Below are 55,292 nucleotides of genomic sequence, written 5' to 3' on the forward strand. Positions count from 1 at the left end.
CCGCAGGAGCCAGATCCAGGGCGGCCGATCGCGCGTGCGCCGTGCCCTCTACATGGCGGCGCTCAGCGCCATTCGAACCTGTGACCGCTTCAAAGCCTTCTACACAAACCTAGCAGCCCGCTCGGGTTCCAAGAAACTCGCCATCATCGCCGTCGCAAGGAAGCTCCTGGTCGTCCTCAACGCCATCATTCGAGACAAAACCGCTTTCGCATGAACACAGTTGCCATGCCATTGCGTCTGCGCAAAAACGATAGGGTGCAGAAGAAGGCCCCTACTTTCGCTGCCATAGTCTGCACCGTTGCCGCGCGTGTAGGTCACGGCATGGATTCTAGGGTCTGCGCGCGTCGCTTCGCTCCTTGCTCCGCCCTAGAATGACGAAGTTGTGTACTACCCCGCCTCGTCCTATTAATTGACTCAGTCAACTAAATGGTTGATCCTATCCGAGGTAGGAGGAACTCCCATGACCATCCACGATCACCCCGGCAAGCAGCGCATCGATGCGGTGCGCGCCTTCAACCGTTTCTACACTCGCCAGATCGGCGTGCTCGACGAAGTTTGGCTGAAAAGCGCCTTTTCGCTGACCGAGGCGCGGGTGCTTTACGAGCTTGCCCATCGCGACGGGCTCGTCGCCAGCGATCTGGTGCGCGACCTCGGCCTCGATCCCGGCTATGTCAGCCGTCTGCTGAAGAAATTCGAGGAGCGCGGCCTGGTCGAGCGCGCCGCCACCGAGGCCGATGCGCGGCGTTCCTCGATCGCGCTCACGCCCGCGGGCAGGGAGGCTTTCGCGCCGCTCAACCAGGATTCGCACAACCAGGTGCGCGCGCTGCTCGATCGTCTGGCGCCGGCCGACCAGGAGCGCCTGGTCAAGGCCATGCGCACGGTGCAGGACCTGCTCGGCGACAAACCCGAACCCAAGGTGCCTTATATCCTGCGGCCGCTGCAGGTCGGCGACATCGGCTGGATCACGCACCGTCAGGGCCTGCTCTACGCGCAGGAATATGGCTGGGACGAAACCTACGAGGCGTTGGTTGCCGAGATCCTCGGCGAGTTCGTCAAGAACTTCGTCCCGCAATGGGAGCGCAGTTGGATCGCCGAACGGGAAGGCGAGGTGGTCGGCTCGGTCTTCGTCATGCGCAAGTCGCCCAAGGTGGCGAAGCTCAGGCTGCTCTATGTCGAGCCCTCGGCGCGCGGCCTGGGCATCGGCAGGCGGCTGGTCGACGAGTGCATCGCCTTCTCGCGCGCCAAGGGCTACAAGACACTGACGCTGTGGACCAACGACATACTGGGCTCGGCCCGCCGCATCTACCAGGCGACAGGCTTCAAGCTGGTCGAGGAAGAGCGCCACCATTCCTTTGGCAAGGATCTCGTCGGCCAGACCTGGTATTTGGAATTGTAGCTCCTCTTCCTTCTCCCCTTGTGGGAGAAGGTGGATCGGCGCGTAGCGTCGAGACGGATGAGGGGTGCTCCAGCGGAGTGAGACGTTGGTATTCCCTGGAGCACCCCTTCCGTCGCCTTCGGCGACACCTTCTCCCACAAGGGGAGAAGGGGGAGGCGTCTCAACCCTTCACCGGCACCCAGATCTCCAGCCCGCCATTGCCGCTGCGCGGATCGAATTCGGGGCCGTAGCGCTCGAATTCCGGCGCGTCGGCGATCTCATGGCCGGAGGCCGGCAGCCACTTGTTCCAGATCGTGTTGACTGTCCGGCGGATGGTCGAGATGTGCTCGCGATGCGAGAACACGGCGTATTTCTGCGCCGGCACGCGCACGCGGAAGAATTCCTTCGGCAGCTCGGAAAAGTCGGACACTTCAACGCCCGCGACATAGTCGAAATTGCCGGCGTCGTCGCCATTGACGCAGACGCCATAGGCGACGCCCGCGATCTCTCCGGGAATGTTGCCGATATACGGCCCGAAGCGCTGCCACTGCATCGGAATGCCGGCGCTGGTTTCGCAGCTGTAGCGCTCGCCGAGGCCGGCGATGAGGAAGGGCCGGCTGGTTTCGAAACGCGGCGGCTCAAGCTTGCTGAGAAAGGTCTGGTCCATCAGGATCGGCTCCACGAGGTCGAGGTTGCTGGTCGAGCCCTCGGCGCGCACCAGTTCAGGCGTGGTGCCGAACTGGTCGCGGAAGGCCCGCGTGAAAGCCTCATGCGAGCCATAACCGGCATCGAGCGCGACGGCCAGGATGTCGCGCGCGCCGCCGGCAAGCTTGCGCGCCGCTTCGCTGAGCCGGCGCGCCCGCATGTAGCCCATGACCGACCGTCCTGTGGCGGCGCCGAAGGCGCGCGTCACGTGGAAGCGCGACACGCCGCTGCTTTGCGCGACATCGTCGAGCGAAATCGCGTCCGGCAGATGGCTTTCGACAAACCACAGCGCTTTCTCGGTCGGGTTCATGGCTCCTCGCATTTGGCGGGGCGACACTAGCCACCGCTCCGACAGCCAGTTTGATCGAAATTGCGCGGTGGGCAATAATAGCAACGCGCGTGCTCCGTCGAGTGGGATCGACCGGGTGTTGCGCGGCCCGGGAAGGGGTGTCCCGATGACGACGGCGACAGCCGATCAGGTCTTCCGGTTTGGCGGGTTCACGCTCGACCTTGCCAGGGGGACGCTGTGCGGCGTCAACGAGCCGCTCTACCTCCGGCCGAAAGCCTACGCGCTGCTTTCGCATCTCGCCCGCAATATGGGCCGCGTCGTGCCGAAATCGGAGCTGATGGATGTCGTCTGGCCGGGCGTCTACGTCACCGAGGATTCGCTCACCCAGTCGATCCGCGAGATCCGCAAAGTGCTTGGCGATGATATGGTGCGCACTGTCTCGAAACGCGGCTACATGCTTGCCGCCGAAGCCGAGGCCGCGCCCGAGATCAGCAGCCAGCCGATCGTGGCGGTGGTGCGCTTTCGCAACGACAGCGGCGATCCGGCCGACGAGGCGATGGTCGACGGCTTTGCCGAGGACATCATCAATGGCGTGGCGCGCTTCGGCACCGTCACGGTGCTCGCGCGGAACTCCAGCTTTTCCTTCTCGTCCTTCGGCCGCGCCGAGTGGCCGCAGATCCGTGCCCGCATCGGCGCCGACTATCTGGTCGAGGGCTCGCTTCGCCGCCAGGGCGAGCATGTCGTGGTCGCCGTCAGCCTCGTCGATATCGCCACCGCAAGCCAGCTCTGGGGCGACCGCTACCAGTCGCAGGGCGCCGGGCTGTTCGCGATCGAACGCGAGATCGTCGAGCAGATCGTCAGCCGGCTGGTCACCCGAGTCACCAATGCCGGGCTGGAGCAGGCTTCACGCAAGCCGGTGACCAGCCTTGCCGCCTACGAGCTTCTGCTGCGCGGCTTCGCGCTGCTGCGCGACCCGGCCCAGACCGACCAGCGCGGCGCCGAGGCCTTGTTCGAGGCGGCGATCGTCAAGGATCCGAATTACGGGCTGGCCTACACCTATCTCGCCCTGGCGCGGGCGCTGGACGGGGAGTTCGGGCGCGCCAGCGACGCGGTGCTGGAAAACGCCCGCGACCTCGCCGATAAGGGCCTGGCCCTGTCGCCGGACCAGCCGACCGGCCATCGCGTGCAGTCGCTGATCCGCCTTTATATGCGCGACCACGAGGCGGCCGAGCATCACATGCGCATCGCACTGCAGCTCAACCCGTACGATGCCGACAGCATCGAGCAGATGGGCATGTTGCTCACCATGCGCGGCCGGCCGCTCGAAGCGCTGACCTGGCTGGCGCGCGGCATCCGCATCGATCCGCTGCATCCGCACTGGTACCAGTTCGACCGCGCGCTGGCGCTCTACATGATGGGCCAATACCGGCAGGCGGCGGAAGCGCTGGAGTTGGCTACACGTCCTGCACCCTGGATCCGGACGCGGCTGGCCGCCTGCTATGCCCAGATGGGCGAGATGGAGAAGGCGCGGCGGCAGATCGCCCTCATCGAGGAGGGCGAGCCGTTCTCACCGCTCGACTATGCGCTGCGCGGCGTGCCGTTCGAAAACCGCGCCGATGCCGAGCATCTCGCCGAAGGCGTCAGACTTGCCCTCGGCTAATGCATGTCGCCCAGAAGTGTGCAGCGGTTCTGGGATAACGACATGCATCAAAAACAAAAACCTAAAGCGCGTCGCCTGAATCCGTTTCAGCGCGACGCGCTTTAGGTTGCGCCCGAGCCGCGTCAGTCGACGACGACCACGATGTAGCGGCCCTGATAGAGCCGGTAATAGGTGCCGCCGCAGCGCCAGACGTCAAAGCCGTTGACCTTGGTGCGGACGCAGCCAGCCGGCAGCGTGGCGACCCAGGCGGTGGTGTGCCTCAGGACACGCCATGTCGTGGTGCGGCGGGCAACGCCGGCGGCGCTGCGCGGCGTCCAGGCTGCACCGATGCGGGCCTGCGCCTCGCTCACGAAAGAAAACGGGGCGAGACCGCCAAGGTCGGTAGCGGCCATGGCGAGGCCGAGAGCAGCCAAGCCGATCTTCTGGATCGCCTTGCGGCGGGAAGGCACTGCGGCGCGCGCCGGGCTGGAAGTTTCATGCATATGCGTCATTTCCATTGCTCCTTTGCATTTCGGGTTGAGTGGTAGGTTTGCCCGGCGCCGCGCGAGCGCGCTCCCGGTCGGGCGCGGGATCCTCGATCGGCACGCCGGTCAGGCCGGCGCGCCCGCGAGATCGGGAACAGCATCGCCCTCGGACAGCCCCGCTGGTGATGCATTGGCAGAGGTCGCCGCCGGCTGCCCGGCCGGCGCCTTGATGCCGAACCTGGTGACGTAGAGCGTCGGCAGGAAGACCAGCGTCAGCACCGTCGCCACCATCAGGCCGCCCATCACCGCATAGGCCATCGGCCCCCAGAACACGGTCGGCGCGATCGGGATCATGCCGAGGATGGCGGCGGCCGCCGTCAGCAGGATCGGCCGCAGCCGGTGCGTGGTGGCGCTGATCACTGCGGCCCACGGCTCCTCTCCGGCGGCAATGTGCTGGTCGATCTGCGCGATCAGGATGACCGAGTTGCGGATCACCATGCCGATCAGCGACATCACGCCGAGGATCGCGACGAAGCCCATCGGTGCGCCGGAGAGCAGTAGCGCGCCGGCGACGCCGATCAGCGCCAGCGGAGCGGTGAGCAACACCAGCACCAGGCGCTGGAAGCTCATCAGCTGGATCATCAGCACCGTCGCCATGATGAACAGCATCAGCGGGAAGACCACGAAGATGCTGGCCTGCGCCTTGGCGCTGTCCTCGATGACGCCGCCCTGTTCGACGCTGTAGCGCGCCGGCAGCTCCGCCTTGAAGGCGGAGATCGCATTCTCCAGCCGCCGCGTGACGGAGGTGGCGTTGTTGCCCGGCGCGACGTCGGCCTGGACGGTCACGGTCGGCAGCCGGCCGCGGCGCCATATCAGCGGCGGCTCGGTCTGGTAGCTGAGCTTCGCCACCTGTTCGAGCGGCACGCGCCGACCGCCCGAAGCGCTGATGGTCAGGCCGCGCAGCGTGTCGATGCTGGCGCGCTCGGAGTCCACAGCGCGGGCGACGATGTCGACGAGATAGGTATCGTCGCGCATCTGCGTGATCTTGGAGCCCGACAGCACCGCGTTGATCGTCTCGGAGAGCTGCTGCGAGGAAATGCCCAGCGCGCGCGCCCGGTCCTGGTCGACATCGACCTTGATCACCTTGGCCGGCTCGTTCCAGTCGTAGTTGATGTTGCGCACCGCGGCGTCGCTGCCCAGCACCTGCGCGAACTGCTGCGCCAGGCGGCGCGTCTTGTCCGGATCCGGACCGCTGACGCGGAACTTCAGCGGCCAGCCGACCGGTGGGCCGAGCTCCAGCGGCGTGACGCGGGCCATGACGTCGTCGAAGCCGGTCGCCAGCTCCTTCTCCAGCCGGTCGATGACGGCCTGGCGCACGGCGTGGCCCTTGGTCACCACGACGGCCTGAGCGAAGAAGTCGTTGGCGAGCTGGGCGTCGAGCGGCAGGTAGAAGCGGACCGCGCCCTGGCCGACATAGAAGCTCCAGTGGTCGATGTTAGGATCGGCGGCGAGCAGCTTCTCGACGCGCTCGACCACCGCATCCGTCGACTTGATCGAGGCTGTGCGCGGCAAGGTGAGATCGAGCATGACCTCCGGCCGGTCGGACTTCGGGAAGAACTCCTGGCCGACGAAGCCCATCGCCACGACCGAGAGCGCGAACAGCCCGGCGGTCGCCGACAGCACCAACCACTTCGCCCGCATCGCCATTTCGAGCAGTGCCTGGAAGCCGCGGGCAATCCGCGACGGCTGATGGCTGCCATGGCCCTTGATGCGATCAGGCAAGAGCGCCACGCCGGTGAGCGGCGTGAACAGCACCGCCACCACCCAGGAGACGACCAGCGCGATGGCCACGACCGCGAACAGCGAGAAGCAGTATTCGCCGGGGCCGCTCTTGGCGAAACCGACCGGCACGAAGCCGGCGATCGTCACCAGCGTGCCAGTGAGCATCGGGAAGGCGGTGGAGGTGTAGGCATAGGTGGCGGCCGAGATTTTGTCGTGGCCTTCCTCCATGCGCGAGATCATCATCTCCACCGCGATCATCGCATCGTCGACCAGCAGGCCGAGCGCGATGATCAGCGCGCCGAGCGAGATGCGCTGCAGCGAGATGCCGAAATACTCCATGGTGACGAAGGTGATCGCCAGCACCAGCGGGATGGCGACCGCCACCACGACGCCGGGGCGCCAGCCGAGCGCCAGCAGCGACACGGCAAGCACGATGGCGATTGCCTCGCCGAGGCTCTTGGTGAACTCGCCGACGGATTCTTCCACGACATGCGACTGGTCGGCGACCAGGCCGAGCTCGGCGCCGAGCGGCAGCTCGGCCTCCATCTCATGCATCTTCTCCTTGACATTCTCGCCCAGCGCCAGCGCGTCGCCGCCCGAGGTCATAGAGATGGCGATGCCGACGGCAGGCTTGCCGTTGAAGCGGAACATCGGCTGCGGCGGGTCGGAATAGGCGCGCTTGACCTCGGCGACGTCGCCCAGCCGGAAGTAATGGCCGTTGGCGTAGAAGTTGATCGCCTTCAGGCTTTCCTCCGAGGTGAAGCTGCCGGAGACGCGGATGGCGATGCGCTCGGGGCCGGCGTCGACCGTGCCGCTCGGCGTCAGCGCGTTCTGCGCCTGCAGCGCCTGCGACAGCGTGCCGACATCGAGGCCAAGTGCCGCCACCTTCTGGGTCGAGAATTCGAGATAGATCTTCTCGTCCTCCTGGCCGATCAGGTCGACCTTGGCGACATCCTTCACGGTGAGCAGCCCGGCGCGCAGGCTGCTGGCCAGATCCTTCAACTCGCGATGGCTGAGACTGTCGGAGGTGAGCGCGTAGATCAGCGAATAGGTGTCGCCGAACTCGTCGTTGTAGAACGGGCCCTGCACGCCGGAGGGCAGCGTCGGCTTTATGTCGTCGAGCTTCTTGCGCACCTGGTACCAGAGCGGCTGCACCTGGTCGGCGGCGACCGTGTCCTTCAGGTTGACGAAGACGACGGACTCACCGGGCTTGGTATAGCTCTTGACGTAGTCGAGGTCCGGCAGCTCCTCGAGCTTCTTCTCGATGCGGTCGGTGATCTGCTCGACGGTGTCACTGGTGCTGGCGCCCGGCCACATGGTCTTCACCACCATGGTCTTGATGGTGAAGGGCGGGTCCTCCTCGCGGCCGAGGCCGCGATAGGCATAAAGGCCGGCAAGTGCCGCCGCGATCATCAGGTAAACGATGAAGCTGCGGTGGCGCAGCGCCCATTCGGAAAGATTGAAGCTGGTCATGATCGAAATCCCTCTCAGCGCGCGCAAAGGCGCGTTCCGCCGGCGGCTGCCGGCAGGCGAAACAAGTGACGGTTGGGGTTCGGTCAGCGCCCGCCGCTTGGCGGGCGCCGTGGCAATTCAGGCCAGGCTGTGCATGGTGCCCGGCACTCGATAGGGCGCGCGCTCCGCAAGCCTCGGCCTGATGGCGAGGCCGGCGAGGTAGCGCTGGAAGGCGGCCGCCTCCTGGACCGGCGAGGCGAGCGCGACATGGCCGTCCGGCCTCACCAGATAGGCTGCGTCGCGCTGCAAGCCGGCTTTCTCAGTTGCGTCCGACCAGGCGAAGGCGTGGACCGGGATGCCGGTCGATGCCAGCATCGCCCGGAAATCGCAGTTGACCTCGCCATAGACATGGACCTGCCAGTCGAGCGAGCGCAGCGGATCGAAATTGTCGCCCCCTGCGCTAATGACATCGCCGACGACATAGGGCAGGCGGTCGCCGCCGCTCACTTTGCCCGCCGTGCCCGCGCTGATCGGTCCGGCGCGATACTCGATCGCCGCCTGCGAGATCACGCCGAAGAAGAAGCGCGAGCCGAAAGAGGTATGGAGCAGCGCGTTCAAAATCTTCGGCATCAGATAGCGGCGGAACAGCCCTATGAACCGCGAGCGGCTGGTGATGAAGCGGAAAGCGGTGTCGGTGCTCTCGATCAGCTTCTGCGCGAAGGCGATGCGCTCCGGCTCGTAGCTGTCGAGCAGGCGCGGATCGGCCCGGCCCTGCACCACGGCGGCGAGCTTCCAGGCGAGGTTCACCGCATCGCCCATGCCGGTATTCATGCCCTGGCCGCCGGCCGGGCTGTGGATGTGGCCGGCATCGCCGCAGAGGAACACGCGCCCGACGCGGAAGCGCTCGGCAACGCGATGGTGGACGTGGTAGGTCGAGAACCAGTTGACCTCGTCGACCGTGACGCCGGTGTCGCGCTCGACATCGGCGCGGATCGCCTCGAAGCTGATCGCCTCGTCGGCCTCATGCGCCTTCGGCACGATGCCGATCAGCCTGACCGAACCGGACTGCCGGACCGGCATGACGATCGCGAAGCCATAGGCGCTGACCGTCGTGTCCAGGCCGTTGCGGGTGATTTCGCCGCGCCCCTTCACGTCGGCGACGTAGAAGGACTGCTCGTAAGCGCCGCCGGGAAAGCCGATCTTTAGCCCATGGCGCACCGCGCTGTGGGCACCGTCGCAACCGGCGAGATAGGCGGCGCCGACGGTTTCGGTCCGGCCGTCCTTGGTCAAGGTCGCGACGACCGCGTCGCCTCTGTCCTGGAAGGCGACGAGCTCGGTGCTCCGCTCTACCGTGACGCCGGCGCGCTCCAGATGCGCGATCAGCACGCGTTCGTGGATGTCCTGCGGCAGGGCGAAGGCGAAGGAATAGGGGCTGATGCCGCGGCCGAAATCGGAGAGCGGCAGGCGCGCCGCTATTCCGGCCGGCGTGTGCACGGTGAGCCGCTCGATGCGCACGCCCTCCGCCAGCACGTCGTCGACGATGCCGATCAGGCGGTGGAACTCCAGCGTGCGTGCCTGGACGGCAAGCGCCCGCGAGGTTTCACCCGGGCCGGCGGCCTTGTCGAAGATGCGCACCGGAACGCCGAGCCTGGTCAGCCATAGCGCGAGCGTCAGCCCGGTCGGGCCGGCGCCGGCAATCAGGACCTTTGTCTTGGACATGGTCATTTTCCTTCTCCCTCAACGATACGGACTTTTTCGTGTTCCCGCAGCCGGTTTACGCCGGCGGTGACGACCAGATCGCCTTTGGCGAGGCCTTCGCTGACCACGACACGGTCGGTCTCGTAGCGATCAACCGTGACCGGCTTGAGCTCCACAGCCGACGAGGCGGTCACGACCCACACGGCCGGCTTGCCGTCCTTGTCGAACAGCGCGCTGCCCGGCAGCACCATGACCGGCGCGCCACCCATCTCGGCGCGGCCGGCGACGCTTGCGCCAAAGCGCATCTCGTCGGGCGCATTCTCGAGCGAGACCTTCACCTGGAAGGTACGGGTCGCGGCATCGGCCATGGGTGCGATCTCGCGGATGGTGCCGACGCCGTGATCGCCGGATTGCTGAGCAGCGAGACGGTTACCTGCGGCGGCCGCTTCGTATCGGGCGTGTTGGCGAAGGCAGCTTCCGCGATCGAGAACACCGCGTCGCGGCTCTCCGGATCGGCGACGCGCACCACCATCTGCCCGACATTGACGGACTGGCCGGCTTCGGCCCCGGTCGCGGTGACAATGCCGTCGAATTCCGCGCGCAACTCGGTGTAGCCGAGCTGGTCCTTGGCCATGTCGAAGGCGATGTTCGCCGATTTGAGCTTGGCCTGCGCCGAGCGCAGGTTCTTCAGCGTGGCGTCGTAATTGGCCCGCGTCGTAAAGCCCTTGGCGAGCAGCGCGCCGATGCGGGCCTCGGCAGCGCTTGCCTCGACAAGCACCGCCTGCGCCGCCGTGACGTCGGCCTCGGCGCTGGCGAGCCGGTTGCGATAGTCCTGGTCGTCGATGCGGGCGAGCATCTCGCCCTTCTTCACCGTCGCGCCGATCTCGGCGACGCGTTCGAGCAGCTTGCCGGATACGCGGAAGCCGAGATCGCTTTCGAGCCTCGGGCGTATCTCGCCGATGGCGGTGCGGGTGCCCGCGCCGAGCATCGGAGCGGCGGCGACGGCCTTGACGAGCTTCATCTCCGGCGCGGCCGGTGTGGCGTTCGACGCCTCGCTTCTTGCGCCGTGCCAGACCACGGCGGCACCGCAGGCAAGAATGGCGATCGATCCGGCGACAAGGCGGCGCCTCGACGGCCCGTTACGGAAGAGTGCGGCAATCATGTTGTCTCCATGACCAAGGTTACGGTCGCGCGGGGAGGGTGCGGCGACCGGGAAATGTGTCGGCTGGAGAAGGGATCGGGCGTTTGCGGCCTGTCTTTCGCCAGCCCGATCTTCTTGGCGTTTCCGCTCCGGGAAATCCCGAACGGTTTCTGAAAATTTTCCGATGTTTGGCTGAGACGACCTTTGAACCGCCGCCGGCACATGTCGATGCCGACGGTCAAACCGTCCAGAAATAGCGCACGATGTGGAAGAAGATCGGCGCGGCGAAGACCAGGCTGTCGGTGCGGTCGAGCATGCCGCCATGGCCCTCGATTAGGTGGCCCCAGTCCTTGACGCCCTGGTCGCGCTTGATCGCCGAGGCGACGAGCCCGCCGAGGAAGCCCATGGTGCAGGCGACGAAGGCGACCGCTGACGCCTGCAGCGGCGAGAAGGGTGTGATGAAGGAGAGCAGCGCCCCGAGCAGGCTCGACGCGACGAGCCCGCCGATCAGCCCTTCCCAGGTCTTCGAAGGCGAGACGTTTGGCGAGAAGCGGTGCTTTCCGAACAGCTTGCCGAAGATGTACTGCAGCACATCGCTGCCCTGCACGACGATGATCAGGAAGGCGATGAGCAACAGGTTGCGGCCCTCGAAGCCCGGCACGTTGAGCGTCAGCAGGGCAGGAACGTGGCTGACGCAGTAGACCGAGATCATGATCGCCCATTGTTGCGCCGACACGCGCTCCAGAAAGCGCTCGGTATCGCCATGCAGCGCCGTGATCGCCGGCATCAGCAGGAAGCAGTAGACCGGGATGAAGATGACGAAGAGGCCGTACCAGGCCGTCCACACCAGCCAGTACTGGAACGGAATGACGATGCCGAACATGCCGAGCAGCACCCAATGGTCGCTGCGGCGGCTGTGCGTCAGCGTCACGAATTCGCGCAGCGCCGCAAACGAGATCAGCGCGAACAGGATCGTCATGCCGTAGCGGCCGAAGAAGAAGGCGACCGTCATCAGCGCCACCATCACCCACCAGGCGTTGATGCGCTGCGTCAGGTTGACCAGCGTCGCGCTCAGCGGCTTCGGCGCCCGCGCCGACAGGACGGCGGCGGTGGCGCTGGCGGTGGTCAGCACCACGAAAAGGCCGATGATGAGAATGCTGATTTCTTGCCGCATCAATCGTCTCGGTCGGGACGGGGATTGAGCGCCAGCAGCGCGGCACGGGCGCGATCGAGGAAGGCGCGGCGTTCCTCGCCCGGCGCCACCGCCACCGGTGCCCCGAAGACGACGCGGCAAAGCAGCGGCACCGGCAGGAACTGGCCCTTGGGCAGCACGCGCGACATGTTCTCGATCCAGCACGGGATGAGTTCCACATCCGGTCGCGCCATCGACAGATTGTAGAGCCCTGAGCGGAACGGCAGCAGCTCGTCGCTCATGTTGCGCGTGCCTTCCGGGAAGATGATCAGCGAATGGCCCTGGTCGAGCACCGAGAGCATGACGGAGATCGGGTTCTCTTCCGGGCTCGTCCATTGCCGGCTGATCAACACGGAGGAGAGCATGTCCTCGGCGATGAAGCGGCGCAGCTTCGACTTTCCCCAATAGTCGGCGGCGGCCACCGCATGCGTGATGGCGCGCTCCTTCTCGCTCAAGCAGGCCGACAGCAGGATGAAGTCGCCATGGCTGGTGTGGTTGGCGAAATAGATGCGCTGCCGGTCCGACGGCTGGCTGCCGCTCCAGATCGGGCGCACGCCGGTCACGGCCCAGGCGAGCGCCGACAGCCCAACGGAGGTCACCGTCTGCAGCAGGGTGAAGGTCCTGAGCGACAGCTTGTTCATCTGGGCATCCAGAAACCGGCCGCGAGAAACGCGATGGCGAAGATCGCGAAGGCGATGCGTTGCCGGGCAAGCAGGCGGCGCGTTCCGGCAATGCGGTCGTCAAGCGGACGGGGAGACGACAGCGCAGGCTTCAGGCACATGCGTGCAAGCATGTCGTCGACCGCGGCGCCTCCGGAAATCTCGTCCGGGTGGGTCGACATCAGCCGGAACAACAGCGCATCGAAGCCGAGAAGTGCCGAAAACCCAAGCACGACGACGGCACTTGCCGCCGCGACCAGCAGCGCCAGCACCGCAATCGGCGCCTGGAGCGCGCCGCGCGCCGAGGCGACCAAAGGCGCGAAGCCGTCGCAGACGAGCACGATGGCGGCCGGCCACGCGGACTGCTTGATCAGCATGTCCGCAAACCGGCCGGTCCGTTGCTGATAGGCTTCGTCCGTCATGCCGGCTTATCCAGTCTGGCCTCAAGATGCACCGGCCGGCCGGAGGCGGCGAGCTGCTTGCGCGCCTGCGCCGGGGTGTGCGAGCGGCCGGTTGCGACCAGCCATGCGGCGATGACAGTGGCGCTGCGCTGAAAGCCGAGCGCGCAGCAGACCAGCACTGTGCCTTGCCTGCGCGCCGGCTCGATCGCCGCCACCGCATTGTCGAGCGCGTCGGCCGGTGGCGGCAGGAGATCGAGCATGCCGAAGCTTTGCCAGCGGCCCGTCGCGTCGCGCGGCCGCTCAAGCTCGGCGGCGAGATCGATTACTGTACCGAAGCCATTGGCCTCGCCGGCCGAGGGGAAGCGTCCCAGGAAGATGCCATCCGTGATCGCCACGAACGGCAGCAGGTTGTGCGTCCAAGCCTGGACGTTGATCCTGGCGCCCGCCCGATAGGGCCAAAGCAGGATGCGGCTTGCGAGCGACACACGGCCGTTCGCCGCTTTCTGGAACACCCTGGCGCCGGCCCCGGCATAGGCGAAGGCGACGATGGCCAGCGCCAGCGCCGGCCACACCAGCACAAGCGCGATTGCCGAGAAAGAGGCGCCGATCGCCGCGCCGGCGAGAGCGAGAGCAGCGCCCAGCACGTAGCACAGCGAAAGCCGCCGTGCCTTGGCATCAGCGGTCAGCCGGAAGCCGGCGAACGGAAGCTCGCCTTTGTCGGGAAAGAGCCACAGCGCAAACACTCCGAGCAGCGCGCCGGTCGGGATATCGATGAAATGGTGTTGCCACGTCGTCAGCACCGAGGCGCCGATCAGGAAGCACCAGCCGTGCCAGAGCGGCAGGACGGTCCCGCCAAGGCGCTGGCGCCAATGGTCCCAGATGATCACCAGGAGCGCGATGTGCAGCGACGGTGCCTGATTGAACGGCTTGTCGAAGCCGCCAAGCACCGCAAACAGGAAGCCGGGCAGGCCGCTCGTTGCCGGCCGCACGAAGGTCGCGGTCAGCGGAAACAGGATGAAGCAGGTGACGGCGACGACCTGCGCGGTGAGGTAGCGGCCGGCCAGCCGCACGACGCCTTGCCTGCTGTCGTTGAGCAGGAGCGACAGGCCGTAGAACAGGTTGATCGACCAGTAGGGCAAGATCGTCCAGGCGACGAACGGAACATGATGTTCCCATGAGAACACTATGCTGCCGACATGGTCGCGCGTCGACGCCAGCCAGTTGGCGAAGCCGTAGGTCGAATAAAAGAACGGTGCGAGGAACGCGAGCCAAAGCGCGGCCCGGACCACGACCCGGCCATAGGGCTCGGCGGCTGGGCTGGCTGAATGGGTCGGGGGCTCGGCACTGGTCGGCATGCGTCGGCAGTCCTAAAGCCGCCTTGCCAGCGAGACGGTGAAGATACCCCATTGGTCGATGCGCTGGTCGAGCTTCTCGAAGCCGGCCGCCTCGACCAGCTGATCCATCTCGCCTTGCGTGCGCCGCCGCATCACCCAGGCCTGGCCGCCGCGATGCGAGGTCAGGCTGCGCGCGATCATTTCGAGCTGCGGGTGCCAGGGCTGGTTGGTGTAGAGAAGCAGGCTGCCCGGCTGCATGGCGCGAGCAAGGCCGCCGAGCGAGCGCGCAATCAGCGCGTTGTCCGAGAAGAGCTCGTAGAGGCCGGAGACGATGGCGAGGTCCGGTGCCGGATCGAGTGCTGCGAGCCCATCGCCGTCGAAGGCGTCGGCGCGCTGGAACGACACGCTTGCCGGCAGTTGCCGCTCGGCGATCAGCTTGCGTCCGAGCTCGACATTGAGGTCGGAATAGTCCCGCAGGCGCACGCTGGTCGGCGGCTCGGCGCTCTTGGCGATGGCATCGAGCACATAGCGGCCATGGCCGGCCGCAATGTCCAGGATGTTGGTGAACCGTCCGGCGGCCTTCAGCGTTGCCAGTGCTGAGCCGATCAGCTCTTCGAGATGAAGCTTGCGCTGGCGGATGCCGCGCCAGCCGATGGCGTCGAGGAAGGTCCGGTCGACGATGCGGCCGATCGGCCCCAAGCCGCGCGCCTCGTTCTCATAGACATAGTCCAGCGTCGAACCGGAATCGAAGCCGGTGCCGACGCCGACCCCCATGCCGCGCGAGAACCAGCTGCCGATGCGGATGAAGGCGCGGCTCATCGCCCAGTAGAGGCCCTTGGGCGACAGGAGATCGAGTGGCGAGGCGAGACGATCGGCCTCGTCCCGCGTATAGCCGGCGATGTCCGCCTGCTTCAGCTCGACGGGCGCCGCCGGTGCCTGGAATTGACCTTCGAGGAAAGGCCGGATCAAATCGAGCGCCTTGGCGCGGTCGCGCTCACCCAGCGTGTCGTGGAAGAAGCCTGGCAGCACGTGCCGCTCCTTGATGCGGCTGCCGAGATTGACGAAGAACTCGTGCTGCGGCGCGTGCCGCACCACCCAGTCGCTGCCCGACAAGAGAAGCTGCGTCGGCACGGTGATGGCGCGCGCATCGGCAACGATGCGCGCCGCATGCTGGTACAGCTCGACCAAGATGTTCGAGGCGATCGGCCTTGTGATCAGCGGATCGCTCTCGAAGGAAGCGATACGCACCGGGTCATGGGTCAGCAGCTTCGCCTTGACATAGGAATTGACGAAGAAGCGCCCTTTGATCTTCTGCCAGAGCGCGATGCCTTGCCTAGCGAAGGGCACGTAGAGCTTGACTGAAAAGGCCGGCGAGGCGAGCACCATGGCGCGCAATTTCGGCGCATAGTCGTGCACCCATGCTGCCGCAAGCACCGCGCCGAAGGACTGCGCGATGAGCGCGATGTCCTGTGTGGAAAAGCCGTCCCTGGCGGCGATCTCGCGCATGAAGCAGTCGATGTCGCGCACAAGTGCTGCGAACGACGGCGCATAGCCACGTTCGCCCTCGGAGCGGCCGTTGCCCCTCGCGTCCCAGGCATAGAAGGCGTGGTCGGGCATGCGCAGTTCGTCGACGAGGTGCGCCATGCGGCCGCCATGCTCGTGCCCGCGATGGAAGAGCACGATCGCGCCCTTGGCCTTGGGCGATATCGCCGGCCAGAAACGGTAGAAGATCTCCGTGCCGTCATGGCTGCGAAACGTGCGTTCCTGCGCCTGCCGCGCAAGGCTTTCGGCCGGTGTTGCGGCGACCTGTTCGTGAAGCATGGCGGTTCCCCCGGGCGGCATGGCGAGCCTCTATGCTCAGCCGGTTCTGCCAATAAGACCGGCGCGTATCCGGTTTATGGCGGTCAGCAGCGTAAGCGTAGCCATGGCTGGAAACACAAGGGGCGCGATCGCCTCCGGCCAAAGCCCGGCGCCGGCGAGCACGGCGACCACGCCGAGCGCCAGCGCCCTGTCGCTTTTGCCGAATGGCCCGGCGTAATTTCGCCCGACCCCGGCGGCGATGCCGAGCACGCCCGCGAATTCGGTCAGCGCCGCGGCGATAGCAAAGGCGACGACGCTCCAGGCGCCGAATTGCGCAAAGCCGGCAAACGGCAGGATCAGGGCGAGGTCCGCGACGACATCGCAGATCTCGTTCAGATACATGCCGAGCGTCGATGCTTGCCCATGCTCACGCGCCAACATGCCGTCGATGGCGTTGAGGGCCATGCGCACGAACAGCGTGATCGGAATGAGGAAAAGTGGCGCGCGCCAATCGGGCAGAGTCGCGACGGCCGTTCCGGCCGCTACGGAGAGGAGGGCTGCCAGTATGGTGATGCCGTTGGCCGTCACGCCCATTGCGGCCAGCTTGCCGACCAGCGGCCGAAGCCTGTCCTGGAAAGCCGGCTTCAGCGCATAGAGCGTCGGCATGGCGTTGATCCCCCGATCCACCGCAACAACTTTATCATGAACATGCCGAACGGCGCCAGCGCACGGCGAAAACACAGTGAATTTCAGTCGGTTGACGCGTTGCTATGAAGCCGTCGCCTGAAGCCGTCGCCGCAACCAGTATTGCAGCTTGATCAGGTGCCGCATCGGCGTGCGCTCGATGCGGCGGACATCGATCAGCGTCACGCCGCCGCCATCCGACAGCGTATGCAGGCCGGTGTCGAAGCCGTCGAGCCAGCCCTCAGGCGACAGCCGTTTGACGATGCCAGCCGAGAATTCCTCCGGCGTCAGGCGCTCGATGCCGAGCAGGTTGATGGCGCTGCCATAGCTCGTCGTGCAGTCCTGTGTCGGGAAATGCAGCTGGCCGTCATGCTCGAAGGCCGAGCCGGCCGGCCGCGACGATGCGCGGCCCGTGCGCACCGGATTTTGCGGATGCCTGCTCCACGGACCGGTCAGCTCGTCGGCGAAGGCGGCATGCAGCTCGCGCGTGTCCCGGCCGTCGGGGCCGTTGAGCGCATAGAACATCCACCAGCGCTGCCGGTGGCGAAAGACGGTCGCGTCGACCGCCGGCTCATCAAGCAGCACGGCGACCGGCTGCCATGCCTTCGGAAAATCGATCGCCTTGTACAGCGTCAGCCGCCCGCTCTGGTAAGCCTCCGGCAACATGAAGATGTCCTCGCCCTGCCGGATCAGGAACGGGTAGGAGAGGTGGAACGGCTCCTTCAGGGCCACGCCGCGCTCCAGAAGCATCCAGTCCTGGTCGTAGCTGTAGTAGTGGATCTCGCCGCGCTTCACCCTGTAGTCATAGGCTTCGACCAGCACCGTGAAGCGGTTGCCATGGAAGAGGCCGAACGGGTCGGCGATGAAGCGGAACGACCCCTGCGGCGGCAGCCAGACGACGCGGCTCTTGTCCAGGCCTTGGCTGGCGAGCGCATTGCCGATCGGTTCGGGCACAATGCCCACCTGCCAGATGTCGACCATCGTTCCGCCCCCTCGCGCCGGCGCTTCTATGCAACAAAATCGCGCCGCCAGCAAACCGGGAATGCGAGCCGGTGTCGGCACTTGGCCAATACTTCGCCTTAAGTCGAGCGCGTCATGCTGGCGCAATTTTGACCAGCTAGAGCATCTCTTGACTAACGGCTTGCCCAAGCATTAGGTGATGGCTGGGTTTTGGTACTGAGTTGCGACCAGTATCAGCAAGACAGTGGAAGCTTGATTGCGGTGCGAGCGCAATCGAGGGGTGGGGAGTGATGGGAATCAGGGTGGGTGTACTTGGTGCTGTCCATGACAGCACTGCCGAGGCGCGTGCGCCGGAAGCCTACGTCATAATCGCTTATGGAAACAGACTTGGCTATCACTACAGCGCGATTTTCGCTGGCTTGCTGATCGGCGCCTACAAGGGCGATACCGCTCCGATCCTGATCTACACGGATCGCCCGCAGCTGTTCCGAAACTATCCTTTCGAGATCGTGCCGATCTCGCCGCAGCAGCTCAGCGATTGGTCGCTTGAAGGCCGATACTGGTTTCGCATCAAGAACCGCGTCATGCACGATGTGCTGGGCCGCGGCTTCGAGCGCGTGCTCTACATCGACAGCGATATCGCCTTCACCGGCAATCCGCATGTCGACATCGGCCGCGTCACGCCAGGGAGGGCGGTGCTTTTCCGCAACGAAGGGCGGGCGAACAGGTCGCCGAAGTCGCGCTACCAAAGCCTGGCCGTCCTGCCGAAAGACCTGTTCGCCGACGACGGTCTCGTCCTGTCGCCAAGCGCGCCGCTGTGGAGCTCGGCGGTGATGGGGCTGCACCGGGATATGCGGGAGAGCGTCGAATGCGCCGACCGCATCATCCGCGGACTGTTCGGGAAGATCGACACGCATACGCTGGAACAGTTCGCCCTCGGCGTGGCGCTGGCCAAGGATCACCAGGTGGTGCCGTCTTACGGCAGCTTCAGCATCTTCTCGACCTCTAGGAGAAGAGCCTTTGCGCGCCGCAGGATGTTCGAGTTCTTCCGGCGCTATCGCGCCGCGCCGCTCGAAGTGCAGATGACGGAGGCGAAGCGCCTGAGGCTACGCCAGCCGCTTGGCACCATGGTGGTCGGCCGGCTGCTCGAGATCAAGCCCGGACCGGACCCGGATTTCAGCCTGCTTTCCTGACCTTCAGCAATTGCTAACCATGAACGCATCGCATGCCTGTCATGCCGATTTGCCGGCTCTGGAACAATATGTTCCCCTTGAATAGTAAGCACGCTTATTATATATGCCGCTCATGGTTTCGGACGGCATCGACAGATTGGGGTTTTTGATCCACGACGTGCAGCGCCTGATGCGCAAGCGCTTCGAGGCGCGCGCCAGCGGGTTCGGCCTGTCATCGGCGCAATGGCGGCTTCTGGTCCGCGTCGCCAAGGAGGCGGGCGTCGCCCAGGCGCGGCTCGCCGAGCTGCTCGAGATCGAGCCGATCAGCGTCTCGCGCCTGGTCGACAGGATGGAGGAGGGCGGCTGGATCGAGCGTCGTCAGGACGCCACCGACCGCCGCGTGCGCATGATCTTCCCGACCGAGAAGGCAAATGCGGCCTATGCCGAGGTCAAGAGCCTTGCCGGCGAGGTCTATGAGGAATCGCTTGCCGGCGTGTCGCCACAGGATCGCCGCACCCTGATCCGGACGCTGGACACGATCGTGCAGAATTTGACGGACGGCGAAGCGTCGTCCCTGGAAAAGATGAAGAATACGGAAGGCGCAGCAGCATGAACGCGGCAGCCAAGATAGACGAGAACGTCGCCAAGCTTGAAATGGAAGCCCCGGCGCAGCCACCGGCCGCTCCGGTCACCGTAGCGCCAGCGGCGCAGCCGGCGCCCGTGCCGAAGAAGAAGCGCCGCACCGGCCGCTTCCTGCTGATGGTTGCCCTGCCGCTGGCCCTGCTCGCCGGTGGCGCCTATGTCTGGGTGACGGGCGGCCGCTATGAGGAGACCGAGAACGCCAACCTCAGGCAGGCTCGGATTTCTGTCGCTTCCGATACGGCGGGCCGTATCGTCCAGGTCGGCATCGCCGACAACCAGACGGTCAAGCAGGGCGATCTTCTCTTTGTTATCGACCCGGAGCCCTATCGCATCGCGCTTGCCCAGGCCGACGCCGCGGTTGCGGCAGCGCGCCTCAATGTCGAGCAGCTGCGTGCCGCCTACAGCCAGGCGATGGCGCAGGAAAGATCGGCCAGCAGCGAGGTCGACTATGCGCAGTCGCAATATGACCGCGCCGCCGATCTCGCCCAGAAGGGCATCAACGCCAAGTCGTCGCTGGATGAGGCCCGCAACGATCTCGACAAGGCCAAGCAGCAGCTCGCGGTTGCCCAACAGGGCATCGTCAGCGCCAAGGCCGCACTTGGCGGCAACCCCGACATCGAGACCGACAAGCACCCGACCGTGATGTCGGCGCTCGCCGCGCGCGACAAGGCGGCCTACGACCTTGCGCAGACCACGGTGAAGGCGCCGGCCGACGGCGTGGTCTACCAAGCCTCGTCCTTCAAGGTCGGCCAGTATGTCGGCGTCGGCACGCCGCTGTTTGCGCTGGTCGAGACCGGCGACACCTGGATCGACGCCAACTTCAAGGAAACCCAGCTCACCAACATGAAGCCGGGCCAGAAGGCCGAGATCGTGGTCGACACCTATCCGGGCAAGACCTTCGAGGCGACCGTCAGGGCGATCGGCGCCGGCACTGGCGCCGAGTTCTCGCTGCTGCCCGCCCAGAACGCCACCGGCAACTGGGTCAAGGTCACCCAGCGCATCCCCGTGCGCCTGGAACTGACCGACCCCGACGCCAAGATGGCGCTGCGCACCGGCATGAGCGCGACGGTCACCGTCGACACCGGCGTGGCGCGCGGCCTGCCGTCGATCTTCGGTCACGCCACGGCCGGCGAGAGCGCGCAGTAAGGCCGTAGAAACAAAGAGTTGGAGCAGGGGATTGGTCTGAAGGGGGAAGTGAGAAGATCAGCTTTGAGACGAACCGCCTCGCGGCTCGATCGAAGCAGAAGCTTTCGACACGGACCCGTCGGTCCTCAGGTTCCCGGGTGGCAGGCATCCGCTCGAAAAGCGACTTTCGGTCGATGTAACCCCCACATCGATACTCGCGTCCCACCGCGATGAGGTCTCTTTGACGGAAGGTCCCGCCGCCCGGAAGCCGGGTGTACATTTTTTGTTACCTGCTGGAAGTTCGCCACCATGAGCACGCCCGAACCCTTCAAGGAAGTGCCGCACCGCGGCCTGATCACGGTCGCGCTCATGCTGGCGACGATCATGCAGGCGCTCGACACCACGATCGCCAATGTCGCGCTGCCGACCATGACCGGCGACCTCGGCGCCTCGCCCGACAACATCAACTGGGTGCTCACCTCCTATATCGTGGCCGCCGCCATCATGACGCCGGTCACCGGCTGGCTTGCCGACCGGCTCGGCCGCAAGGAGCTGTTCCTGGCCTCGGTGGTCGGCTTCACCATCTTCTCCATGCTCTGCGGCCTCGCCTGGAGCCTCGAGACTATGGTGCTCTTCCGCCTGCTGCAGGGCGTGTTCGGCGCGGCGATCGTGCCGCTGTCGCAGACCTTCCTGCTCGACATCAATCCCAGGGAGCGCCATGGCCAGGCCATGGCCATCTGGGGCGCCGGCATCATGCTGGGGCCGATCCTGGGCCCGACGCTCGGCGGCTGGCTGACCGAGAACTTCAACTGGCGCTGGGTGTTCTTCATCAACCTGCCGGTCGGCATCCTCGCGTTCCTCGGCATGGCCGCCTATCTGCCGGTCGTCGCCAAGCGCGTGCGCAGCTTCGATTTCTTCGGCTTCGCCATGATCTCGCTCGGCGTCGGCGCGCTGCAGTTGCTGCTCGATCGCGGCGGCGAGGTCGACTGGTTCTCCTCGACCGAGATCTGGATCGAGCTCGGCCTGTCGATCACCGGCTTCTGGGTCTTCATCATCCACACGGTGACGGCCGAGCATCCCTTCATCGATCCAAAAATCTTCCTCGACCAAAATTTCGTGACGGGGCTCGCCTTCATCTTCGTCATGGGCGTGCTGATCCTGGCCTCGATGTCGCTGTTGCCGCCGATGCTTGCCAACATCTTCGGCTACCCGACCGTTACCATCGGTGTCGTGCTGGGGCCGCGCGGCATCGGCACGATGATCTCGATGCTGTTCGTCGGCCGCATCATGCACAGGATCGATGCCAGGATCCTCGTCGCCATCGGCTTCTTGCTCACCGCGCAGTCGCTCTACACGATGGCGAGCTTCACGCCGCAGATGGACAACTGGCTGATCATCTCTTCGGGCGTCATCCAGGGGCTCGGCATGGGCATGGTGTTCGTGCCGCTGTCGGCGGTCGCCTTCGCCACGCTCGACACGCGCTACCGCACCGATGCCACCTCGCTGTTCAGCCTGGTGCGCAATCTGGGCTCGTCGATCGGCGTGTCGGTGGTCGCGGCGCTGATGGTGCAGAACACCCAGATCAACCACGGCGAGCTCGGAGCCTTCATCAACCCGTACAACCCCAATCTGTGGGCGGCCTCGCGGGCGGCTGCAGGCGGCGATCCTTCAGCGCTTTCGCAGGTCGACAGGCTGGTGAACGCCCAGGCGATGATGATCTCCTACATCAACGACTTCAAAATCCTGATGGTGATGACGCTGGTCGCGATCCCGTTCGTCATCCTGCTGCGCAAGCCAAAGGCCGCGCCCGCGGCGGACGCGCCGGCAGCGCATATGGACTGACGTTTGGCGGCGCTCGCTAAACGGCGCCTTCGTTCCGGCTGACGAACTCGAGCTGGTCCGGAGAGGGCCGGTCCCTTCAAATAACAACTGAATAACGGAGTGCCCTCGGCTCTAATTGCTGACATCAAAACTTACAATGCGGATCATCCGGTCACTGAGGTACATCAGGCACCCTCCAGCGCGGCGTCCCCGCAATTCGCCCACCCTTTGCGGCTTTGAAATAAGTCGCCGCGAGATCCTCGTCGCACGTCGATGACAGGTATATCTGGATTGACCCGCCATCCTCCGTGACGGGGTAACGTTCGCCGCATGCGGACGGAAAACCGTTACACACTTTTCCTGGAATTGCTCTAAGAGCCGACGGGAAGTCGCTATGGGCTGCCACTGGCCAAATGAAATGCGGCTTGCGATTATTTAATAAAATGCTAATATATTCCGCCTTGTTATTGGTTGGCTTGTTAATCAGCCAAGTTAGCTGGAGGGTGCGCTTGGTGCGCGCCGCGGTCCATCTTCTTTGGACGAGTGCTGCGCACGCGCGCATGAGTGGAATGTCCGCATCCAGAAGAGCCTCAGGAGGCATGGCGGCGTAGTTACTGCCGTTTGTGCCTCATTCTCGAACATGCGTTGAAGACAGACCGGCCGGTCAAGACCGGAGCGGTATCGCTCGCCTTTTAGCTGGAGGCCAGCGCCAGAGATGGCCTGCGGTGGGTTGGAGCGCGTACTCTGGCCAACAAGAGAAGGGAGTAACACATGTGTAGACATGGCTTGTTCTTGGCGGTTGCAACCGCCGTATCCATGGGCGGCGCCCTCATGCTCGGCACGGGCGGCGCGGTAGCGCAGAACGCGTGCACCGGCGTATCGGCCACACAGTGTACAGACTTCTGCGGCACTGCCGGCGTGGCTTCCTGCACGAAGACAGGGTCGACGCCCGACTGCGTCTGCAACACGACGACGAAGGACGTGAACGGCAACGCGAACGGCACGGGAACGACAGACACTGCAAGCGGCCAAGGCAACCTGGGCAACAAGACCGATACGAGCTGCACCGGCAATACGGGTCAGTGCAAGAAGTAATGGCCGAAACGCGTCGTCTTGTATCTGGTTTGTTGCCTGACGCGAAGGTGTGGGCGAGGTGACGGGTCGTCCGCTCCCGAGCCAGGACGAACAGCCGGGAGAGCACCTGCCCTCCCGGCAATATGGATAGTTCGCACATGATGATGCGCAGTATCCTCTTTGCGGCGGTGGTCGTCGGCGCGGCAACAACGCCGGAGGCTTCGCTCACACCGTCGTTGGCGTCGGGGGCTGAGCGGATTTCATCGGGTTTCCGGCAACTGCTAAAGCAGGTGAAGCTGACGTATACCGACGCGGAGAGGCCGGCGTACCAAACCGAAGTTGCGGAGCGGGGCGACATCGCTACCACCGTGCAGGCCGCCGGCACGCTCAATGCACGGGTGGTCGTGGAAGTCGGGTCTCAGCTTTCCGGCAGGATCAAGGAGCTTGACGCCGATTTCAACTCAAAGGTGACCTCGGGTCAGGTCATCGCGCGGGTCGAACCGGAAATGTATGAGGCTCGGCTGGCCCAGGCTGAAGCCGAGCTGGAGATGGCCCATACGCAGGTTTCTGTGCAGCGGGCGCAGATCGAACGAGCCCGGGCCGAACTGGAGACCGCTGAAGCCAAACATGCCTCGGCGATGGCTCAGAACAGGCGTGCGCAGATAGCGCTTGCCGAGGCGCTTCAGGACATGGAGCGCAAGCAGGCGCTTGCGCAGCGCAATATCATTCCGCCAGGCGAATGGGAGCGCACCCAGAACGCGCATAAATCGGCTGAAGCACAGGTCAAATCCCTCAGCGCCGAGGAGTTGTCGCAACTGGCCGCCGTCCGCGCCGCCCAGTCGACCGTCAGCATGGCTGATGCGGAGCTTGCCAACATGCTGGCCCAGGTCAAGCAGAGGGAAGCCGTGCTTCGCCAGGCCCGGATCGATCTCGAGCGGACCTATATTCGAGCGCCGGTCACCGGCACAGTGATCAATCGGGCGGTGAGCAGCGGCCAGACGCTGGCTGCGGGTTTGCAGGCACCGATACTGTTCACCATCGCCCAGGACCTGACGCAGATGCAGGTTGAAGCAACGGTGGTCGAAGCGGATATCAGCCGTTTTGCAGTAGGACAGCGGGTCACTTTCACCGTTGATGCCTATCCCGATCGCGTTTTCACCGGCTCGGTAAAACAGATCCGCAAGGCGCCGCAAGTCGTGCAGAATGTCGTCGCATATGTAGTCGTGGTCGGGGCAGAAAACCCGGAAGAGCTTCTGCTGCCGGGGATGACCGCCAATCTCGAGGTGGCGGTAGCAAAACGGGAAGGCGTCCTCAAAGTGCCCAATGCCGCCCTGCGTTTCCGCCCGAAGGGCACGGGGCCGGACGGGCCCCCGCTTGCAGCTGCTCGTTCATCCAAACCCGTGGCGGACGACCGTATGGAGCCTGGATTAGCCGGCCAAGTGTTCGTATTGGGACTGCATGGTGAGCCGAGGCCGGTTCCGCTCCTGCTCGGGATCACAGATGGCCGTACGACAGAGGTCAGGGCGGGCGATCTCCTGGAAGGTCAGTCAGTGATTGTTGGGTCCGCTAAACCCGGCTCGGAGGACGAGGCGTCTTCCGTGCTGATCAGGTTTCGCTTGCAGTGAGAGCCCCCAGCCGTGGCGCTGATCGACGTCGAGGAACTAAGCCGCAGCTACCGCATCGGCAGCTCATGGGTCAAGGCACTCGACGGCGTGAGCCTGACAATCCAGCAGGGTGAATTCGTCGCCGTGAGGGGACCCTCGGGTTCGGGCAAATCAACCTTCATGAATATTCTAGGCTGCCTCGACAGGCCAACCGAAGGCAAGTACCGGCTGGACGGTATCGAAGTCGGCAGTCTCCATCACGATGTGCTTGCCTCGATCCGCAACCGCAGAATCGGCTTCGTGTTTCAGTCATTCAATCTGCTGCCACGTGCCAGCGCCCTGGAAAATGTCGAGCTGCCGCTCCTCTATCGCCGAATGTGGCCAGGCAAGCGCCGCCGGCGCGCGCTTGCGATGCTTGAACAAATCGGGCTGAGGGACCGTGCGAGCCATAGGCCGGCTGAACTATCGGGTGGACAGCAGCAGCGCGTCGCCATTGCCCGTGCTCTGGTAACCGAGCCATTGGTTCTGCTCGCCGATGAGCCGACAGGTGCGCTCGACAGCCAGACCGGGCAGGAGATTATGACGATCTTGCGCGCTCTGAATGTTGCAGGCCTGACGATCGTTGTGGTTACGCACGAGAATGAGGTCGCAGCCAATGCCGATCGCATCGTGACCTTCCGCGACGGCCGCGTGGTGCCCGAGGGTTCCGAGACGCCGGGCGGTTTGGATTTGGGTGCCACCCGCCATTTGTCGTTGGTTCGCACCAATGCCCGGTAGCGCCGGAACGGCCCTGCGCTCGCTTCGAGCTCACCATTTGCGCAGCATGCTCACTATGCTGGGCATCGTCATCGGCGTTGCAGCCGTCGTCGTGATGATCGCCGTGGGCAACGGCGCTCGCGACCGGATCGCGGCGCAGATCCGCAGCCTCGGTGCGAACCTCATCGTGGTGACTCCAGGCAGCGTGCGCATGGGCAGTGTCCGGCTAGGCAATGGCGCCGCGCCGCAGTTGAGCGAAGAAGACGCGTTAGCGATCCAATCGGAAATTCCCGGTGTGGTCGTGGCGGCGCCGCTACTGCACGCCCGCGAGCAGCTCACCGTCGGGTCGTTGAACTGGCAAGGTGTGCTACGTGGCGTGACGCCCGACTATTTCGCGGCGCGGGAATGGCGCGTGATCGCGGGCCGGGAGATGACCCCAGAAGACAATCGTAGAGCCGCCAACGTAGTGCTCCTGGGCACGACGATGCTCCAGAAGCTGTTTGGCGAGACCGCTCCTATCGGCTCTGCGATCCGTATCCGTGGCGTGCCGTTCACGGTTATAGGCCTGCTCGAGCGGAAAGGACAAAGCGTTTGGGGCGAGGACCAAGACGATGTGGCGCTGGTGCCACTAAGAACGGCGCGGCGCCAGTTTGTCGGCACCAGCCGGACCAATCCGACCTTCGTGCACAACATCACCGTCAAGTTCGCCGAATGGCTATCGGCCGAAGATACGATGGCAGCTATCCGCGATCTTCTGTGGCAGCGTCACCGGTTGCGGGCGGGTCAGGAGGATAGCTTCATGATCAGCAATCTTGCAGAAGCCGCCGATCTCGAGGGATCGACCACACGAGTCGTATCGGTGCTGCTTTCCGCAGTCGCCTCGGTTTCGCTTGTGGTGGGCGGCATCGGCATTATGAATATCATGCTGGTGACGGTGACGGAGCGCACCCGCGAAATCGGGCTACGGCTGGCGGTCGGCGCGCGCCGACGCGACATCCTTGTCCAGTTTGTCGTCGAGGCGATGACGCTCGCCTTGCTGGGCGGAATCTTGGGCGCGCTTGTTGGTATCGCCGCAGCGACCGCCATCGGCGCCTTCGTCCAATGGCCGGTGGTCATCGACATCAGCGCAGTGCTGCTGGCCGTCAGTTTCGCCGCCTGCGTGGGTGTTTTCTTCGGCTATTATCCCGCCCGCAAGGCGGCACGGCTTCAGCCGATCGAGGCCTTGCGCACAGAGTGACCTGCCCAGCCCAGCGCTGTAGCGCAGTGGCTCCAACCCTCGAACATGGACGCAACTTCACGCGGGCTCCGCCCGTGCGACCAATGACCGCTTGCCCTGTATATTCCCGACATTGTCGACCTTCGGGACGGCGCCTTCGGGTCAAAAGGCGAGCTTAGCCGGCGGGCGATCCATGCTGGTGGTGGGCTGCCAGCCAGCGGCGGCCCGTCAGTCTCAACGGCCCAGCACCAGCGCCCAGTAGCGCAGGCTGGGGTCGCGGCCGTCGCGCATGTAGGCCAGTCCGAAGCGGCTGAAGTCGGGGTCGAGCATGTTGCGGCGGTGGCCGTCCGAATGCATCCAGATATCGAAGAGTTTCTGCAGGTCGAAGCGCCCCTCGGCGATGTTCTCGGCCGCGGTGCCGTGCACCCCGTTGTCCATCATGCGCGAGGCGAAATCCTTGCCCCAGCCGGTGGTGTGGCTCATGCGGCCGCCCGAGGCCATGTAGCCTGCCTGCTGCAGCGCCGCCTGTTCGAGCTGCGCATCCGGAACCAGCGCCGGCAGTCCGGCGGACGTGCGGATCGTGCTCAAAGTGCTCGTAGCGGAGGACGACACGCCGGCGCCTTCGCCGGTCGGCAGCGAGACGCTGGTGCAGGCGGCAATGCCGCCCAGCGCCACAAGGCCCGCGGCCTTGAGCAATGTGCGTCTGTCGAGATTGCGGGAATCGGTGGTCAGGCTGGTCATGCGGCCTCTGATACCGGCGATCATGGCTTTTGCCGGGCAGGCGTTGAAAATCGCGTTATGCGGCGACATTCCCCGGAAGATCGGCTATGATCACCGCGTTCATAAAGTGGCAGCCGCGGGCGGCCACCCCAGGCGGTGACCACCCCCGACACAAACGGAGGACGGTTATGGCCGGTTTTCATGTCATGGCGGACGCGCAAGGGATGCATGTGCAGCCCACGGTGCGCCACATCACCACGTCGGATCTCTGGGATGCATTGCGGCTCGGCGCCGAGGATTTCTGGGCCAAGCCTTCCCACTATGTGTTCCTGTGCCTGATCTACCCGATCGTCGGGGTGATCCTGACGCGATGGACGTCCGGCTCGAACGCCATCCAGCTCGTCTATCCGCTGATGTCGGGCTTCGCGCTGATCGGCCCCTTCGCGGCCATCGGCCTCTACGAGATCAGCCGCCGGCGCGAGCTCGGCATGAGCAGCCGCTGGCACCATGCGCTGGACGTGCGCCATTCGCCGGCACTGCCCTCGATCGCGGCGATCGGCGTCATGCTCTTCGGGCTGTTCCTGATGTGGCTGTTCACCGCGCAGTCGATCTACACCAGCCTGTTCGGCGCCGAGCCGCCGGCTTCGGTCGGCACCTTCCTACGTGAGGTGCTGACGACCGGCAAAGGCTGGACGCTGATCCTGCTCGGCAACGCCGCCGGCTTCGTCTTCGCGGCGGTCGTGCTTGCCACCACCGTCATCGCCTTCCCGCTGCTGCTCGACCGCGATGTCGGCGCCGTCTCGGCGATCGAGACCTCGGCGCGCGCGGTGGCGGCCAATCCCTTGCAGATGGCGCTCTGGGGCCTGACGGTCGCGGTGCTTCTGGTGATCGGCTCGATCCCGCTGTTCGCCGGCCTTGCCGTCGTCGTGCCGATCCTCGGCCACTCGACCTGGCATCTCTACCGCAAGGTTGTGGAGCCGGAGCAGATCCGGCCGGAGCGCCGGCCGATGTAGCGCGAGTTTTGCGCTAGCGCTGCGCTTCGGTCGCCATTCTCAAGGCGAGAGCAGTCAGCACCGTGCCCATCATCCAGCGCTGGACGACCAGCCAGAACGGCCGTCCGGCAAGGAAGGTGGCGATCGAACCGGCGGTCACCGCGATGATGGCGTTGACCGTGAGGCTGATCGAGATCTGCGTGACGCCCAGCACCAGAAGCTGCGACAGCACATGGCCCTTGGCCGGATTGATGAACTGCGGCAGCAGCGAGAGATAGAGCACCGCCACCTTCGGGTTGAGCAGGTTGGTCATCAGCCCCATGACGAACAGCTTGCGCGGCCTGTCCTTCGGCAATTCGCGCACCTGGAACGGCGAGCGTCCGCCGGGCCTCAGCGCCTGCCAGGCGAGCCACAGCAGGTAAAGCGCGCCGGCAATGCGCAGCGCGTCATAGGCGTAGGGTACGGCGAAGATCAGCGCCGTGATGCCGAAAGCCGCCGAAACCACATAGAACAGAAAGCCCAGCGCCACGCCGCCCAGCGAGATCAGCCCCGCCTTCGGCCCTTGCGACAGCGAGCGCGAGATCAGGTAGATCATGTTCGGCCCAGGTGTCAGCACCATGCCGAGGCAGATCAGCGCGAAGGTGAGATGATTGGCGGCGTCGGGCATGGCTTGATCTCCAGCGCGTGCGGCAGGGACGGTCCGATGCCGGCGAGCACTGACATGTGCCTTGTGCCGCGAACGCGCACAAGGGCTTGCCGACCCCGGCCGTTGCGCCAGAGCGGGCCCGGAGGCTGTCGTATCCAGGCGTTGGTACCTCTACTCACCGACGACCGAGGCCGCCGGACGAGGCGAGACTATAGGATCGGCATGACGAAGGACGATCTTCCACGCCCCTTCCTCCCGCCGAAATATAGTGGTGGTTCGAAGTGCAATCGGCACCAGCTTGTCGCTGCCGCCGACCTTGGATCGGAACCGCTCGATCTCAATGATGTAACCCAAATCCGTCGTTGCGTACTCGGAAATGCGCTCAAAGCCGACAGCCTCGCCGTCCCGGTAGTTTGTAGCGGCACGGTCCATTGTTTCGGCAGCTTTCTTCCATCCTTTGGCCGGTGGGCCGAACGGGTTGGCGATGACGACGTCATCGCGTTGGGAATAGAGACTTTTCAAAGGCTCGGGATCGCCCTTGACGAAGGCATCCACGGCTAAATGATCCTGCTCGATGAGTTTCGCGAGGTCGGCCAACATCTCAGCATCCTCAGATGATAGGGAAAGAGGATACTATCTGAAAACCAACCCCTAATCCTGCCGTTTCACTTCTTGGTGCGCCAGCATCCATCTATGTGCCTACCCCACCACCCGCAAATTCGACAGCTCGTTCGCAATCTCTTTAAAGTTGTCGGAGAGAGTCGCCCCCGTCGCGTTCCAGAACAGCTTGGCGGGCTTGCTGGGGTCGGTGGGGTCCTTGCGGAAGCGGGAGTCGGACGAGCAGGTCTTCAGCGCGTCCATCGCCTTCTTGTCGTCGGCGTCGGTCGAGGACATGTCGAGCGCCACCGTCATCACCATGATGTTGGCCGCCTTGGCATTGTCGCAGAGCTTGGCCATCTGCTCGTTGAGCGCGTTGGTGTAGTTGCTCGAGGAATAGTTGAACTGGCCGATGGCGCCCGACGTGCCGCCGAACAGGCGGGTGACCGAGGTGCCGTTGTAGCCGACGCCGGTATAGCCGTAGGCCGCATAGGTCGACTTGTTGCCGGCCGGATCGGGGTTCACGGTCGAATAGGTGTTCTCGCCGTCGGTGAGCACGATAACGACCTTGTCGTTGCCGCGCTCGGTCTCCATCCTTCCCTCGGTGAAGGGTGCGCTGCTGGAGACGGTGCGCCAGCCCCAGGCCATGCCTTCCGGGACATTGGTGTTGCCGTTGGGAACCATCAGGTCGATCGCCGCCTTGATGGCGGCCAGCCCATCCGCATTGGTGACGTCGGTGAGCGGGGTAATCGGCGTCGTGGTGCAGCTGTAGTTCGGCCCGGCACCCTTGCTCAGCACCGGCGCATCGATCGGCCGCGGCTGGAAATATTTGGCCATGTTGGATTGCCGGGTCTTGCCTGTGGTGCTCGACGGATCGTCGTTCCACCAGCTGTTGGCGGCGCCATAGGTCACCGGGTTCGGCTCGTCCGGATCCTGCGTCACCTTCCAGTGGTTGCCCGGCTCGTCCGGCGCGAACATCGGCACGAACATGGTGGCGGGATCGCCGACGCCGATGCCGGTGTTGTTGGGGCCGCCGGACGCCGGCGTGTCGTCGACATTGTAAGGGTAGGGCCGGACCTCGACGCAGCCCTGCCAACTGGCGAATGGCCCGTAAGTGTCGACATAGTCGTACTCGGTGTGGCTACGCCTGCAGGTGTGATTGGAGCGGTATTCGTCGCAGACCGTGCGGGCGCTGCCGGCGACGCGTTCGTGGCTGGTGACCACCTTCATGTCGCGATAGAGCTCGAAGCGGCTCAGGATCTGGCCTTCTTCCTCGCCCCAGCCGGTGCCTTTCTTGTACCAGATGCCGTTGGTCTTCTCGGCGTGTTTGTCGGACGCGCTGAGCGTCGACCAGTCGAAATTTTCGTTGGCGATCGGCGACAGGCCGTAGGTGTCCATCCACGAGGCGTTATCGTTCTGCGGCCCGACATTGACCGAGGCGGCGAAGGGCACGAGGCTGAACTGGACGGGCTTGTCGATCTGCTTGATCTGCGCCGCCTGCTGGGCGAGCGTGTCGACAAGCTGCTTGGCGGCCTGCTTGAGCAGGTCGATGCGCTTCTGTCCCGCTCCGGTGCCGAGGTTGCTCATCGAGCCCGAATTGTCGAGCACCATCGCCACTTCCAGCGTGTTCTTCAGCCGCACCTGCGAGCATGGCGCGAGCTTGATCGGCTTGTTCGCATCGCCCTCGGACGCGCCGGCAAGCAGCGCCGCCGCCGGGTAGAAATAGGGGTGGTAGCTGAGCGTCGCGCACAAGGTGACCAGGCCGCCGCCGGCCTGGTTGCTGGGCAGAGTGACGTCGAGCGAGATATTCGCGGGGTCGATGTTGTTGAGGTTCGCCTTGAAGAAATCGACCGCGTAGGCCTTGATCTGCTCGTCGGTGGCGCCTTCCGCCAGCCGCCGAGCGGCAGCGAAGTTGGCGGCGTCGAGCGCGTTCAGCACCATCTGCTTCTCACGGTTGAGTTCCGTGAAATCGATGCCGATTGCCACGGCGCCCATCAGGGGCACCATTGCGATCGCTGTCACAAGGGCATAGTTGCCGCGCCGGTCGCGGCAGAATCGACGCCAGAATTCGCGCATCCGCGTGAGCGCCCCTCTTCCTCAATCAGCCGACGATGCGCAGGTTCGACAGCTCGTCGCCGATCGCCTTGAAGTCGTTCGACAGCGAGGCGCCGGTGGAGTTCCAGAACAGCTTCGCCGGCTTGCTCGGATCGGTCGGATCCTTGCGGGAGCGCGAGTCGGATGAGCAGGTCTTCAGTGCGGCCATCTGCGCAGCCTCGGCCGTATTGCTGGAATCGAGATCGAGCGCGATGGTCATGACCATGACGCCGGCCGCCTTGGCATTGTCGCAAAGCGTCGCGAAATGCTCGCTCATGGCCTTGGTGTAGTTGGCGTTCGAGTAGTCGGTCTTGCTGACGCTGCTACTGGTGCCGAGGAAGATGCGGCCATAGCTGTAAGTGGTCTTGTACGGCTTCACATAACCTAGGGCCGAATAGGTGGATTTGGCGCCGGCCAGGTCGTTGGCCCCCAGTGAGTTTGGCGTGTAGTAGGTATTGGCCCCGTCCGTCAGGACGATCACGACCTTGTCATTGCCCTTTTCGGTTTCGGGTCGGCCTTCGGTAAAGGGAGCCGTGCTGGAAAGGGTCCTCCAGCCCCAGGCCATGCCTTCCGGCACATTGGTGGCGCCATTGGCGGCCATGGCATCGATGGCCGCCTTGACGGCTGTTGAACCAGTCGTGGTCGATACATCGGTGAGCGGTGTGATCGCCGTGGTGCTGCAACTTGTATTCGGCCCTGCGTCCATCCCGTAGGCAGGCGTCACCTTGGTGCCTGGATTGAAATATTTCGGCATATAGCGCTGCCGTTCAGCATCCGTGCCTGTCGACACATCGTCATGCCAATTGCTGTAGGCGGGGCGCCAATAGCTGTCGTTGTTATCGGTTTCGTCTGGAGCGAACATCGGGACGAACAATGTTGCCGGCGTCGAGGTCGAGGCTGGCGTGTCCTGTACGTTATAAGGATAGGGACGGGACTCGACGCAGCCGCCCCAAGTCGCGATCGGGGCGTAGGTTATGTTGGACGTGCAAACGCCACTCCAATCTTTGGTGCACGACGAAATGCGCTTCATCCACTTGTAGATCGAAAAGCGCGTCAGCACCTGGTTTAGCTGCGACGCATCCCATGCCGAGCCTTTCGCGTAGTAGTAGTTGCCGGATTTCACCGCATATTGGTTAGGGGAGTTGGCCGAGGTAAGTGTCGACCAATCGAGGTTCTCCTGGTCGAGGGGCGAAACGCCTGTCGTGTCCATCCAGGCTGCGTCAGCGTTGGCCGGACCGACATTGACCGAGGCCGCGAACGGAACGAGGCTGAACTGAACGGGCTTGGTGACCTGCTTCATCAGCTGCGCCTGGCCTCCCAGCTGGTCGACCAATTGCTTGGCGGCGCTTTTCAAGAGGTCGAACCGCACCTTGTTCGAGCCGTGGCCGAGCTCGGTCATCGATCCGGAATTATCAAGCACCAGCGCCACTTCCAGCGTGTTCTTGAGCTTGATTTCCGACTTTGCGGAGATGTTGACCGTGGTGTCGCCCGCGGTTCCGCCGAGCAACATGGCCGCGACCGGCAGGAAATAAGGCTGGTATTTCAACGCCGCCTGCAAAACCAGCGTGCCGCTGCCGGCATTGTTGTTGGGCAAGGTGACGGTCAGCGTTGTGTTGGCTGGCGGCACATGCCTGAGATTGGCCTCGAAGAACTGCCTGGCGTAAGTCTTGGCAGCGTCATCGGTGGCGCCGGCGGCAACCTGCTGCGCCGTCGCGATGCCGGCGGCGTCGAGCGCGTTCAGCGTTTCCTGCTTTTGTCGCACCAGCTCGGTATAGTCGACGGCAAGCGCCACACCGCCCATCAGCGGTATCATGGTAATGGCTGTCGCCAGGGCATAGTTGCCCCGCCTATCGCGAAGAAATTTGCGGATCATTTGCCCTAGCCCCCCGCCAAAGACCCAACATTGGATAAGACCATGGTCGTAGTTGATCTGGAACCATTGTCGCAAATCGTTAAATTTTAAGTTGCACGAAACAATCCAAGGTCGCGCTGCCTTTTGACGGCGCATTAACCCTGTGCCGTACCGCCGCTCCTCGCTGTCGGCGCTGCCGGCAATGGGGAAAGCTGGTGACAGGATGAAGCGCTTCGGCTATGCGGGACCGGCCGCGGCGGCCTCTGAACCAATGGATGGCTGTCGCGGCCCTTGCCAGAGATCAGGATCAGGAAAACGGTATGGCGGATTCGCCCGACATCATCGCTTCGCTCGCCGCCCTGACGGGAAACTATGCGGCCATTCTGTGCGACGTATGGGGCGTGGTGCACAATGGCGAATGGCACTTTCCCGTTGCTGCGGAAGCGCTCGCCCGGGCGCGCGCGGCAAAAGTGCCGGTGGTGCTGATCACCAACTCGCCGCGTCGCAGCGCCGACGTCATCGCGCAGATGAACGCGATCGGTGTGCCGGCCGAGGCGTATGACCGCGTCGTCACCTCGGGCGACGTCACGCGCGACCTGATCGCCGAGGGTCCGCGGAAGATCTTCCACATCGGCCCCGAGCGCGACTTCACCCTCTATGACGGCCTGGACATCGAACTGGTGGAGGAGTTCGAAGCTTCCGGCGTCGTCTGCACCGGGCTTTATGACGACGAGGTGGAGAAGCCCGCCGACTATGCGGAACTGCTGCAGCGGCTGCGTGCCCGCAACCTGCCGTTTATCTGCGCCAACCCGGATATCCTGGTCGAGCGCGGCGAGCGCACCATCTGGTGCGCAGGCGCGCTCGCCCGCGATTACGCGCAGCTCGGCGGCCGCTCGCTGATTGCCGGCAAGCCTTTCGCGCCGATCTACAATGTCGCCATGAAAGAGGTCGCCGATCTGCTCGACCATCCGGTCGAACGCTCGGCTGTCCTGGCCATCGGCGACGGCATGATGACCGACGTCAAGGGTGCCAGCGACAACGGCTTCGACGTGCTCTATGTCTCGGGCGGCATCCATGCCCGCGATTATGGCGATCCGCTGCGGCCCGATCCCGAAAGGCTGGCGGGCTTTCTTTCAAAGCATGGCTATCGGCCGGTCGCCGTCATCCCGCGGCTGCAATAGAGCATGATCCCCGAAAAGTGTGCAGCGGTTTTTGGAAAAGATCATGCTCAAACAAGAAGATAAAGCGGAAGGACGATTCGAAGAAGTCATCCCGCTTTATGCTGGTAGCGTGGTCATGACGGGCGCCTCGATATGACGCAAGCTTTCGAACGCATTTCGGCAGTCGCGCCGTTGCCTGCCCATCTGCGCGGCGGCGTCGTGGCGATCGGCAATTTCGACGGCGTCCACCGCGGCCATCTCGCCGTGCTGGAGCGGGCGCTGGCCGAGGCCGGCCGTCGCGGTGTGCCGGCGCTTGTGCTCACCTTCGAACCGCACCCGCGCAAGGTGTTCAGGCCGGAGGTGCCGCTTTTCGTGCTGACGCCGCCGCCGATGAAGGCCAGGCTGCTCGCGAAGCTCGGCTTCGCCGCCATGGTCGAGCAGCCGTTCACGCGCGATTTCGCCGCGCTCTCGGCCGAGGCGTTCGTGACCGACGTGCTGCAGAACAAGCTCGGCATCTCTCATTCGGTCACCGGCTTCGACTTCCATTTCGGCAAGGACCGCCAGGGCGGCCCGGCCTTCCTGATGGCGGCAGGCGAGCGGCACGGTTTCGGCGTCACACTGGTCGATGCCTTCCGCGACGAGGGCGCCGAGGTTGTCTCGTCGAGCCGCATCCGCGACCTGCTTTGCGAGGGCAAGGTGGAGGAGGCCGCCGGCCTGCTCGGCTACCGCTTCACCGTCGAGTGCGAGGTAATCGGCGGCCAGCGGCTCGGCCGCACGCTCGGCTTCCCGACCGCCAACATGAGGCTTTCGCCGGAAGCCACTCTGAAGGAAGGGATTTATGCCGTCCGCTTCCGCCGCGCCGACGGCACGCTCCATGACGGCGTCGCCAGTTTCGGCCGCCGTCCGACCGTCGACGACAACGGCGCGCCGCTGCTCGAAACCTATGTCTTCGATTTCTCAGGCGATCTCTACGGCGAAACCTGCGAAGTATCCTTCTTCGGCTTCCTGCGCCCCGAATTGAAGTTCGATGGGCTCGATGCGCTGGTGGTACAGATGCAGCGCGACGAGGCCGAGGCGAGGGCGCTGCTCGCCGGCGTGCGCCCGCTTTCGGAACTGGACGCCGCGATCGCTTTCTGAGGGCAGGAAAGCACGGTGGGTGCAAAGAGAAGCACGCAAAAGCGCCTGACCGGCAGGTTTGCAAGCCTTGGAGATTGGCGAAACGCCTCTCACTTCGTCATCCTGGGGCGAAGCAAGGAGCGAAGCGACGCAGCGCAGACCCCAGGATCCATGCCGTGACGCCTGAGAGCTGCTGCGGTGCAGAATTCTGCGCCGTTGCGCCTTTCGGCTGAGGTTACGACATGGATCCCAGGGTCTTCGCGACGGAGCTTCGCTCCTGCTTCGCCCAGGGATGACGACGTTGGAAGGCTTCGGCTAAATCGCGAAGGCCGAGAGTCCCTACCGCTTCAGCGCCAGTCCGATGGCGATGAAACTCCAGCCCTGGAAGATCAGGTCGATGGCCAGGAACAGGCCCAGCACCCACAAGCTGTTGACCGGCCAGCCCATGGCGATGATCAGGCCAAGCAGGATGGTGATGACGGCGGCGGCGAGCAGCCATCCCCAGCCTTGCTCCGGCCGGTGATGATAGGCGACCCAGGCCCTGAGCAGCCCGGAAGCGACCAGCGCGATCGCCAGCAGAAGCGTCAGCACCGCCGAGGCAAGCAACGGATTGTCGAAAGCGAAGAAGCCGGCGATCGCATAGAGCAGGCCGCTCGCCAACCAGTAGAAGAAGCGTCCCCAGGTCTTGACGCCGAAGGCATGGATAATCTCGATGGCGCCGGCCATCAGCATCAGCCAGCCGACGACATAGACCGAGGCGACGGTGGCGATGAACAGATTGCCGAAGGCGATGCCGCCGAAAATCAGGAGCAGCACGCCGAGAGCCACGAACCATCCCCATTTGTCGCGCGTGCGGCCGATCGCTTCGTTCAGGGCATCGCCTTGGAAGGTCATGGTCCCGTCTCCTTGAGCGTTCGCCGCGCGTGCTGCGGGTCAACCGAAGGTAGTCCCAATGGCCTTGCCCGTCCAGCGAACCCGAGCGGCGGCTGCACGCTGAAAATCAGCCAGGTCGCCGTCACCGATGTTACGGATTTTAAGTCAAATTTTACCGAACCGGCGCCATGCCTTCCGCGCTGCCGGGTGTTGCTGCCGGCGTGTTTCGCGTAAGGGTTGACGATGCGTATTGTCGGGACGATTCCGCTGGTTCTCGCCTCAGGCCTGATGGCCGTCTCCGCCGCACATGCGGGCGAGGGGAGCTGGTATTCCGGCGACTGGTACCTGACGCTCGGTGCCACCGGCCTCGTCGCCCCGAATTTCGAGGGCGGCAAGAAGTACATGCTGAGCGCCCAGCCGATCATCTCGCTCGGCAAGGCCGGTCCGGAGGCGCGCTTCTCCTCGCGCAACGACAACATCTCGCTGGCGCTGATCGACGACGGCAGCGTGCGCGCCGGCCTCACCGGCAAGTTCCTGTTCGCGCGCGACAGTAAGGATGAGCTCAAGGGCCTCGATCCGGTGCGCTGGGGCGGGGAGGCGGGCGGCTTCTTCGAATTCTATCCCTTCGAATGGATGCGCGCGGGCCGAACTCAGACACGGCATCCGCGCCCATGACGGCTTCGTCGCCGACATCGCGGCGGACGCTTTCTACGACATCACGCCAACGGTGCGCATCTCAGGCGGCCCGCGCGCCTCCTTCGCTTCGTCCGGCTATTTCGATGCCTATTACGGCGTCAACGCCAAGGAAGCGGCGGCTTCCGGCTTGAGCGAATACCATCCCGGCGGCGGAGTGAAATCGACCGGCCTCGGCGGCGCGATCACCTGGAAGGTGACCGAGCCGATGACGGCGAGTGTCTTCACCGAATATTCGCGTCTGATGGGGCCGGCGGCCGATTCCAGCCTGGTCAAGGAGCGCGGCGACCGCAACCAGTGGACGGTCGGCGTGTCGACGACCTATCGCTTCAATTTCTCGATGTAGGGCAAGAAACCAGCGCTCTGCCTTGAAATCCGCGCTTTATTCCTGCCGCGGCATCCGCTAAAAGCCACGCCATGAGGAGCTTTTCGCGCCTTTTCGCGATCGCGATACGAATTACGGGCCCGGTGTTCCGGGTGGCCTGAGAGCCGCCGGAGCCGCCGGGACTTTGGCGCGCGGCCCCTCGCGCTTTTTCCAAATGATGATAGTTCAACGCCCGAGCTCTTTTTGCCAACGGGCAATGCACATGGCAGACCAATGACCGACGTGACCGATACTGCTGAAACGATCGATTATTCCAAGACGCTTTACCTGCCGCAGACCGATTTCCCGATGCGCGCCGGCCTGCCCGAGAAGGAGCCGGGGCTGGTCAAGCGCTGGCAGGACATGGACCTCTACCGCAAGCTCAGGCAGGACTCCGCCGGCCGCGAGAAATTCGTGCTGCATGACGGCCCGCCCTACGCCAACGGCAACATCCATATCGGCCATGCGCTGAACAAGATCCTGAAGGACGTCATCAACCGCTCCTTCCAGATGCGCGGCTACGACGCCAATTACGTGCCGGGCTGGGACTGCCACGGCCTGCCGATCGAATGGAAGATCGAGGAGCAGTATCGCGCCAAGGGCAAGAACAAGGACGAGGTGCCGGTCAACGAGTTCCGCAGGGAATGCCGCGACTTCGCCGCCAACTGGATCAAGGTGCAGGGCGACGAGTTCCAGCGCCTCGGCGTCATCGGCGATTTCCACAATCCCTACACGACCATGGCCTACCACGCCGAGGCGCGGATTGCCGGCGAGCTTTTGAAATTTGCTATGTCGGGCCAGCTCTACCGAGGCTCCAAGCCGGTGATGTGGAGCGTGGTCGAGCGCACCGCGCTCGCCGAGGCCGAGGTCGAATACCAGGATTATGAGAGCGACACGATCTGGGCGAAGTTCCCGGTCGCCAGCCTCGCCCAGCCGGTCGCCGGCACCGATGCGGCGCCGGCGCTGGATGAGGCCGCGCTCGATCTCGTCGAGGCGCATGTCGTCATCTGGACGACGACGCCCTGGACCATCCCCGGCAACCGCGCCGTCAGCTATTCGCCGCGCGTCGCCTACGGCCTCTACGAGGTGACGGCGGCCGAGAACGCCTTCGGCCCGCAGCCCGGCGAAAAGCTGATCTTCGCCGACGCGCTGGCCGAGGATGCTTCGGCCAAGGCGAAGGTGACGTTGACGCGCCTTCACAGCGTCTCAAGCGAACAGCTTGCAAGGCTTACGCTTTCGCATCCGTTCCGGGGGTTGGGCGGCGGCTATGAATTCCCCGTGCCGATGATTGCCGGCGAGCATGTCACCGACGATGCCGGCACCGGCTTCGTCCACACCGCGCCCAGCCATGGCCGCGAGGACTTCGACGCCTGGACGGATGCGGTGGCCGAGCTCATCAAGCGCGGCGTCGATACCGCAATCCCGTTCCCGGTCGACGATGCCGGCTTCTTCACCAAGGACGCGCCGGGCTTCGGCCCGGACCGCGAGGGCGGCGCCGCGCGCGTCATCGACGACAACGGCAAGAAGGGCAACGCCAACCAGGCGGTCATCGACGAGCTGATCAAGCGCAACGCGCTCTTTGCGCGCGGCCGGCTGAAGCACAGCTATCCGCATTCCTGGCGTTCGAAGAAGCCGGTCATCTTCCGCAACACGCCGCAGTGGTTCGTCTATATGGACAAGGAGCTTGGCGACGGCACGACGCTGCGCAGCCGGGCGCTGAAGGCGATCGACGACACCCGCTTCGTGCCGGCGGCCGGCCAGAACCGCATCCGGGCCATGATCGAGGAGCGCCCCGATTGGGTGCTGTCGCGCCAGCGCGCCTGGGGTGTGCCGATCGCCGTCTTCGCCGACGACGACGGCAATGTGCTGAAGGACGAGGCCGTCAACCAGCGCATCATGGACGCCTTCGAGAAGGAAGGCGCCGACGCCTGGTTCGCGCCCGGCGCCAAGGAGCGTTTCCTCGGCAATCACGATGCCTCGAAATGGCGCCAGGTCAGGGACATCCTGGACGTCTGGTTCGACTCCGGCTCGACGCATGTCTTTACGCTGGAGGATCGCCCGGATCTCAAATGGCCGGCCGACGTCTATCTCGAAGGCTCGGACCAGCATCGCGGCTGGTTCCATTCCTCGCTGCTCGAAAGCTGCGGCACCAGGGGCAGGGCGCCTTACGACACGGTCATCACCCATGGCTTCACCATGGATGAGGAAGGCCGCAAGATGTCGAAGTCGCTCGGCAACACCGTCGTGCCGCAGGATGTGATCAAGCAGTCCGGCGCCGATATCCTCAGGCTCTGGGTAGTGACGACCGACTATTGGGAAGACCAACGGCTCGGCAAGAACGTGCTGCAGACCAATATCGATGCCTACCGCAAGCTCAGGAACACCATCCGCTGGATGCTGGGCACGCTTGCCCATGACGACGGCGAGGATGTGCCGGTGGACAAGATGCCGGAGCTGGAGCGGCTGATGCTGCACCGGCTGTCCGAGCTCGACGAGGTGGTGCGCCAGGGCTACGACGCCTTCGAGTTCAAGCGCATCACCCGCGCGCTGCTCGACTTCATGGTGGTCGAGCTGTCGGCCTTCTATTTCGATATCCGCAAGGACGCGCTCTACTGCGACGCGCCCTCCAGCCTGCGCCGCAAGGCGGCGGTCAAGGTCGTGCGCCATCTCTTCGAATGCCTGGTGAAGTGGCTGGCGCCGATGCTGCCCTTCACCATGGAGGAGGCCTGGCTCGACCGTCATCCGGAGGCCGCCTCGGTGCATCTCGACCAGTTCCCGGCCATTCCAGAAAACTGGCGCAATGAGGCGCTGGCCGAGAAGTGGCGCAAGGTAAGGCAGGTTCGCCGCGTCGTCACCGGCGCGCTCGAGATCGCGCGCGCCGACAAGCTGATCGGCTCGTCGCTGGAAGCCGTTCCGGTGGTCACGATCGACGACGCGACGCTCGAAGCCGCGATCGCCGATGTCGACATGGCCGAGATGGCGATCACCAGCGACCTTGTCATCAAGCACGGCAAGGCGCCGCAAGGCGCGTTCACCCTGGACGACGTCAAGGGCGTCGCCGTGGTTGTGGAAAAGGCCGAGGATCGCGGTCTCACCAAATGCGCGCGCTCCTGGCGCTACACCGCCGATGTCGGGCAGGACCAGGAATTCCCGGATGTCTCGGCCCGCGACGCGGCCGTTTTGCGCGAGCTGAAGGCGCTGGGTCGGCTGTAGCAACCTGTTTATAAGCCGATGCAGAAATGCCACGCGGGCGGCGCAAATCCGCCCGCGCGTTGCCCTTAACAAGCGGTTGAGGTAAACACGCGACACTCCGGCAGACAAATTCTCGCCGGATTTCCATCGCAAGTGCGGGATATTCGGGGACCGCGCCGTCGGCCGGTGGCGACCAGAGGCAGCTAGAGTGGGACTTTATGGCATGACCGAAAGAACGTTTGCGCGCGCCGCGCTGCTAGCGCCGCTTGTGGCATCGGCCATCGCCATGTCCGGCTGCGTCAGTTCGCCCACCTACGGAACCGACAAGACTGCCGCCGCGCAGCTCTTCGACGACGTTTCCGGCGCAGCCTCGATCACGCCGAAGCATCGCGATCCGATCGATTACAAGCCGCGGCCCGACCTTGTGAAGCCGGCGCCGGGACAGAAGGAAACGCTGCCGCCGCCGCAGGAGAGCATCCAGACGGCGAGCGCCGACTGGCCCGAATCGCCCGAGGCGCGCCGCGCCCGCATCCGCGCCGAGGCGACCGCCCACCAGAACGATCCGAACTACCAGCCGGAGGCCGTCGAGGACGTGCAGACCGATCCGGTCGCGGTGAAGAAGGCGATGGCCGATTCGGCGTCCAGCCATCCGCCGCGCTGGTCGCCGGACGATTCCAGCGCGACCCGCACCGCCGAGATCCAGCGCCGCCTTGCCGAGCAGAAGCAGGGCAATCCCAATGTCCGCAAATATCTGAGCGAGCCGCCGCTCGCCTATCGCCAGGCCGCCGCCACCGCGCCGCAGAACGAGTTCGGCGAGGACGAGTACAAGAAGGAACGCCGCCTCAAGGCACAGGCCGAAGGCAAGAAGAGCGGCGGCTGGTTCGACTGGCTGGGCCTGTAAGGCGAGCGCGCCGCGGCATAGCGACGCCTAGGCTTCCCTTTTGTCGCGAAAGAAATCCTTGAGGATGAGGGCGGCTTCGCTTTCGCCCAGCCCCGGATAGATGTCGGGCGTGTGGTGGCAGGTGGGCGAGGCGAAGAAGCGCACGCCGTTGACCACCGCGCCGCCTTTCTCGTCGGCGGCGCCGAAGTAAAGCCGGCGCAACCTGGCGAAAGAGATTGCGCCGGCGCACATGGCGCAGGGCTCCAGCGTCACATAGAGGTCATGGCCGGTGAGCCGCTCGCTGGCGAGTTTCTGGCAGGCTTCGCGGATCGCCAGCATCTCGGCATGCGCGGTCGGGTCGGCGAGCTCGCGGGTTCGGTTGCCGGCTCTCGCCACCACGCTGTTGCCGTTGGCGATCACCGCGCCGACCGGCACCTCGCCGCGGCTCGCAGCCGCCTCGGCCTCTTCTAGCGCCAGCGCCATGAAATCCGGCCGCTTCACGCGGTTTCCATTCCGATTACTCCTCGCCACCCGATGGTGATCCTGTTATCTAGCCGCCCAAAAGAGCAAAGGCCACATGGACGACAACGACAAGAAATTTCCGCGCAAAGGTGCGGGCAAGGGCGGACCGAAAGCCGGCCGCGAACGCACGGCAGGCAAAGGCGGCAAGGAACCGTTCGCCAAGCGCGATCGGCCGATGGCGGCGGATGGCGAGCGCCCTGCGCGCGACTTCAAGCGCAGCTACAAGCCGCGCGAAATGGGCGAGGGAGCCGAGCGCGGCGAGAAGCCGTTCCGCAAAGGCCCGCGCCCGGAGGGCAAACCGTTCGAGAAGAGAGAGGGGCCGCGCAAGTCTTACGGGCCGCGCGGCGACCGGCCGGCGGCGGCCGATGGCGAGCGCCGCGAGTTCAAGCGCAGCTACAAGCCGCGCGAAGTGGGCGAGGGTGCCGAGCGTGGCGAACGCCCGTTCCGCAAAGGCCCGCCGCGCGAGGGCAAGCCCTTCGAGAAGCGCGAAGAACGCCGGCCCTACGCGCCGCGCGGCGACCGGCCGATGGCTGCCGAAGGCGAGCGCGGCGAAAGGCGTTTCGACCGGCCCAAGCGCGATTTCGGCGACCGCCCCAAGCGCGATTTCGCCGACCGGCCGAAGCGCGATTTCGCCGACCGGCCGAAGCGCGACGAGGGCGAGTTCGCGGAACGCCCGAAGCGGGATTTCAGCGATCGTGCGCCGCGTGACCACGCCGCAGGAAAGCCCGAAGGCGGCTTCAAGCCGCGCCCACGTCCATCGGAGGCGGCGCCGGAAGCCGGCGAACGCATCGCCAAGCGGCTGGCGCGCGCCGGCATTGCCTCGCGTCGCGACGCCGAGGAACTGATTGCGGCCGGCCGCGTCAAGGTCAATGGCAAGGTGCTGTCGTCGCCGGCCTTCAACGTCATGCCTGACGATGTCATCCATCTCGACGGCACGGAAATCCCGCCGATCGAGCGCACTCGGCTGTTCCTGTTCCACAAACCGGCGGGCGTGGTCACCACCAACCGCGATCCCGAAGGCCGCAAGACCGTCTTCGACGTTCTGCCGGCCGATCTGCCCAGGCTGATGACCGTCGGCCGCCTCGACATCAACACCGAGGGGTTGCTGCTGCTCACCAACGATGGCGGGCTGTCGCGGGTGCTCGAGTTGCCGGCGACTGGTTGGCTGAGGCGCTATCGCGTGCGCGTCCACGGCAAGGTCGAGGACAGCGCGCTGGCCGCCTTGCGCGACGGCATCGCCGTCGACGGCGTCTTCTACGGCTCGGTCGAGGCCTCGCTCGACCGCGAGCAGGGCAGCAATGCCTGGCTGACGATCGGGCTGCGCGAGGGCAAGAACCGCGAAGTGAAGAACATTCTCGGCGCGCTTGGCCTGGATGTGACGCGGCTGATCCGCATCTCTTACGGGCCGTTCCAGCTCAACGATTTGCCCGAGGGCCATGTGCTCGAGATCAAGGGGCGCACGCTGCGCGAGCAGCTTGGCGAACGACTGATCGAGGAGTCCGGCGCCAATTTCGACGCCGAGATCCAAAGGCCGTTTTCCAACAAGCCGGTGCGGCGCAGCGAGCCGCGCCGCGACGAGGAGGAACGGCCGAAATTCAAGCGCGAGGGCGATCGCCGGCCGATCGGCGAGGGTGGGCTGATCAAGGCCCGCAAGCGCCGCGAAGGCAGCCGCGACGAGGCGCTGAGCAAGCTTTCCACGCGGCCCGAGAGGCCGTTCGGCGAGCGCGGCCCCAAGTCTGGCTTCGGCAAGTCCGAGCGCGGCGGCTTCGGCGCCAAGCCGGGCGGCAAGAAGGGCGAACCGCGCCCGATCGAGCCGCCGGGCCAGCGCAAGGCCAATGTCTGGATGGCGCCGGGCGCGCGTCCCATCGGCAAGGGCAGGGCGGAGGCCGACGCCGCCAGGGCCGCCGAGGCGAAGGCGCGCAAGGCATCGTACAAGCCTGGTGGCAAGCCTCAGGGTAAGCCCGGTGCCAAGCCTTACGGCAAGCCGCATGGCGAGCGTCCCGAAGGTGGCGATGGCGGCAATAGGCCGCGTGGCGGTCCCAAGGGTCCGAAGAGGGGCGGCAATGCGGATCGTCGGCGGTGAGTTTCGCGGGCGTCCGCTGGCGACGCCCCGTTCGAATGCCATCCGCCCGACCACCGACCGCACCCGCGAAGCGGTGTTCAACGTTTTGGCCCATCGTTACGCCGAAAAGCTCGAAGGCGGCCGCGTGCTCGATCTCTTTGCCGGCACCGGCGCGCTCGGGCTGGAGGCGCTGTCGCGCGGCGCTTCCTATTGCGTCTTCATCGAGGAATCGACGGAAGGGCGCGGGCTGATCCGCGAGAATGTCGAGGCCTTCGGGCTCACCGGCCGCACCAAGATCTTCCGCCGCGACGCCACCCATCTCGGCGAGGCCGGCACGCTCTCGCCCTTCGGCCTGGTCTTTGCCGACCCACCCTACGGCAAGGGCCTTGGCGAGCGCGCGCTGCGCTCGGCCAAGGCCGGCGGCTGGCTTCTGCCCGGCGCGCTCTGCGTCGTCGAAGAGGCGGACTCGGCGCCGTTCGAACCTGGCGCGGGCTTCTCCGTGGTGGACGAACGCGGCTATGGGGATACGGTGATCCGGTTTATCGAGGTTGGGTGAGCGGGGGCGCAGCACTTCCCTTTCTGTGGGAGAAGGTGTCGCCGAAGGCGACGCATGAGGGGTGTTGGACGGAACGCCGCCTTGCAGATACAAGCAATTGAAGCGAGTACTTTCATCGCCTCATTTCTTCCAGAACCCCTCATCCGTCTCGGCGCTGCGCGCCGATCCACCTTCTCCCGCAAGGGGAGAAGGAAATGGCGCAAGCGCCTCGAAAATGACGAACAATTCACTTTCCTTCGCCAGAGAAGCTTTTCTATCGTCGCGCGACCGAAGCCGGAGCATTTGATGACATTGAACACCAGAAGGCTGCGCGCAGCACTTCTTGCCGGCACGCTGGCGCTCGCGGTGCAGGCTCCGGCGCATGCCGCGGATCAGGCCGAGGTCAAGGATTTCCTGCTCAACAACGGCATGGAAGTGGTCGTCATTCCGGACCATCGTGCCCCGATCGTCACCCATATGGTGTGGTACAAGGTCGGCAGCGCCGACGAGCCGCCCGGCAAATCCGGCATCGCGCACTTCTTCGAGCATCTGATGTTCAAGGCGACCGCCAATCACGCCGCCGGCGAGTTCGACCGCGCCGTGGCCGACATCGGCGGCTCGAACAACGCCTTCACCTCCTACGACTACACCGCCTTCCATGAGACGGTGGCGCCCTCGGCGCTCGAGCAAATGATGGGCTTCGAGGCCGATCGCATGCGCAACCTCATCCTTACCGACGATGTCATCAAGACCGAGCGCGACGTGATCCTGGAGGAGCGCCGCTCGCGCATCGACAGCAATCCGCAGGCGGTGCTCGACGAGGAGGTCGATGCCACGCTCTGGCAGAACCAGCCCTATCGCATTCCGGTGATCGGCTGGATGCAGGAGATGGAGCAGCTCAACCGCACCGACGCCAAGGCCTTCTATGACAATTACTACCGGCCGAACAATGCGGTGCTGGTGGTGGCGGGCGACGTCGACCCCGATGCGGTGAAGGTGATGGCCGAGAGGACCTTCGGCAAGATCGCGCGCGGGCCGGATTTGCCGCCGCGCATCCGCCCCGTGGAGCCCGAGCAGAACACCAGGCGAACCGTGACGCTCGCCGACGCGCGCGTGTCGGTGCCGAGCTTTTCCACGCAATGGGTGGTGCCGTCCTATCACACCGCCAAGCCCGGTGAGGCCGAGGCGCTCGATCTACTGGCCGAGATCCTGGGTGGCGACAACCACAGCCGCCTCTACCAGCAACTGGTGGTCAAGCAGGGCATCGCCTCCGAGGCCAGCGCCTATTTCCAGGGCACCATGCTCGATGCCACCAACTTTGCCGTCTCTGGCTCGCCGCGCGGCGACGCCAAGCTCAGCGACGTCGAGGCGGCTGTCGACGCCGAGATCGCCCGCATCGTCAAGGACGGCGTGACCGACGATGAGCTCGAGCGGGCCAAGACCCGCTATGTGCGCTCGATGATTTTCACCCGCGACAAGCAGGACGAAATGGCCAATATGTACGGCTCGACGCTCGCCACAGGCGGCAATGTGAAGGATGTGCAGGAATGGCCCGACCGCATCCGCAAGGTCACTGCCGGAGAGGTCAAGGCGGCCGCCGCACGCTACCTCGTGCTCGACCGTTCGACCACCGGCTATCTGTTGCCGCAGCAACAGGCGGGGAATTGATGATGAGTCTGATACGCGGACGGACGATCGCTTTTCCTTCTCCCCTTGTGGGAGAAGGTGGATCGGCGCGCAGCGCCGAGACTGATGAGGGGTGTTGGAAGAAACGCGACCTGTCTCGTCGGGCATCGAGAACTGGCGGTCTCCAAGGTCGCACTCCGTCCAGCACCCCTCATCCGTCGCCTTCGGCGACACCTTCTCCCACAAGGGGAGAAGGGGAGGTTCCCGCACTGGAAGAAGGGGGGCTCTACCGCATCGTCGCCACCTTCTGCTTTGCCTTGTTCTTCCTGCTCTTGCCTGCGCTGGCCGCGCATGCGGAGATGAACATCCAGGAGGTGAAGTCGAAGAAGGGCGTCGCCGCCTGGCTGGTGGAGGACCATTCGATCCCGCTGGTCGCCATCCGCTTCGTCTTCGACGGCGGCACCGCGCAGGATCCCGCCGGCCAGGAAGGGCTGGTCAATCTGATGACCGGCCTGTTCGACGAGGGCGCCGGCGACCTCGACTGCGACGCCTTCCAGCTGAAGCTCGACGATGCCGGCGCCGAGATGAGCTTCGAGGCGGCGCGCGACGGCACCTATGGCTCGATGCGCATGCTGTCGGACCAGAGGGACGAGGCGTTCGGCCTGCTGAAGCTGGCGGTGAACAGCCCGCGCTTCGACAAGGCTCCGATCGACCGCGTCCGCGCCCAGGTGCTCTCCGGCATCCTCGCCAATGAGCGCGACCCCGACACGGTCGCCCAGCAGCGCTGGCTGCGCGCGATCTATGGCCAACATCCCTATGCGCGGCCCGACCAGGGCACCAGGGAGAGCCTCGCCGGCATCACCGCCGACGACCTCAGGGCTTTCCACAAGGCGAATTTCGCCCGCGGCGGCCTGCATGTAGCGGTGGTGGGCGATATTGACGCCGCCACGCTGAGCGGCAAGCTGGACGAGGTGTTCGGCGACCTGCCGCAGAAGCAGACGCTGGCTCCCGTGGCTGACGTGAAGCCCAAGCTCGGCCAGCAGCTCGAGGTCAATTACGACCTGCCGCAGACCTCGCTGCAGCTTGCCTGGCCCGGCGTGAAGCGCAATTCGCCCGACTTCTACGCGGCGGTGCTGATGAACGAGATCCTCGGCGGCTCGACCTTCACCTCCCGCCTCTTCGAGGAGGTGCGCGAGAAGCGCGGTCTTGCCTATGGCGTCAGCTCCGATCTCGTCGATCACGCGCATTCCAACGCGCTGCTGGTGACGACCGCGACGCGCTCCGACCGCGCCGCCGAGACGCTCTCGATCGTGCGCAAGGTGGTGAAGGAGATGGCTGAGAACGGTCCGACCGAGGAGGAGCTCGCGGCGACCAAGAAATACATGATCGGCGCCTACGCCATCAACAATCTGGACTCCTCCAGTTCGATTGCCGCGACGCTGGTCGAGCTGCAGCTCGACAATCTCGGCATCGACTATATCAAGCGCCGCGCCGCGCTGATCGACGCGGTGACGCTTGCAGACGTCAAGGCGGCGGCGCGAAAGCTTTTGTCGGCCGACCCCGCGGTTATGGTGATCGGTCCGCCGCTCGTGCAACTGGCGGGAGCCGGCAAGGGATGAGCCCGACCTTCGCGGTTGCCTTCGGCGGCGGCGGCGCGCGGGGGCTGGCGCATATCCATGCCATCGAGGCGCTGGACGAGCTCGGCATCAGGCCGGTGGCGATCGCCGGCTCCTCCATCGGCGCCATCATGGGCGCCGGCATGGCTTCCGGCATGCGAGGGGCCGAAATCCACGATTATGCCCGCTCGATCCTCGGCAGCCGCGCCGAGGTGGCGGCGCGCATGTGGCGGTCGCGGCCGGGCACGATCGCCGAGGCCATGCAAAACGGCATCCGCGTTGGACAGTTCAATGTCGAGCGCATCCTGAAAGCCTTCCTGCCCGACGCCATTCCCGCGACTTTCGAGGAGCTGAAGATCCCGCTCAAGGTGACGGCGACCGACTATTTCGGCCACAAGCTCGCGGTGTTCTCGCAGGGCGACCTGCAATCGGCGCTGGCGGCCTCGGCCGCCATTCCGGCGGTGTTCCGCCCGGTGACGCGCGATGGCCGCGTGCTGATCGACGGCGGCATCTACAATCCCGTGCCCTTCGATCTCGTCGAGGAGGACGCCGACATCGTCATCGCCATCGACGTGGTGGGGGCGCCGAGCGATGCCGAGCGCAAGCACCCGACCACGGTCGATCTGATGTATGGCGCGACGCAATTGATGATGCAGTCGATCATCGCCAACAAGCTGGCTCAGCACCCGCCGGATATCCTCATCCGCCCGGCGGTCTCGAAATACCGCGTGCTCGACTTCCTGAAGATCGAGACGCTGATGGCCGAGACGGGCGACATCAAGGACCAGCTGAAGCGCGCCGTCGAGAAGGCAGTCGCCGAGCGCAGCGGCAAGCGCGGCAAGAAGGCGGTGTGAGAGCGCCCTCGCAGCAGCATCGTATCAATGGAGGATGCGGTGGCGACGGAAGTCTGGCAACTAAAGTCTGACGGGCCATCGCATAGGTCCCTTGTGAAGTTGGACCTATGAATAGCATGATGTATTCTTTATGCTGACTGGCTATAATTGCGTATAAGTTTCTTTGAGGTTTGTCATTAACTCTTCATAGAATTGCCGTTGACGCACGCTCAGATAGAGTTAATAATGTGCTAATATAGTAGCGTAAACAATCTCCCGACCGGCAACAACGAGTTAGGCGCTACAGGGGGTGGGAAACTGCGCGGCATTTCAGCCGCCGCATCACCATCGAACCGCCAGTCGTCGTGAGGCGCTGTAGCGTTTGCTGTTCGCCGGCCGCCGCCGCGGATTGCCAGACGCTACGCCGATCCTCCTCCCTCTCGGATTTGAGCGCTGAATCTCAGCGCTATTGCCATGGCCAGTCAGCCGCCTGCGCGGTCAATTCGCCGGTGAGCGCGGCTGACGTGCCCTGTGGGGAGAGGCAAGTCGTGATCGTGGGGTTGCGTAAGGCGTCACTCGGGTTGATGGGCAAGGCAACGCCTGGTTCGGCGCAGGCGAGGGTCAGGCTTTTCGGCCTGTCTCTCGTCGCGTGTGTCGCCGGTTTCTTTCTCTTCGGCTCCAGCCGGCATACTTCGATGGGCACGATGCTCGTCGCGGTGGCGATGGCGGCTTTCGGTTGCCTGGCCATGTTTCGCGCCCGCGGCGGCGCGGCGCAAAATGCCGTCGGCGACGCACCCCGGCGGACAGTGGCGCAGGGCAAGCCCTCGGCGAGATCGACCGGGCGGCGGCCAGCCGGCTCCGCTCGTTCCGAGCTTGGCGCGGCGCTTGCCAGCTGCCGGTCGGCCTTCCTTGCGGTCGGGTTGTTCACCGGCATGCTCAACGTGCTGATGCTTGCCGGCTCGCTCTACATGCTCGAGGTCTATGACCGCGTGCTGCCAAGCCGCAGCCTGCCGACGCTCGTCGGCATCTCGATATTGCTCGTCATCCTCTATTGCGGGCAGGCCGTTCTCGATTTCGTGCGCGGGCGGGTGCTGGTGCGGATCGGCGGGGCCCTCGACGAGGCGCTTGGTCACCGCGTTTATACGTCGATGCTGAGATTGCCGCTGAAGGCCGGGCGCGAGGGCGACAGCCTGCAGCCGATGCGCGATCTCGACAGCGTGCGCGCCTTCCTGTCCGGCATGGGGCCGACCGCGCTTTTCGACCTGCCATGGCTGCCGCTCTACCTGATCATCATCTTCATGTTCCACTGGTTGCTTGGTGTGACGGCGCTGTTCGGGGCGGTCGTGCTGGTCGCGTTGACCGTCTTTGCCGAGCGATTGACGCGAATGCCGGTATCGGCTGCGACCTTGAGTGGGAACCGGCGGAGCGGCCTTATCTCCGCCGGCAGTCGCAATGCGGAAGTCGTTGCCGCCATGGGCATGGCCGGCGGCCTTGCCGCACGCTGGGAAGGTGCCAACCTCGATTACATTGCCGACCAGCGCAATGTGAGCGACGTTGCCGGCAGCTTCGGCGCGGTGTCGAAAGTGCTGCGCATGCTGCTGCAGTCCTCCATGCTCGGCGTCGGCGCCTGGCTGGTTATCGAACAGCAGGCGACGGCGGGCATTATCATCGCCGCTTCCATCCTCAGTGGCCGCGCGCTGGCGCCGGTCGATCTCGCGATCGCCAACTGGAAAGGCTTCGCGAGCGCGCGCCAGGGATGGCAACGGCTGAGCAGGGTGCTTGCGGCGATGCCCGCCGAGGCCGAGCCCATGCTGCTGCCGGCTCCGAGCGCCAATGTCGTGATGCAAAGTGTCGGCATCGCCGCTCCGGGCGTGCAGCGCCTGCTGGTGCATGACGCAAGCTTCGCCATGGAGGCCGGCCACGGGCTTGGCATCATCGGCCCGAGCGGCTCGGGAAAGTCCACATTGGTGCGGGCTCTCGTCGGTGCTTGGCAGCCCGTGAGCGGCCGCGTCAGGCTGGACGGCGCCGATCTCGACCAGTGGTCGTCACGGGAGCGCGGGCGCCATATCGGCTACCTGCCGCAGGACGTGGAGCTGTTTGCCGGCACCGTGGCCGAAAACATCTCCCGCTTCGAGCCCGATGCCGACTCGGCCGCAATCATCGCCGCGGCCAAGGCGGCTGGCGCGCACGAACTGATCGTGGGCTTCCGCCAAGGCTACGAGACCCAGATCGGCGAGCATGGCGAGGCGCTTTCGGCCGGCCAGCGCCAGCGCATTGCCCTGGCCCGCGCGCTCTATCGCGACCCGTTCCTCGTGGTGCTCGATGAGCCGAATTCCAACCTCGACATGGATGGCGAGCAGGCATTGATCCGGGCGATGCTTGGCGTTCGCGAACGCGGCGGCGTGGTTGTGATCGTCGCTCATCGTCCGAACGTGCTCGCGGCTGTCGATTTCGTCTTGGCGATGAGCCAGGGGCGCATCCATGACTTTGGACCGAAGGACGAGGTTTTCGCCAAGATGTTCCCGACGCTGCGGGCGGTGCCGACAACCAATCCGCCGCTGAAGGCGGCTGCGGAAGCCACCCCGCAGGCTGCCGCCAGCGGAACCCAGGGAGGCAATTAGCATGGCTGCGTTGGGCGCCTCCCATGCATCGATCCGCTTCTACACAAGGCTTGGGCTCGGAGCCGTGCTGCTGCTTGCCGGAGGCGTCGGCGGCTGGGCCTCGGTCACCGAGATTGCCGGCGCGGTCATCGCCCCGGGCACCCTCGTCGTCGATTCCCACGTCAAGAATGTGCAGCATTCGACCGGCGGCATCGTTGCCGAGATCGATGCCCGCGACGGCGATCGCGTGAAAGCCGGCGATCTTTTGCTGCGTCTCGACCGCACCATGCCGGCTGCCAATCTTGCGGTGGTGAGCAAGGCGCTCGACCAGCTCACGGCGCGCAAGGCGCGGCTAGATGCCGAGCGCCGGGGCGCCGCCGGCATCGTGTTTCCCGCCGACCTCCTCAGTCGTTCCGCGGATCCCGATGTCGCCGAGGCGATCTCCGGCGAGAAGCAGCATTTCGAGACGCGGCGCACGTCCCGCGCGGGCCAGAAGAGCCAGCTCGAGGAACGCATCGCCCAGCTCGAGAAGGAGATCGCCGGCAACACCGCACAGGCGGATGCCAAGAGCAAGGAGATCGAGCTGGAGCAAAAGGAGCTCGCTTCCGTGCGCAAGCTCTGGGAGAAGAAGCTCATCTCCATCGATCGCCTGACCCAGACCGAGCGCGAGGCAACGCGCCTCGACGGCGACCGCGGCCAGCTCGTTGCCGCCCAGGCGCAGGCGCAAGGGAAGATCGCCGAGATCAAGCTGCAGATCATCCAGATCGACCTCGACCTCAGTACCGAAGTGAACAAGGACCTGCGCGACATCGACGGCAAGATGGGCGAACTGATGGAGCGCAAGGTCGCCGCCGAGGACCAGTTGAAGCGGATCGACATTCGCGCGCCGCAGGACGGTGTGGTGCAGCAGTCGCTTGCCTACACGATCGGCGGCGTCATCACGCCCGGCCAGACGATCATGCAGGTCGTGCCGGACAATGACAGCCTGGCGGTGGAGGCCAAGATCGCGCCCAGCGACATCGACCAGCTATGGATCGGTCAGTCGGCATCGCTGCGCTTCTCGGCATTCAACCAGCGCACGACGCCGCAGATCGATGGCGTGGTCGAGACAGTCTCGCCCGACATCGCCACCGATCAGCGCACCGGCGTCAGCTACTACACCGTGCGTATCAGGACGACCGCCGCCGAGGTCGCGCGCCTTGGCGAGGTCAAGCTGGTGCCCGGCATGCCGGTGGAATCCTTCATCAAGACCGAGGACCGCTCAGTGATGTCCTACCTGGTGAAGCCGCTGCAGGACCAGATCAGCCGAGCCTTCAGACAGTAAACCCGCCCGGCGGGAAAGTGGAAAAGAAAGCTACGATGAGTAACCGCATCCAACGTTAAGGGGAAATGTTATGGCGTCCAGCGATATCATTACGAGCGACAATCTGACGAGTGATCCGCTCGCGGCACCCGATTCCAACCTGACCGGAAGCATCGAACTCACCACCGGTTCGACGTCCTCCGATCCCGTTTCGGCGCTTGCTGTCACGCTCGACCAGGCGGACGCGGACTACGCGCCCGGCGAGACGGTGGGGATAACGGCCACCGACGTTGCCGATGGCGGCACGCTCACTTTTTTGGTCGCCCACCTCAGCGCGGGCGCTGATGGGGTCCTTGGTACTGCGGACGATGTGCTCACCTATGATCTCACCGGCACTGGTACGCCCTGGACCGTCACCGACGGCGGCGCCGGCGACCTGGATGGCATCGTCAACGGCGCGGTCAAGACGTCGTGGTACGTCAACAGTGACGCAGCGAACCAGGCTTTCGTGCTCACCGCATCAGACACGGCGACCGGCGCCTCGGCGACGGCGACCTTCACCGATGCGCCGCAGCCACCGCCACCGGTGAACCCGCCGACCTACGATCTGACCTTCAAAAATACCGTGACGATCAACGGTGCAATCTTTTCGTCCTCGGATGTCGTGACCGGAGCAGGTACGGGTCTGCTTGATCCATTCGTGCGAATTTCGACTTCAGGTAACAACACGTCGGAGCAGGGGTACAACACCGACGCCAATGCTTTCGTTCTCGATAATAACGCCAAGGGCGGAAGCCAGTACGTTCACTCACTGAACATTGCAGACATTCCGATTCAATTCATAAATGGTGTCGGCTACTACCGATTTGATCTCGACATCAATGAGTCCAACACTGGCGCTGAGCAAAACCTTTCCCTGGATGCGCTCCAGATTTGGCAGGCCAGTGTCGGTAATTTGAGCAATTACGCGCCGGGAGCGACCCCCGCTCAAGGCACCGGCGCCTTCCCGGTGGCCGACAACGCTTCGCTGATCTACAATATGGACACCGGCGGCGATAAGTTTGTCGGGCTAAACGGCGAACTCCAGCCGGGCAGCGGCAACACCACCGACATGTCGTTCCTTGTTCCGGTCGCCAATTTCGATCCGAGCAAGCCCTATATCTATCTCTATTCGGCGTTCGGCTACCAGACTGGCACGTATCAAGGTCCTACGGAAACGGCACAGAGCACCTGGACGGCCGATTCCGGCTTCGAGGAGTGGAACCGCCAGATCGGCCAGGTGATCGATGGCCACAAGTTCAACGACCTGAACGCCGACCACGTTTGGGAGGCCGGCGAGCCGGCTCTCAGCGGCTGGACGATCTATCTCGATGTCAACGGCAACAACCAACTGGATTCGGGAGAGCCGTTTACGGTCACCGATGCAAACGGGTATTATAAATTCACGGTAACGCCCGGCACCTACACGATCCGAGAGGTGCAGCAAGCGGGATGGTCGCAGGATGCGCCGAACAATGCTGATGGCGAATACACCGTCACTGTGGCAGCCGGCCAGGACAGCCACAACAACGACTTCGGAAATTTCCAGACCGGCTCGATCTCGGGGCACAAATATGTCGACGCCGACGGCAATCTCGCGACGACCGGTGACGAAAGCGCGGTGAGCGGCTGGACGATCACGCTCTACAATGATGCCAACCACAACAACATCGCCGACGCCGGCGAGCAGGTGGCGCAGACGACCACCGACGGCAGCGGCTTCTACCAGTTCACCAACCTGTCGCCTGGCGACTACCTGATCAAGGAGGAGGATCGCTCCGGCTGGACGCATCTGAGCGCAGCGCAGATCGACCAGAACAACCTCACCTCCGGCCAGAACCTGACGAACCAGGACTTCATCAACTTCGAGAAGTTCGACATCTCCGGCACCAAGTACACCGACATCACCGGCGACGGCGTCACGGCCGACGACACCCCGCTGGCCGGCGTCACCATCTTCATCGACAAGGA

Annotated in this window: 44 protein-coding genes and 1 pseudogene; 25 read left to right on the forward strand and 20 right to left on the reverse strand. The window is 64.8% G+C overall.

Annotated features, from left to right (window positions below; translation table 11 throughout):
- Together RFN28_RS28425 and RFN28_RS28430 are read left to right on the forward strand one after the other, a co-directional pair.
- A partial coding sequence (locus RFN28_RS28425) for a transposase (RefSeq protein WP_320285656.1) occupies positions 1 to 214 on the forward strand: 214 nt, incomplete at its 5' end.
- Between the two features lie 246 nt (positions 215 to 460).
- Complete coding sequence (locus RFN28_RS28430) at positions 461 to 1,396, forward strand: bifunctional helix-turn-helix transcriptional regulator/GNAT family N-acetyltransferase (RefSeq protein ID WP_320290455.1); 936 nt, start codon at positions 461 to 463, stop codon at positions 1,394 to 1,396.
- Positions 1,397 to 1,556: 160 nt separating this feature from the next.
- Here RFN28_RS28430 and RFN28_RS28435 read toward each other — a convergent pair whose 3' ends face one another.
- A complete protein-coding gene (locus RFN28_RS28435; protein ID WP_320290456.1) occupies positions 1,557 to 2,390 on the reverse strand; it encodes a GyrI-like domain-containing protein in 834 nt (277 codons plus the stop codon).
- Between the two features lie 145 nt (positions 2,391 to 2,535).
- On the opposite strand from RFN28_RS28435, the gene RFN28_RS28440 reads away from it, so the two are divergent.
- Entirely contained in the window at positions 2,536 to 4,029 is a 1,494-nt protein-coding gene (locus RFN28_RS28440; RefSeq protein WP_320290457.1) for a winged helix-turn-helix domain-containing tetratricopeptide repeat protein, read from the forward strand.
- Positions 4,030 to 4,151: 122 nt separating this feature from the next.
- Here RFN28_RS28440 and RFN28_RS28445 read toward each other — a convergent pair whose 3' ends face one another.
- From RFN28_RS28445 to RFN28_RS28500, 12 genes are all read right to left on the reverse strand, one after another.
- Complete coding sequence (locus RFN28_RS28445; RefSeq protein WP_320290458.1) at positions 4,152 to 4,520, reverse strand: hypothetical protein; 369 nt, start codon at positions 4,518 to 4,520, stop codon at positions 4,152 to 4,154.
- A 99-nt stretch (positions 4,521 to 4,619) separates the two neighbouring features.
- Positions 4,620 to 7,748, reverse strand: a complete 3,129-nt coding sequence (locus RFN28_RS28450) for an efflux RND transporter permease subunit (protein ID WP_320290459.1) — start codon at positions 7,746 to 7,748, stop codon at positions 4,620 to 4,622.
- 117 nt (positions 7,749 to 7,865) lie between these two features.
- Positions 7,866 to 9,446 (reverse strand): FAD-dependent monooxygenase, encoded by a 1,581-nt coding sequence (locus tag RFN28_RS28455; protein WP_320290460.1) that lies wholly within the window; start codon positions 9,444 to 9,446, stop codon positions 7,866 to 7,868.
- 2 nt (positions 9,447 to 9,448) lie between these two features.
- Complete coding sequence (locus RFN28_RS28460) at positions 9,449 to 9,793, reverse strand: efflux RND transporter periplasmic adaptor subunit (protein ID WP_320290461.1); 345 nt, start codon at positions 9,791 to 9,793, stop codon at positions 9,449 to 9,451.
- The gene (locus RFN28_RS28465) at positions 9,760 to 10,587 is read right to left on the reverse strand and encodes an efflux RND transporter periplasmic adaptor subunit (RefSeq protein WP_320290462.1); all 828 of its coding nucleotides are present in this window, start codon (positions 10,585 to 10,587) and stop codon (positions 9,760 to 9,762) included. The genes RFN28_RS28460 and RFN28_RS28465 overlap by 34 nt, the downstream gene beginning before the upstream one ends.
- A 217-nt stretch (positions 10,588 to 10,804) precedes the next feature.
- Positions 10,805 to 11,740 (reverse strand): phosphatidate cytidylyltransferase, encoded by a 936-nt coding sequence (locus RFN28_RS28470; protein ID WP_320290463.1) that lies wholly within the window; start codon positions 11,738 to 11,740, stop codon positions 10,805 to 10,807.
- Positions 11,740 to 12,399, reverse strand: a complete 660-nt coding sequence (locus RFN28_RS28475; RefSeq protein WP_320290464.1) for a lysophospholipid acyltransferase family protein — start codon at positions 12,397 to 12,399, stop codon at positions 11,740 to 11,742. Before RFN28_RS28475 ends, RFN28_RS28470 begins: the two co-directional genes overlap by 1 nt.
- Positions 12,396 to 12,839 carry a hypothetical protein gene (locus RFN28_RS28480; RefSeq protein ID WP_320290465.1) on the reverse strand — a complete coding sequence of 148 codons (444 nt, stop codon included), beginning with the start codon at positions 12,837 to 12,839 and terminating at the stop codon, positions 12,396 to 12,398. Before RFN28_RS28480 ends, RFN28_RS28475 begins: the two co-directional genes overlap by 4 nt.
- Complete coding sequence (locus RFN28_RS28485; RefSeq protein ID WP_320290466.1) at positions 12,836 to 14,173, reverse strand: phosphatase PAP2/dual specificity phosphatase family protein; 1,338 nt, start codon at positions 14,171 to 14,173, stop codon at positions 12,836 to 12,838. The genes RFN28_RS28480 and RFN28_RS28485 overlap by 4 nt, the downstream gene beginning before the upstream one ends.
- 12 nt (positions 14,174 to 14,185) lie before the next feature.
- Positions 14,186 to 15,973: a bifunctional alpha/beta hydrolase/class I SAM-dependent methyltransferase gene (locus tag RFN28_RS28490; RefSeq protein WP_320290467.1), complete on the reverse strand. Its 1,788-nt coding sequence runs from the start codon at positions 15,971 to 15,973 to the stop codon at positions 14,186 to 14,188.
- A gap of 36 nt (positions 15,974 to 16,009) precedes the next feature.
- Positions 16,010 to 16,618: a CDP-alcohol phosphatidyltransferase family protein gene (locus tag RFN28_RS28495; RefSeq protein WP_320290468.1), complete on the reverse strand. Its 609-nt coding sequence runs from the start codon at positions 16,616 to 16,618 to the stop codon at positions 16,010 to 16,012.
- A 102-nt stretch (positions 16,619 to 16,720) separates the two neighbouring features.
- On the reverse strand, positions 16,721 to 17,617 hold the full coding sequence (locus RFN28_RS28500; protein ID WP_320290469.1) for a glucosamine inositolphosphorylceramide transferase family protein: 897 nt from the start codon (positions 17,615 to 17,617) through the stop codon (positions 16,721 to 16,723).
- 269 nt (positions 17,618 to 17,886) lie between these two features.
- On the opposite strand from RFN28_RS28500, the gene RFN28_RS28505 reads away from it, so the two are divergent.
- The 8 genes from RFN28_RS28505 to RFN28_RS28540 all read left to right on the forward strand — a co-directional run bounded on the left by RFN28_RS28505 (position 17,887) and on the right by RFN28_RS28540 (position 27,027).
- Complete coding sequence (locus tag RFN28_RS28505; protein WP_320290470.1) at positions 17,887 to 18,789, forward strand: hypothetical protein; 903 nt, start codon at positions 17,887 to 17,889, stop codon at positions 18,787 to 18,789.
- A gap of 112 nt (positions 18,790 to 18,901) precedes the next feature.
- Positions 18,902 to 19,381, forward strand: a complete 480-nt coding sequence (locus tag RFN28_RS28510) for a MarR family winged helix-turn-helix transcriptional regulator (protein WP_320290496.1) — start codon at positions 18,902 to 18,904, stop codon at positions 19,379 to 19,381.
- Positions 19,378 to 20,556: an HlyD family secretion protein gene (locus RFN28_RS28515; protein WP_320290471.1), complete on the forward strand. Its 1,179-nt coding sequence runs from the start codon at positions 19,378 to 19,380 to the stop codon at positions 20,554 to 20,556. Before RFN28_RS28510 ends, RFN28_RS28515 begins: the two co-directional genes overlap by 4 nt.
- Before the next feature lie 288 nt (positions 20,557 to 20,844).
- On the forward strand, positions 20,845 to 22,377 hold the full coding sequence (locus RFN28_RS28520) for a DHA2 family efflux MFS transporter permease subunit (protein ID WP_320290472.1): 1,533 nt from the start codon (positions 20,845 to 20,847) through the stop codon (positions 22,375 to 22,377).
- 771 nt (positions 22,378 to 23,148) lie between these two features.
- Entirely contained in the window at positions 23,149 to 23,451 is a 303-nt protein-coding gene (locus tag RFN28_RS28525; RefSeq protein ID WP_320290473.1) for a hypothetical protein, read from the forward strand.
- A gap of 137 nt (positions 23,452 to 23,588) precedes the next feature.
- Positions 23,589 to 25,055, forward strand: a complete 1,467-nt coding sequence (locus tag RFN28_RS28530) for an efflux RND transporter periplasmic adaptor subunit (RefSeq protein WP_320290474.1) — start codon at positions 23,589 to 23,591, stop codon at positions 25,053 to 25,055.
- A gap of 12 nt (positions 25,056 to 25,067) precedes the next feature.
- Positions 25,068 to 25,811 carry an ABC transporter ATP-binding protein gene (locus RFN28_RS28535; protein WP_320290475.1) on the forward strand — a complete coding sequence of 248 codons (744 nt, stop codon included), beginning with the start codon at positions 25,068 to 25,070 and terminating at the stop codon, positions 25,809 to 25,811.
- Positions 25,812 to 25,866: 55 nt separating this feature from the next.
- A complete protein-coding gene (locus tag RFN28_RS28540) occupies positions 25,867 to 27,027 on the forward strand; it encodes an ABC transporter permease (RefSeq protein ID WP_320290476.1) in 1,161 nt (386 codons plus the stop codon).
- A 213-nt stretch (positions 27,028 to 27,240) separates the two neighbouring features.
- Here RFN28_RS28540 and RFN28_RS28545 read toward each other — a convergent pair whose 3' ends face one another.
- Positions 27,241 to 27,771 (reverse strand): CAP domain-containing protein, encoded by a 531-nt coding sequence (locus RFN28_RS28545; protein ID WP_320290477.1) that lies wholly within the window; start codon positions 27,769 to 27,771, stop codon positions 27,241 to 27,243.
- Between the two features lie 143 nt (positions 27,772 to 27,914).
- Between RFN28_RS28545 and RFN28_RS28550 the strand changes: the two genes are divergently transcribed.
- Positions 27,915 to 28,739 carry a DUF2189 domain-containing protein gene (locus tag RFN28_RS28550; RefSeq protein WP_320290478.1) on the forward strand — a complete coding sequence of 275 codons (825 nt, stop codon included), beginning with the start codon at positions 27,915 to 27,917 and terminating at the stop codon, positions 28,737 to 28,739.
- 13 nt (positions 28,740 to 28,752) lie between these two features.
- Here RFN28_RS28550 and RFN28_RS28555 read toward each other — a convergent pair whose 3' ends face one another.
- From RFN28_RS28555 to RFN28_RS28570, 4 genes are all read right to left on the reverse strand, one after another.
- The gene (locus RFN28_RS28555; RefSeq protein WP_320290479.1) at positions 28,753 to 29,385 is read right to left on the reverse strand and encodes a LysE family translocator; all 633 of its coding nucleotides are present in this window, start codon (positions 29,383 to 29,385) and stop codon (positions 28,753 to 28,755) included.
- Positions 29,386 to 29,535: 150 nt separating this feature from the next.
- Positions 29,536 to 29,964 carry a YybH family protein gene (locus tag RFN28_RS28560; protein ID WP_320290480.1) on the reverse strand — a complete coding sequence of 143 codons (429 nt, stop codon included), beginning with the start codon at positions 29,962 to 29,964 and terminating at the stop codon, positions 29,536 to 29,538.
- Between the two features lie 99 nt (positions 29,965 to 30,063).
- Positions 30,064 to 32,037 (reverse strand): pilus assembly protein TadG-related protein, encoded by a 1,974-nt coding sequence (locus RFN28_RS28565; protein ID WP_320290481.1) that lies wholly within the window; start codon positions 32,035 to 32,037, stop codon positions 30,064 to 30,066.
- A gap of 25 nt (positions 32,038 to 32,062) precedes the next feature.
- Positions 32,063 to 33,928: a pilus assembly protein TadG-related protein gene (locus RFN28_RS28570; protein ID WP_320290482.1), complete on the reverse strand. Its 1,866-nt coding sequence runs from the start codon at positions 33,926 to 33,928 to the stop codon at positions 32,063 to 32,065.
- A 299-nt stretch (positions 33,929 to 34,227) separates the two neighbouring features.
- On the opposite strand from RFN28_RS28570, the gene RFN28_RS28575 reads away from it, so the two are divergent.
- Both RFN28_RS28575 and RFN28_RS28580 read left to right on the forward strand, forming a co-directional pair.
- Positions 34,228 to 35,088, forward strand: a complete 861-nt coding sequence (locus RFN28_RS28575) for a TIGR01459 family HAD-type hydrolase (RefSeq protein ID WP_320290483.1) — start codon at positions 34,228 to 34,230, stop codon at positions 35,086 to 35,088.
- Between the two features lie 132 nt (positions 35,089 to 35,220).
- Positions 35,221 to 36,204 carry a bifunctional riboflavin kinase/FAD synthetase gene (locus tag RFN28_RS28580; RefSeq protein ID WP_320290484.1) on the forward strand — a complete coding sequence of 328 codons (984 nt, stop codon included), beginning with the start codon at positions 35,221 to 35,223 and terminating at the stop codon, positions 36,202 to 36,204.
- A gap of 318 nt (positions 36,205 to 36,522) precedes the next feature.
- On the opposite strand, the gene RFN28_RS28585 is transcribed toward RFN28_RS28580, so the two are convergent.
- Positions 36,523 to 37,077: an HdeD family acid-resistance protein gene (locus RFN28_RS28585; RefSeq protein ID WP_320290485.1), complete on the reverse strand. Its 555-nt coding sequence runs from the start codon at positions 37,075 to 37,077 to the stop codon at positions 36,523 to 36,525.
- A gap of 222 nt (positions 37,078 to 37,299) precedes the next feature.
- Between RFN28_RS28585 and RFN28_RS28590 the strand changes: the two are divergent.
- The 3 genes and pseudogenes from RFN28_RS28590 to RFN28_RS28600 all read left to right on the forward strand — a co-directional run bounded on the left by RFN28_RS28590 (position 37,300) and on the right by RFN28_RS28600 (position 42,206).
- A pseudogene (locus RFN28_RS28590) lies at positions 37,300 to 38,095 on the forward strand (MipA/OmpV family protein).
- Between the two features lie 252 nt (positions 38,096 to 38,347).
- Entirely contained in the window at positions 38,348 to 41,326 is a 2,979-nt protein-coding gene (gene ileS / locus RFN28_RS28595) for an isoleucine--tRNA ligase (RefSeq protein WP_320290486.1), read from the forward strand.
- Between the two features lie 202 nt (positions 41,327 to 41,528).
- Positions 41,529 to 42,206 (forward strand): hypothetical protein, encoded by a 678-nt coding sequence (locus tag RFN28_RS28600; RefSeq protein WP_320290487.1) that lies wholly within the window; start codon positions 41,529 to 41,531, stop codon positions 42,204 to 42,206.
- 27 nt (positions 42,207 to 42,233) lie between these two features.
- Here RFN28_RS28600 and RFN28_RS28605 read toward each other — a convergent pair whose 3' ends face one another.
- Positions 42,234 to 42,686: a nucleoside deaminase gene (locus RFN28_RS28605; RefSeq protein ID WP_320290488.1), complete on the reverse strand. Its 453-nt coding sequence runs from the start codon at positions 42,684 to 42,686 to the stop codon at positions 42,234 to 42,236.
- Between the two features lie 76 nt (positions 42,687 to 42,762).
- Between RFN28_RS28605 and RFN28_RS28610 the strand changes: the two genes are divergently transcribed.
- The 8 genes from RFN28_RS28610 to RFN28_RS28645 form a co-directional block, all read left to right on the forward strand.
- Complete coding sequence (locus RFN28_RS28610) at positions 42,763 to 44,790, forward strand: pseudouridine synthase (protein ID WP_320290489.1); 2,028 nt, start codon at positions 42,763 to 42,765, stop codon at positions 44,788 to 44,790.
- Positions 44,771 to 45,325: a 16S rRNA (guanine(966)-N(2))-methyltransferase RsmD gene (gene rsmD, locus RFN28_RS28615; RefSeq protein ID WP_320290490.1), complete on the forward strand. Its 555-nt coding sequence runs from the start codon at positions 44,771 to 44,773 to the stop codon at positions 45,323 to 45,325. Before RFN28_RS28610 ends, rsmD begins: the two co-directional genes overlap by 20 nt.
- A 285-nt stretch (positions 45,326 to 45,610) precedes the next feature.
- Positions 45,611 to 46,972 (forward strand): M16 family metallopeptidase, encoded by a 1,362-nt coding sequence (locus tag RFN28_RS28620; protein WP_320290491.1) that lies wholly within the window; start codon positions 45,611 to 45,613, stop codon positions 46,970 to 46,972.
- Positions 46,973 to 47,199: 227 nt separating this feature from the next.
- A complete protein-coding gene (locus RFN28_RS28625; RefSeq protein ID WP_320290497.1) occupies positions 47,200 to 48,549 on the forward strand; it encodes a M16 family metallopeptidase in 1,350 nt (449 codons plus the stop codon).
- Entirely contained in the window at positions 48,546 to 49,400 is an 855-nt protein-coding gene (locus RFN28_RS28630; RefSeq protein ID WP_320290492.1) for a patatin-like phospholipase family protein, read from the forward strand. Before RFN28_RS28625 ends, RFN28_RS28630 begins: the two co-directional genes overlap by 4 nt.
- Before the next feature lie 725 nt (positions 49,401 to 50,125).
- On the forward strand, positions 50,126 to 52,000 hold the full coding sequence (locus RFN28_RS28635; protein WP_430679103.1) for a type I secretion system permease/ATPase: 1,875 nt from the start codon (positions 50,126 to 50,128) through the stop codon (positions 51,998 to 52,000).
- A 1-nt stretch (position 52,001) separates the two neighbouring features.
- Positions 52,002 to 53,303, forward strand: coding sequence for an HlyD family type I secretion periplasmic adaptor subunit (locus RFN28_RS28640; protein ID WP_320290494.1), 1,302 nt, complete (start codon positions 52,002 to 52,004; stop codon positions 53,301 to 53,303).
- A gap of 70 nt (positions 53,304 to 53,373) precedes the next feature.
- On the forward strand, positions 53,374 to 55,292 hold a 1,919-nt coding region (locus RFN28_RS28645), incomplete at its 3' end, for an MSCRAMM family protein (RefSeq protein ID WP_320290495.1).

Source organism: Mesorhizobium album (genome assembly GCF_033977205.1).
GTDB classification, from domain to species: Bacteria; Pseudomonadota; Alphaproteobacteria; order Rhizobiales; family Rhizobiaceae; genus Mesorhizobium; species Mesorhizobium album.

What these genes read in the sequence shown, in the direction of transcription:
- RFN28_RS28585 (WP_320290485.1), bottom strand. Translation starts at nt 37,077, where the DNA reads ATGACCTTCCAAGGCGATGCCCTGAACGAAGCGATCGGCCGCACGCGC.
- RFN28_RS28540 (WP_320290476.1), top strand. Translation starts at nt 25,867, where the DNA reads ATGCTGGGCATCGTCATCGGCGTTGCAGCCGTCGTCGTGATGATCGCC.
- RFN28_RS28530 (WP_320290474.1), top strand. Translation starts at nt 23,589, where the DNA reads ATGATGATGCGCAGTATCCTCTTTGCGGCGGTGGTCGTCGGCGCGGCA.
- RFN28_RS28475 (WP_320290464.1), bottom strand. Translation starts at nt 12,399, where the DNA reads ATGAACAAGCTGTCGCTCAGGACCTTCACCCTGCTGCAGACGGTGACC.
- RFN28_RS28510 (WP_320290496.1), top strand. Translation starts at nt 18,902, where the DNA reads ATGGTTTCGGACGGCATCGACAGATTGGGGTTTTTGATCCACGACGTG.
- RFN28_RS28505 (WP_320290470.1), top strand. Translation starts at nt 17,887, where the DNA reads ATGGGAATCAGGGTGGGTGTACTTGGTGCTGTCCATGACAGCACTGCC.
- RFN28_RS28575 (WP_320290483.1), top strand. Translation starts at nt 34,228, where the DNA reads ATGGCGGATTCGCCCGACATCATCGCTTCGCTCGCCGCCCTGACGGGA.
- RFN28_RS28600 (WP_320290487.1), top strand. Translation starts at nt 41,529, where the DNA reads ATGACCGAAAGAACGTTTGCGCGCGCCGCGCTGCTAGCGCCGCTTGTG.
- RFN28_RS28580 (WP_320290484.1), top strand. Translation starts at nt 35,221, where the DNA reads ATGACGCAAGCTTTCGAACGCATTTCGGCAGTCGCGCCGTTGCCTGCC.
- RFN28_RS28485 (WP_320290466.1), bottom strand. Translation starts at nt 14,173, where the DNA reads ATGCCGACCAGTGCCGAGCCCCCGACCCATTCAGCCAGCCCAGCCGCC.
- RFN28_RS28495 (WP_320290468.1), bottom strand. Translation starts at nt 16,618, where the DNA reads ATGCCGACGCTCTATGCGCTGAAGCCGGCTTTCCAGGACAGGCTTCGG.
- RFN28_RS28620 (WP_320290491.1), top strand. Translation starts at nt 45,611, where the DNA reads ATGACATTGAACACCAGAAGGCTGCGCGCAGCACTTCTTGCCGGCACG.
- RFN28_RS28610 (WP_320290489.1), top strand. Translation starts at nt 42,763, where the DNA reads ATGGACGACAACGACAAGAAATTTCCGCGCAAAGGTGCGGGCAAGGGC.
- RFN28_RS28450 (WP_320290459.1), bottom strand. Translation starts at nt 7,748, where the DNA reads ATGACCAGCTTCAATCTTTCCGAATGGGCGCTGCGCCACCGCAGCTTC.
- RFN28_RS28455 (WP_320290460.1), bottom strand. Translation starts at nt 9,446, where the DNA reads ATGTCCAAGACAAAGGTCCTGATTGCCGGCGCCGGCCCGACCGGGCTG.
- RFN28_RS28635 (WP_430679103.1), top strand. Translation starts at nt 50,126, where the DNA reads ATGTTTCGCGCCCGCGGCGGCGCGGCGCAAAATGCCGTCGGCGACGCA.
- RFN28_RS28440 (WP_320290457.1), top strand. Translation starts at nt 2,536, where the DNA reads ATGACGACGGCGACAGCCGATCAGGTCTTCCGGTTTGGCGGGTTCACG.
- RFN28_RS28565 (WP_320290481.1), bottom strand. Translation starts at nt 32,037, where the DNA reads ATGCGCGAATTCTGGCGTCGATTCTGCCGCGACCGGCGCGGCAACTAT.
- ileS (WP_320290486.1), top strand. Translation starts at nt 38,348, where the DNA reads ATGACCGACGTGACCGATACTGCTGAAACGATCGATTATTCCAAGACG.
- RFN28_RS28445 (WP_320290458.1), bottom strand. Translation starts at nt 4,520, where the DNA reads ATGACGCATATGCATGAAACTTCCAGCCCGGCGCGCGCCGCAGTGCCT.
- RFN28_RS28630 (WP_320290492.1), top strand. Translation starts at nt 48,546, where the DNA reads ATGAGCCCGACCTTCGCGGTTGCCTTCGGCGGCGGCGGCGCGCGGGGG.
- RFN28_RS28520 (WP_320290472.1), top strand. Translation starts at nt 20,845, where the DNA reads ATGAGCACGCCCGAACCCTTCAAGGAAGTGCCGCACCGCGGCCTGATC.
- RFN28_RS28515 (WP_320290471.1), top strand. Translation starts at nt 19,378, where the DNA reads ATGAACGCGGCAGCCAAGATAGACGAGAACGTCGCCAAGCTTGAAATG.
- RFN28_RS28480 (WP_320290465.1), bottom strand. Translation starts at nt 12,839, where the DNA reads ATGACGGACGAAGCCTATCAGCAACGGACCGGCCGGTTTGCGGACATG.
- RFN28_RS28465 (WP_320290462.1), bottom strand. Translation starts at nt 10,587, where the DNA reads ATGATTGCCGCACTCTTCCGTAACGGGCCGTCGAGGCGCCGCCTTGTC.
- rsmD (WP_320290490.1), top strand. Translation starts at nt 44,771, where the DNA reads ATGCGGATCGTCGGCGGTGAGTTTCGCGGGCGTCCGCTGGCGACGCCC.
- RFN28_RS28550 (WP_320290478.1), top strand. Translation starts at nt 27,915, where the DNA reads ATGGCCGGTTTTCATGTCATGGCGGACGCGCAAGGGATGCATGTGCAG.
- RFN28_RS28470 (WP_320290463.1), bottom strand. Translation starts at nt 11,740, where the DNA reads ATGCGGCAAGAAATCAGCATTCTCATCATCGGCCTTTTCGTGGTGCTG.
- RFN28_RS28430 (WP_320290455.1), top strand. Translation starts at nt 461, where the DNA reads ATGACCATCCACGATCACCCCGGCAAGCAGCGCATCGATGCGGTGCGC.
- RFN28_RS28500 (WP_320290469.1), bottom strand. Translation starts at nt 17,617, where the DNA reads ATGGTCGACATCTGGCAGGTGGGCATTGTGCCCGAACCGATCGGCAAT.
- RFN28_RS28460 (WP_320290461.1), bottom strand. Translation starts at nt 9,793, where the DNA reads ATGGCCGATGCCGCGACCCGTACCTTCCAGGTGAAGGTCTCGCTCGAG.
- RFN28_RS28490 (WP_320290467.1), bottom strand. Translation starts at nt 15,973, where the DNA reads ATGCTTCACGAACAGGTCGCCGCAACACCGGCCGAAAGCCTTGCGCGG.
- RFN28_RS28435 (WP_320290456.1), bottom strand. Translation starts at nt 2,390, where the DNA reads ATGAACCCGACCGAGAAAGCGCTGTGGTTTGTCGAAAGCCATCTGCCG.
- RFN28_RS28640 (WP_320290494.1), top strand. Translation starts at nt 52,002, where the DNA reads ATGGCTGCGTTGGGCGCCTCCCATGCATCGATCCGCTTCTACACAAGG.
- RFN28_RS28555 (WP_320290479.1), bottom strand. Translation starts at nt 29,385, where the DNA reads ATGCCCGACGCCGCCAATCATCTCACCTTCGCGCTGATCTGCCTCGGC.
- RFN28_RS28545 (WP_320290477.1), bottom strand. Translation starts at nt 27,771, where the DNA reads ATGATCGCCGGTATCAGAGGCCGCATGACCAGCCTGACCACCGATTCC.
- RFN28_RS28560 (WP_320290480.1), bottom strand. Translation starts at nt 29,964, where the DNA reads ATGTTGGCCGACCTCGCGAAACTCATCGAGCAGGATCATTTAGCCGTG.
- RFN28_RS28570 (WP_320290482.1), bottom strand. Translation starts at nt 33,928, where the DNA reads ATGATCCGCAAATTTCTTCGCGATAGGCGGGGCAACTATGCCCTGGCG.